Source organism: Romboutsia sp. 1001713B170207_170306_H8 (genome assembly GCF_015550495.1).
GTDB lineage: Bacteria > Bacillota > Clostridia > Peptostreptococcales > Peptostreptococcaceae > Romboutsia_E.
Window position 1 is genome coordinate 1 of sequence record NZ_JADNAX010000010.1, and the last position, 57,671, is coordinate 57,671.

Sequence of the window (57,671 nt, forward strand, 5' to 3'; positions counted from 1 at the left end):
ACCAACTAGCTAATCAGACGCGGGTCCATCCTATACCGCCGGAGCTTTGATATTTTTACCATGCGATAAAAATATGTTATCTCGTATTAGCGTACCTTTCGGTACGTTATCCGTGTGTATAGGACAGGTTACCCACGCGTTACTCACCCGTCCGCCGCTCACTTCCGAAGAAGTTCGCTCGACTTGCATGTGTTAGGCACGCCGCCAGCGTTCATCCTGAGCCAGGATCAAACTCTCAAATAAAAGTTGTCCATCGCTCAGCTAATCATTATCTGAATATCTGGCTTGGTTGTTTGTGTTTTAATTCTTAAATAAGAATTAGTTATATAAATTAACCTACTGTTTAATTTTCAAAGTTCATTGTTTCGACTTAATTATCTTACCAAGTTTTCATTTCTTAGTCAAGACTTTTTTTCATTTTTTCTTAAGCCGTTTTCCTTTTTCTTAAGGACAAGTAATACTATATCACCTAAATTTAATATGGTCAATACTTTTTTTAAATTTATTTTGCAATTTTATTACTATAAATATGTTCACTCGCTATAACCCTTGATTTCCCAACACTTCTACGGCTTATTTTATTACTCATTTTATTTATTTTTATTACATCCTTACATAAATATACCATCATTTCTAACACCAAAAAACTTACAGATATATAACATATCCAATTAATAATTTGATACATATAACTACCCCCAACAAGATTTTTTTATTATTTATTCTAATTTAATATTCTATTTTCCTTCTTAAAAATTTCTTGTTTTATCAATTTAATCCTCTTATTATTTACATTTTTTATCATATTATATATCTGTTTTTGTAGTTTATTAATTTTTAATAATATTTTTAATACTTACAGCGCACCTGACATGTATAATTTTTTAGATAAATTTCTAAAAAAAGTTGTACATCACTTTAGTGACATACAACTTTTTAAATATAATAATATTATTCTTCGTCTGCTTTTTTATTTTCTATCGGTTTCATCGTAGGGAACAATAATACATCTCTTATAGATGTTGAGTTAGTTAATAACATTATTGTTCTGTCTATTCCGATTCCTAATCCACCTGTAGGAGGTAAACCAACTTCTAATGCATTTAAGAAGTCTTCATCCATATCACAAGCTTCATCATCGCCTAATTCTTTCTTTCTTAATTGATCCATAAATCTTCCTCTTTGGTCAATTGGGTCATTTAATTCTGAGAATGCATTACCTAATTCCCACCCATTTGCAAATGCTTCAAATCTATCTGTTCTTCTTGGATCATCTACACTTCTCTTAGCAAGAGGTGATATTTCAACTGGATGATGAGTTATAAATGTAGGTTGTATTAGTTTATCTTCTCCAAACTCTTCAAAGAAAGCATTAATTACTTCCCCTCTTCTCATTCCTGGAGTTATTTCTATACCTTTTTCTTTAGCAACAGCTAAAGCTTCCTCATCAGTATTTATTGTAGAGAAATCTACACCAGAATACTCCTTTACACATTCTTCCATAGTCATTCTTCTCCATGGTGGTGTAAAATCTATTTCTGTACCTTGATAGTTTACTACCATGCTACCTGTAGCAACTTCAGCCATATGAGATATAAGGCTTTCTGTTATCTCCATCATGTCAGTATAATCTGCATATGCTTGATATAATTCCATAGCTGTATATTCTGGGTTATGCTTTACAGACATACCTTCATTTCTAAACATTCTTCCCATTTCATAAACTTTATCAAACCCACCAACTATAAGTCTCTTTAAGTATAACTCATTAGCTATTCTTAAGTACATAGGTATATCTAGTGTGTTATGGTGAGTTATAAATGGTCTAGCATTAGCTCCACCAGCTATAGTATTTAGTATAGGAGTTTCAACTTCTAAGAAACCTCTTTCATCTAAAAACGATCTTAGCGCTTTAAGAGCCTTAGTTCTAGTTAAAAAAGCATCCTTTACTTCTGGATTAACTATTAAATCAACATATCTTTGTCTATATCTTAAATCTTGATCTTTTAAACCATGATACTTTTCTGGTAGTATTTGTAAAGACTTTGATAATAAAATTACTTCATTAGCCTTTACTGATATCTCTTCTTTTTTAGTTTTGAATACTTCACCTTCAAGACCGATTATATCACCTATATCATATGTAGAGAATATAGAATATTCTTCTTCACCTATTCTATCTAACCTAACATAACATTGGATTCTTCCTTCTTGATCTTGTATATCTATAAATCCTGCTTTACCTTGTATTCTTTTGCTCATTATACGACCAGCTATCTTAACTATCTTACCTTCCATCTCATCGAAGTTATTTTTTATAGCCATTGAATTGCTTGTTCTGTCATATCTACTTTGGTGGAAAGGATTTCTACCCATTTCTTGTAGCTTAGCTAGTTTGTCTCTTCTCACTTGAAGAACTTCACTAAGATCTTCTTGTAATTCAACGTGTTGATCTTTATTCATTTTTCTTCCTCCAGCTTATCTTCTTATTTCTAATATTTTAAACTTCGCTGTTCCATCTGGAACTTGAACGTCTACTTCTTCTCCTACTGATCTCCCTAAAAGGGCTTTTCCTACTGGAGATTCGTTTGATATTTTACCATCATATGGATCTGCTTCAGCTGAACCTACTATTGTATATTCAACTTCTTCATCAAACTCAACATCTTTAACTTTTACTATAGAACCTATAGTAACAACATTAAGATCTATCTGACTTTCATCTATGATAACAGCTTTTCTTATCATATTTTCTAGCTTCATTATTCTTTCTTCAACTTGGGCTTGCTCATTCTTTGCTTCATCATACTCAGCATTTTCAGATAAATCTCCAAATGATATAGCTACCTTTATTCTTTCAGCAACTTCTTTTCTTCTAACTGTTTTAAGTAATTCTACTTCTTCCTCTAATTTGTCATAACCTTCTTGAGTTAAAAGTATTTCATTTTTTTGTTCCATAACCCCACAACTCCTTTGTTAAATTAAGAATTTCCATTTATTTTAAAATTCTTTATATCTACTTTATTATGCGGTATATTATAAGTCACTATTATACTAATGTCAAGGCATCTTCCATGTACTCATCAAGCCTTCTTATAACATCTTCATAACTTGTTATTTTATTGATTTCATCTCTCACTTTAGCTGAACCTTTTAAACCTTTTAGATACCACGCTATATGCTTTCTCATTTCCCTTACAGCTACATACTCTCCATGTTCTTCAACTGCAAGATTTAAATGTTTCTTAGCTGTATTTATTTTTTCTTCTAGTGTAGGTTCTGGTAATATCTCTCCAGTCTGCATATAGTGATTAATTCTTTTAAATATCCATGGATTACCTTGAGCCCCTCTACCTATCATTATAGCATCACACTTTGTTTTTTCTAGCATGTTCTGAGCATCTTCTACAGTAAAAACATCTCCATTTCCTATAACAGGTATGTTAATTGCATTCTTTATTTCTGCAATTATATCCCAATCAGCTTTACCTGAATAATACTGTTCTCTAGTTCTTCCATGTATAGCTAATGCGCTTATTCCACTCGCTTCTGCTATTTTTGCTATTTCTACAGCATTTACACTGCTATCATCCCAACCTTTTCTTATTTTTAAAGTAACAGGTTTTGTTGAGTTTTTTACAACAGATTTTAAAACTTGTTCTGCTAACTTAGGATTTTTCATAAGCGCAGATCCATCACCATTTTTAACTACCTTAGGCGCTGGACATCCCATATTTATATCTAATATTTCATTTGGATATTCATTCATTATTTGTGCTGCTCTTCCCATAAATTCTGGGTCCGACCCAAATATCTGAACTGCAATAGGATGTTCTTCTTCTTCTATCTTTAACATTTTCTTTGTATTTTCATCATCATAACATAAAGCTTTCGCATTTATCATCTCAGTATACAACATACCACAGTTTTGTTCCTTACATATTAGCCTAAAAGGAAGGTCTGTAACGCCTGCCATAGGTGATAGGAATACTTTATTTTTTAACTCGACATTCCCTATTTTCATTTTGTCTCTCCTTCATAGTTTTCTATATTTTAAATCATTATTTCTTTACCACAAATATATAATTATAAACTTTTCAATTATACCATTTTTCATTATGATTGTGTTCATTTGATTAAATTAATATACAATTCACATAGTATCTATTCAAATAAGTATATATATATTATCATAAAAAAGGAACTGGATTTTTGCTCCAATTCCTATCTAAATATTTTATTCTTTATTTTTTTCATATATAACCCTTAAACCTTCTAGAGTTAAAAATTTATCTACATTATCTATACTATTAGTTTCAGATGCTATTAAAGGCGCAAGACCTCCTGTAGCAACCACTCTTACTGGTCCACAGTTTAACTCATCTTTCATCATAGATATTATTTTATCTACTAAACCTACATATCCATATATTATCCCAGATTGCATCGCTGAAACTGTAGTCTTACATATTGATGTTCCAGGCTTTAGTAACTCGACTCTAGGTAATTTTGATGCTCTTTGGAATAGAGCTTCACTAGATATTTTTATACCAGGAGCAATTGTTCCTCCTAAGTACTCACCTTTATCTGATATGGCACAGAACGTCGTTGCAGTACCAAAATCAACCAATATTAGTGGATAACCATATTTTTCTATTCCAGCAACAGCATTTACAATTCTATCTGCTCCAACTTGCTTAGGGTTATCATATTTTATATTTAATCCAGTTTTTATTCCTGGTCCTACTATCAATGGTTGTTTGTTACAGTATTTTATACAAAAATTTTCAAGAGAATGCATTACATTAGGTACAACCGAAGATATTATAACATCCTTAATTTCATTCATATCAATATTTTCATATTTAAATAAACTACTAATTAATATACCATATTCATCAGATGTTTTTTCTTTATCTGTGTTTATTCTCCAATCCTTAACTAATTCTTTGTCTTTATATATACCTAATACCATATTGGTATTTCCAACGTCGAATACTAAAAGCATTTATATTAACCTTCTTTCTATTTTTTGCTTTTTTTAAGTACAGCAACTACAGCCGATACAACTAAAGCTCCACCTAAGGCTTCTGCTATACCATTAGTTGTAGCTATTCCTAGTAAAAGTGTTTTAGCTGCTCCTGCACTTTGCCCTAAAGCTTTTGCATACTCTGCTGCATAAAGCACATATATCATTCCTAATACTCCAATTGTATTAGTAATAGATGCCATAGCTCCTGCTATCAAACCTGATACATAAGTATTTTTTATTAGTTTCATAGATAGCCTAAAAGAGTAACATCCTACTAAACCAATAAAAATCCTTGGCAATACCGAAACTAATGGATTTATAAATACAAATCCTGTAATTCCTGCCATACCTGCCATTGCTCTAAACATACTAGTAAGACCAAATATAAGTCCTACCGTAGCTCCTACCATAGGCCCTTCTATAATTCCACCTATTATAACAGGTATACACATTGTAGTTATTGCTAAGGGACCTATTTGTATGTACCCTAAGGGAATCATCGATAGCATAATCGATATTGCCGAAAGCAGACTTATAATAGTCATTCTTTTAACATTTACTTTCTTTCTTGCTGATGCTTGTGAGTTCATCATAAAATACACCTCCGTTCCAGCTCATAAAGATGCCGGACTTCTAATTTTTTAAGTTTTTACTGAATATCTTCTCTTGATATTAGTCAGGCTCCTAATTAGGATGCCAGCTGTAACACAATAATTTTATCAATGTGATATAGCATTGTCAACTAAACTTGTAATATCGGCATATCTTTATATGATAATATATTTTTTACACCCGAAGCATTTTTTATAGCATTTATAATACTCTTTTCAACCACTTCTACAGCAAGAGAACCTAATAGAGTTATATCAGTTTCAATTTCTCCTGTTGCCATTGTGAATATAGTATCTCCATCATGAGATGTATGTATAGGAAATATCGCTTTTGCATAACCATCATGAGCCATTTGAGATATCTTCTTACATCCAGCCTTATCTAGTTTTGCGTTAGTAGCTACTATACCTATAGTTGTGTTATCTATACTAAACCCACCTTTACTTATCCCTTGTTTCATTAGTTCGTAACTATTTAATACTCTGGTTTTAGAATCATTTAAAACACCAGCTATTACTTCACCATTTTCATATACATCTCCAAATGCATTAACTGCAATCAGAGCTGAAACAACCAGTCCATTTTCTAGCTTTATAGAATAGCTTCCTATTCCACCTTTCATAGCATATTCAGGTCCCTTTATCTTTCCTACTGTAGCTCCACACCCAGCTCCATAATTCCCTTGATTTAAAACAACATCACTTGCCATTTCACAAGCTTTGTAACCCATTTTTTTATCAGGCCTACATTTAGGATCTCCTGTTGCTAGATCAAATAATACCGCACCTACTACTATAGGTACTTTAGCAACTCCAACGTCAAATCCTATATTCCTTTCTTCTAAGTATTCACTAACTCCACAGGTTGACTCTAAACCAAATGCAGACCCACCCGAAAGAACTACAGCATGTACTTTTTGTATTAAATTTACCGGATCTAATAAATCCGTTTCTCTAGTACCCGGTGCTGCTCCTCTTACATCAACACCACATACCGCACCCTTTTCACAAATTACAACAGTACAACCCGTTAATCCATTTTCATCTTCAACCTGTCCTACTTTCAATCCTTTTATATCTAGTATGTTATTATACATATCCATGCTCACCTCTTATCGAAATTTCGCCCGAAATTGCTTCAGTAATAGTGCCATCTTGCTTTTTAATAACTAAGTTCCCTTCTGAATTTATATCAATGCATTCAACAAGTTCTTTTTCATCATTTTTTATTATATATATTTTTTTATTTAAAACAACTGAGTAGTTTTTATATAATTCAATTATATTTTTGCTATTTCCATCAACTATATACTCAGTATAGTATTTTTCTAACTCACACAATATTTCTCTTACAATATCAACCCTCGATACCTTATATCCTTCTTTATATAAAGATGTTGCTATATTTTCTATTTCATTGGGAAAGCTTAAGTTTTTTATATTCATACCTATTCCTAAAATAACATAGTTAACCCTTTCTATTTCAGCTGATAACTCAGTTAATATACCACAAAGCTTTTTCCCATTTAATATTATATCATTAGGCCACTTTATTCCTACGGTTACACCTAAATTATTTAATGCTTTTGCAATACAACTTCCAGCTAAAATCGTTATAAAAGGTGCTTTATAAGGTAATACATTCGGCTTTAATATTATACTCATCCATATTCCCTCATATGCTTTAGAATCCCATATTCTACCTAACCTACCTCTACCTTTACTTTGTTCTTCACTTATTACTACAGTTCCGTCAATTTCTTCTGAGGCTATTTTCTTTGCATAGGTATTTGTAGAATCTATAGTTTCAAAATGTATAATATTTTTACCTATAAATCTTGTATCTAACCCATGAACTATATTTTGAGAACTCAATAAATCTTTAGGCTTTTCTTTGAGTCTGTATCCTTTTTTATTAATCGATTCTATATCATATCCTTCTGCTTTTAATGATTTAATATGCTTCCATACAGCGCTTCTCGATATACCTAACTGTTTTGATATTTCTTCACCTGATATAAACTCTTTATCATTATCCAAAATTATATTTATAACTTTTTCTCTCATTTCACACCTCATCACTTATATTTTACAAAAAAGAACCCTATATAGGGTTCTTTTTATTCTTTATCATCATTTTTAAAATCTCTTCTCAATTCTATTACATTATCATCTTTCATATCTTTAGATTCTTCTATAACATTATATTCCTCAGTTATAGCATCTTCTTTACTTACTTTTGAAGCACCTTCACTAGCTGAATCAACATCTAAAGGTAATTCTTCATTAAATGCTTTAATAAATTGATCTGAATCTAGAGTTTCATATACTAATAAAGCTTTTGCAACATAATCTAACTTCTTCATGTTTTCTTGTAGTATATGTCTACATTCTCTATATGCTTTATCAACAATACGTCTTATTTCTTTATCTATTTCAGAAGCAACCTCTTCAGAATAATTTCTCTTAGTTGCGAAACTATTTCCTAGGAATACTTCATCATCATTATCTCCAAATACCATAGGTCCAAGTTTTGAACTCATACCATATTTAGTAACCATTCCTCTTGCTATAGAAGTTACTCTTTCTAAGTCATTAGAAGCTCCAGTTGATATATCTTCCATAACTAATTCTTCAGCAACTCTACCACCTAGAGCCATTACAATTGTTTCTTCCATCTCTAACTTTGTACCATACATTTGATCTTCTTTTGGAAGAGGTTCTGTAAATCCTCCAGCTCTACCTCTAGGTATTATTGTAACTTGATGAACTGGACTTACATTTTCTAGTACATGCATACATATTGCATGACCTGCTTCATGATAAGCTGTAAGTTTTCTATCTTTCTCACTTATAACTCTAGATTTTTTGGCTACACCAACCATAACTTTTGTTATAGCTTCTTCTATAGTTTCCATATGAATCTTTTTATCTCTTCTTCTAGCAGTTAATATTGCTGCTTCATTCATTATATTTTCTATATCAGCAGGTGTAAATCCTGGTGTTCTTCTTGCTAAAACATCTGGCTTAACATCTTCTGACAATGGTTTGTTCTTAGAGTGAACTTTGAATATCGCCTCTCTACCTTTAACATCTGGTGCTCCAACAACAATTTCTCTATCAAATCTACCTGGTCTAAGTAACGCTGGGTCTAATATATCTGGTCTATTTGTTGCTGCCATTATAATTATACCTTGATTAACACCAAATCCATCCATTTCAACTAGTAATTGATTTAAAGTTTGCTCTCTTTCATCATGGCCTCCGCCAAGACCTGCTCCTCTTTTTCTACCAACAGCATCTATTTCATCTATAAATATTATAGCTGGAGCATTTTTCTTTGCTTGTTCAAATAGATCTCTAACTCTTGAAGCTCCTACCCCAACAAACATTTCAACAAAATCAGAACCACTTATACTAAAGAATGGTACACCAGCTTCTCCAGCAACAGCTCTTGATAAATATGTCTTACCTGTACCAGGAGGACCCACCATAAGTATACCTTTTGGTATTCTAGCACCTAGGTCTATATATCTTTTTGGATTTTTTAGGAAGTCTACAACTTCTTGTAAATCTTCTTTTTCTTCTGTTAGTCCTGCTACATCCTTAAATGTTACTCTTGTTTTTTCGTCATCTTTATGAACTTTAGCTTTTGATTTACCAAAGCTCATAACTTTTCCGCCTCCACCTTGAGACTGATTCATAAATATAAACCAGAAAATTAACATCAGGAATAATATAAGTACACTTGGTAGCATATCAACAAACCATGGTGTTGATGGTTTTGCTTCTCCTCCAACAACTAATTTGCCATCCATTGCTTGTTGTAGTACTGTGTCAGCAAATTTATCCCCCATTATTTCCTCAGGTATGTATGATGTAAACTTCTTATTTGTATCTTTTATAGTTCCTTCTACTGCAGTTTGATCTATAAAGTGTAAGCTTAATATGTTTTCGTCAGTTAACTTCTGGTAAACTTGAGAGAAATTTAGTTGTTCTACTTCTTCAGTTGGTGAACCAGAAAATTGAACTATACCTACTATGATTATAAATATTAGCAGATAGAAACCTGCTCCTTTTAAAAGTTTGTTCAAAAGAAGCCCTCCTTTCATAAGTTGTTTTTATTCTATAGTTTCTTAAAGCTAACCTTTAAGACTTCTTTTGTATCTGAATCGATTTTATAATTTTCGCTGTGTCTTAAATCACCAACACTTAGTATTCCTTGCTGATCGGCAATTACAGGAATTTTACTTCTATCCTCTTTTGGCACTTTTATGTCAATAAATAAATCTTTAATTTTTTTACTTCCTCCAGAAAGTTTAATTTTATCTCCTGCTTTTCTGTTTCTTACAACTATACCCCCTTTTATTTTATTAAAATCAAACCATTTGCATGATTTATCTGATTTACTCATTTTATATTTATCTACACTTATTACTTGTGTCTCGATAACCATACCTATTTCTTTTACTTTGATAAATCCATTGCTAGGTATATTATAGCAAAATTCTATGTCTTCAATAACAATTTCTTTAGTTGTTATTATTAAACTATCTTTTTTTCTATATACAAATACACCTCTTGGTAAATTTATCATTTTATCAATTTTAGATTCATCTTCTAATTCAATAATATCATCTATATGCCTTTGATCTATAAAATTTGTATCTCCTAATATGTGCTTGATAGAATTTCTTAAAACTCTAACTTTAATAGAATTATGTAAATTAATATATTTATTTAGTTTAAGTTCTACACTATCGCTTTTTAAATTAGATACTTCATTAAATTTATTTACTGCCTCAGTTTCTATGTAATCATTATCACTTCTTAAGCTATTTCCCATCCTTACTATAGATTCTATTACATTAGAGTTAAAATTATCCTTCATATAAGGTATGAGTTCTAATCTAATTTTATTTCTAGTATAAATACTTTCTAAGTTTGTTTGATCTATCCTAGGATTTAATTTATTTTGTTTACAATACTCTTCTATATCATATCTTTCAACATCTAAAATAGGTCTAATTATAACACCATCTCTAATATATTCTATTCCTTTTAATCCTTGAAGACCAGTACCTCTCATCATACGCATTAATATAGTTTCAGCTTGGTCATTTAAATTATGACCTATTGCTATCTTATTAGCTCTAGTATTATTTTTTATCTCATAAAACATTTCATATCTAAGCTGTCTTGCCCCTTCTTCTATTGATACTCCATTTTTTTCACAATATTCAGGAACATTTATTGACTTTATAAAGAATGTTATTCCTAACTCTTCACAAAGCTTAGAAATATAAAAAGCATCTTTTTGAGCCTCTATACCTCTTATTTGATGATTCAAATGAGCTGCATAAATCTCTAAATCCCATTCCTCCTTCATCCTATTTAAAATATGTAATAAACAAACAGAGTCTGGACCTCCAGATAATCCAACTACAATCTTATCACCCTTTTGTATTAATTCATATTTATTTACAGTACTTAGTACTTTCTCAAATATCATAATTATACCTCATTACTATTTTTTTAACTTTTACTATAAGTAGTTTCTATAAAAAAACCATAAACCCTTGTATCATTTTTAATTAAAGATATAAAAGATTATATAGATATAATAATACCAAATAAATTAAATAAAAGGTAGTATTTTAACTACCTTGTATAAAATTTATATCTATTTATTTATCTCTTATTTTTCTACATTTATAGTTATCTTATTTCTTCCGTTAAACATATCATTCATTTTTAAATTATAGTCTAACTCAATTTTAAAATTATTTTCACTATTATTATCTACATCTAAATGCTTAGTATGTGTTTCTATTAAAAATAAACCGTATGGAGTTTTATAATTACTGGTATGAACCTTTCCTTTTTCAAAAACCATAGTTGAATTACTTGCTCCAAATCTCTTTATGGTTATTTCTTTTTTAGAAACCTTTATGCTTGTTGTAATTTCTACACCTTCATTATCTTCTTTATACATTAAATATGTAGCATCATTTTTTTCATGTAGAGTTCCTACAGTATTCACATTAATAATATCTATTTTACTATGCTCATCATACTGAATAGTGTTTATATTGATTTTTACATCCATAGTAAATTTTCCTCCTAAAAATATAAACTTTAGATATAATTATATCTAAAGTTTATACTATTTAATAACTTAATATTTTTGTATATCTATTTTCTTTACATCATTCATCTCTCTTTTTAAAAACTGCTGACCTATACTAACAAATTTTTCCGGTATGTCTGATACATAATACTCATATGTCGAATTATTACAATCCTTAGATCTTAGTATATTTTTTTGCGTTAGTATAATTTCTAAATCTTTTGCAGTTTCTTTTGCAGGATTCACTAATTTAATGTTATCTCCTACAACTGATCCTATAGTTCTTTTTAATATAGGATAATGAGTACATCCTAAAACTAATGAGTCTATACCTTCCACTAGTAGATCATTTAAATACTCTTTCGCTGTTAAGTATGCTACTTCTGTATTCGACCACCCTTCTTCAATTATAGGAACAAATAAAGGGCATGCCTTAGAAACAATTTTAATATCTTTATCTAATTTTTGTATTTCTAAATCATAAGACTTGGAGCTTATAGTACCTTGTGTCCCTATTACACCTATAATCTTATCTCTTGTAGAATATACAGCAGCTCTTGCACCTGCTTCGATTACACCAATAATAGGTATATCATATTTTTGCTTTGCTTCTTTTAAACTTCTCGCTGTAGCCGTATTACATGCTATAACTATAGCTTTTACATTTTTAGATATCAAAAAGTTTATTGCCTGAAAAGTATACTCAATTATAGTATCCTTAGATCTAGGTCCATAAGGAACTCTTGCTGTATCTCCAAAATAAACTATATTTTCATTAGGTAAAACTTTTATAATCTCTTTTAAAACAGTTAATCCACCTAAGCCTGAATCAAATACACCTATAGGTCTATTATCCATATTAACACCTACTTTACTTTTTTGTATCTAATGCTAGTTCTATAAGTTTATCTATTAGTTTAGAATATCCTAAACCTGTAGCTTCCCACATTTTAGGATACATGCTTATATTAGTAAACCCTGGTAATGTGTTTATCTCATTTATAAATATTTTTCCTGAATTTTTATCTATAAAGAAGTCTACTCTTGAAAGACCTTTACCATCTAATGCTTTAAATGCTTTTATAGCCATACTTCTTATATTTTCCATATCATCTTCACTTATATTAGCTGGTATATCATAAGTTGATGATCCATTTATATACTTATCTTCATAATCATAAAAATCTTTAGCAGGCTTTATTTCTCCAGCTATAGATGCTTCAACTTCTTCATTACCTAATACAGCAACTTCTATTTCTCTGGCATCTATACCTTGCTCTAAAACGATTCTAGAATCATATATTAATGCTTCATTTATTCCAGCTAAAAGTTCTTCTCTATTTGTAGCTTTCGATATACCTACACTAGAACCTAAGTTTGCAGGCTTAACAAATATTGGGAAATTTAATTTACTTTCAATTTTGTCTAGTTCATCTTCTTGCCTACTATTAAATACCCATCTACTTGTAGAACAGTACTCAACTTGTGGTAATCCAATCTCTGAGTATATAGTTTTACAAATAAGTTTATCCATTCCCGTACTAGACGCAAGAACCCCACAACCTACATATGGTATTTGGCTTATTTCAAATAAACCTTGAACGGTTCCATCTTCACCATATGGTCCATGTAATACTGGGAATAATACATCTATCTTTTTTACTATTCCATTTTCAAATAATATGCCAACTTCTTTATTTCCCATTGGAACTAGATTTATTTCTACATTTCTATTAGCTAATTCAACCCATTTACCACTCTTTATATCCTCTGAGTTTCCTTCATAATATAACCATGTTCCTTCTTTAGTTATACCTATCGTAAATACATTATATTTATCTTTATTTATATTTTCATATATAGAAGCTGCTGAAGATAATGAAACTTCATGCTCTCCTGATTTTCCTCCAAATATTAAAGCTACATTAAGTTTTGCCATAATTTTTATCCCTTCTATTTAATAATTATATTATTAATTTTTAATTATATTCAATTTGTTATCTAAATGATTATTATAGTGTATTTTAACAAAAAAATAAAGAAGCAAGGCTTCTTTATTTTCAAATGCATAATGAACTATTTTGCGAATACATGATTTCCTATTCTCATATGCGGGTTAAGCTTTTGAATCCATTTACACGTAGAAATTTCTGGATTCCAAAAGTATACAGCTTTTTCAGTTGGATCCTCTCCATATAAAGCTGCTTGAGCAGCTTTATATGCTTCATCAGTTGGATTCATATTTATTGATCCATTTTTCACTACCGAAAACGCATTTTTTTGATATATAACATCTTCTATTGAGTTTGGAAACCTCGAATCTTTTACTCTATTTATTACAACAGCTGCTACAGCAACCTGTCCTTCATAGCTCTCTCCTCTAGCTTCACTTGTTACCAATTTTGATAACAATAAAATTTCTTCATTAGTTAAATTTATTACGGCCTTTCTTTCTTCTTTTTTATTTGTCTTTACAGCTGGTATTGATTTATCTTCAAAATCATCCCCTTCTGCAAAACCTTTACTAGTGCCAATAATTATGCACATAAAAACTAGTAGAGATACTATAATTTTATAGCACCTATCCATAGTTAAATTCACTCCTTTTTTTGATTGATGATTAAAATATACCCTTCATAACTTCTACTATCTTGAATTTAAATTTAACAACACTTTCCTCTTCCTTATTTTTAGTGGTAATTAATTTGTATTCATCTTCACTTAATATAGACTGTAGTTTTTCATCTGTAGCCTCATCTATTACTCCATTTTCTTCATCTACAAAACATAATGGAGGAAACATTACACACCACCAGTTTTTACCTGTACCGTTTCCTATTACAACTTTTAATGCCTTATACTCTCCTGCAGGCAAAATAACGTTAGAATATTGTTTTGTTGGAAAGTTACTATATTCAATTCCTACTTTAACATCATAGCTATATCCATTAGCCTCTATCGTTTCTTTGCCTATTTTGTGTAAATTCTCATACTCATTGATTATTATATTTTCACTTTCCTCTATACTTTTTGAGTTTCCCAACTTTGGTTGTAAATAACTTATAATTTCATCTCTTACTTTTAATTTTAATTCTTGATCCTCATCACTATCACTGTTAGCTATAACATGAAATCTTATCAACTTTTCTTTGTAACTTTCTGTACTACTATCTATTTTATCAACTTCACCTTTTATAGATATAGACATTATTGAAATAATGCCTATAAAACTTAAAATTAGAATTACCAATCTAGTTTTTATTATTCTCTCTTTCATATTTTATATCCCCCTAAATATTTTACTATTTTGAGTATCTCCATTTTAGAGGAATTTATACAATAAAAAAAGAAGGTTTCCCTTCTCTTATAACTCTTTATTATTTACTGCTTTATCTATCATGAAATGCTCTGCATTTTCTATATGTTCCGTAGCATATTTTTTAGCTAATTCACAATCCCCTTTTTCAATCGCATCTAATATATTTTGATGCTCCTCAACTATACTTAAAGATGAATCGTAATCTGATATGTATGTTACTCTAAATCTATACACTTGTTCCCATAAAGAATTTATTACTTGATGTAGCTTTTTATTATTCGCGGCTTTAAATATACATTCATGAAACTCAACATCTTTTTTTAATAAAGTTTCTATATCAGAATTTATAGTACTTTCTTTAAATTCTTCTGCTATTTTCTTTAATTTTTTTAAGTCTATATCACTTATTCTTTCCGCTGCAAGAGATGCTGATAACCCTTCTAAGCTAGCTCTTACTTCTAATACATCTATTACGTCTTTTAGAGACATATTTGCTACATATGCTCCCTTTCTTGGTAGCATAACAACTAAACCTTCTAGCTCTAATTTTCTTATTGCCTCTCTAACTGGTGTTCTACTAACACCTAATTGTTCTGCAAGTTGAACTTCCATTAATCTTTGACCTGGTTTTAAGTTACCTTCTAGTATAGCTTCTCTTAAGTTTTCAAATACTACATCCCTTAATGGTTTATAATCATCTAAATTTAATTTAGTTAAATTATCCATTAATTTCAACTCCTTTCTCACTACTATTAACTACATATACTTGTTTATATTTCTTCAGTAATTCCTTTTTCCCTTTTAAAGCATCTTCCTTATTTTTGTATAAACCAAATACAGTAGGACCACTTCCGCTCATCATAGAACCTAATGCCTTATTTTCATTCATAATTTCTTCTATTTCTTTTATTTGAGCATGATTTTTACTGGTAACTGCTTCAAGTACATTTACCATATTTCTTGATATAGAATCTATATCATTGTTTTTTAAACATTGTATTAAGTATTCATTATTAGGCCTAATTTTGATATTACTTAAGTCTAATCCCTCGTATACCTCTTTTGTCGAAACAAATAACTCTGGCTTGCAAACTAATATACTAACATCTTTAGGTAAACCTTTTATGTATGTAAGCTCTTCTCCGACACCTTTAGCTAAAGCCGCATTTCCTACTATACAAAAAGGTACATCCGCTCCTAATTTAAATCCAAGTTCTTGTAATTTTTTATCCGATAAGTTTAAATTCCACATCTTATTAAGACCTACTAATACTGCTGCTGCGTTAGAGCTACCTCCAGCCATTCCTGCTGCTATAGGTATATTCTTTTCTATAAAAATTTCAACTCCCTTTTCTATAGAAAAAGTACGTCTAAGTAGATCTACAGCTTTATAAACTATATTATTTCCATCTAATGGAATATCTGAGCTATTACTGTTTATTATTATGTCATTATTATTAACTTCTTTAATTTTTATGATGTCGTACAGGTCTATTGTCTGCATTATCATTTCGACTAAATGATATCCATCCTGTCTTTTACCTAGGACATCTATTGATAAATTTATTTTTGCCCTGCTCTTTAATTCTATAGAATTCATTTTAGCCTCCTTTATATATCGTATAATGCATTCCTATTTATAAATATTATACTACAAAAAATAAAATAATAGGGCATTATAACACCCTATTATTTTATTTTTATATAATATTAATCAACCATAACTACTTTCTTCTCTAATATTAAGCATTTTCCTGGTTTTAATATATCATCATCTTTTAAATCATTAAGTTCAGAAATTTCTTCTTCTGTTGTATTATATTTTTTAGCTATATTCCAAAGACTATCCCCTTCTTTACATATATAAACTATAATGCTTGGTGCCTTTGATAAATCATAATCTCCGCAATCTTCACCTTTTATTATAAAACTTTCTGATTTTTTATCTATTACTTCTATGAATCTGTTAACTTTAACAGACACATCTATTTGGTCTCTATTTAAATCAACTTCTACTTTTTCTATGCATACTGTATTGAATACAGACGAAGTATCTGATAAACCATCAACTTCAACATCGTGTTCAAACGGTATTTCTTCACTTATTTTATATACGATTTTTAATCCTTCTACAGGAACATATAGTATATCCATTTTTATTATACCTTGTATTATGCTTTTACCATCTTCCATATATGCATTTTCGATTGAAATTGATGGGCAAACACTTACAATATCTTTTATTTGTATATCTTCATTATCATTTTTTATAGTATCCCTAACTACAAAACTTTCTGTATCACTAGCTAATACTTTGTTTAGTTCTATTAATCTATGATCAAACTTAAGTACTTTTTGTGGTGAGTATGCATCTTGTAACACTTCTCGTGCAACTTCATCTGTCACTTTTACTTTACTACTTATAGTACAATCAATTTCTAATATACCAGTATTGCTATCACCATTTTGCTTAAATATATAATTAAAATCATTTATAGATAGTAATGTTTCTTCATTCATACCATCACAAACCCCAGGAACCTCTATAAATTGAGTAAAATCAATATCTACTTTATCTAGTTCTACAAGCTCTCCATCATAAGTGCATGCAAGAGGATTTATATCTAGTACACCACCAATTATAACCTTATTATCACTAACTCTACTTTCTTTTATTCTTACATATGGATTCACACTTATAATTGATTGTACTTCCTCTGTATTTATAGTTATTGTATCTCTTATAACACTCTCTGATTTTTCTATACCCACTATATCTTGATAACTAACTTCTTTTCTACTTTTTTGTATTCCCTCTACTTGAGATACATCTTTTACTATATCTAGTCTTTTCTTTTCAAATAGGCTACCTTTTATATTGATCAAAGCTCCTATTCTAATCTTTCTCTCATTCATTATTGTACAATCAACATGTTCTATTTCAGGATATAACATATACTCCATGTCTTGAGTAACATTATCTTTGTCTATTACCTCATTTATGTCAATTTTACCATCTACATTTGAAATAGTATTCTTATCATCAGCTATATAAATCACATTATAATTAAAACTACCTCTACACACTACTTTCCCATCTGCAATTTCTATTTTTTTCAGAGCTATGTACCCCTCTGTTTTTACAATGTCATACACATCTGATTTTTTATCTGGCACTACTGCCTCTGACTCTATAAATGTTTGAAATTTTCCAAAGTCCATTCTATTGTCAATCTTTATAACATCTTTTATTAGTTCCATATTTGTCCCCCTTGTATATAAAAAATATAAGTTATCACACTATATTTATATTTATAAGACAAAAAAAAAATTACACCTATTTTTAATAGGTATAATTTTAACTTGCGTTTAATTTATCTTTCTCTCTACCTTTATACACTTGTAACTTAACATTAGCTGTTAATAAATCTGAATAACTATAAGATACTCTTGAGTATCCATTTTGACTGTCGTCTAATCTTACAACAAATACACTAGGATAAACTTTTTCAAGTACTCCCTTTCTTGTTATAACTTGTTTTCTCCCCTTGTTAGCCTTTAGTATTATCCTCTTTCCTAAATGTCTTTCCAAACTTGATCTTATCTTATCTAAAGTTTGAACAGTAGCCACAATATCACCTTCTTTAAACGTTTGTATGTTTACATAATACCATGTTTTTATTTAATTGTCAAACGTTTAAACTAATAATTTTATATATTTTTTAATAAAAAGTCAATAGTATTTTTTAAGAATACAGTATAATATTGTTTTTTTTAGTATAAAATTGTTTTTGGCATAGCCCATCTAAATTTTCCTCTTGTTTCTGAACCACCAATTCCTTTATATCCAGTGACTGTCTGTTCTATAACTTCATCGATTGGTACAACAACATCTATTCTAGAGCAGGCTATTTTTTCTACTATAAATACTGGGTCTAGAGCATGAATCATTATTCTACCTGGTGAACTTGCATAGTTAGCACCTGATTTTATTATTTGTTCATAATTTGACTGACACGCTCCTGCAAATATTACAAGATTATCCACATTTGGTTCCCATTTTCTGGCTTCTTTAACAGCTTTTATAAAGTTTAATGAATTTCTATAATTACTTAAGTCCTTTATATTTCCTTTTTTTGATGTAAGTGCATCGTGACCTGTAATTACCAATATATCTGGATTATGCTTTTCTAAAAGACTTCTTACTTCTTTATATTGGTTTGCTTCAGATATAGAAACTCCAACAGCTGGTATTCCTAATTGAGTGTATACATCTAGGCATATCTTTAAATATTCTTTATCTCCATCTATTTGAAGTACTTTACCTGGCATTCCATACATATTAGTATTTGATTGAGCTTTTGGTAATCCCCTCATATTTTTCTTTTGTCTTTCTCTAGCCTTTTTCACTGATCTATATAATAAATTTTCTACATTTCTATCTATTAAAATATCATTCATATCAGGCATCTGTACAATTTCTAGATCTTCTAAATATGCATCTGCTAAAACCCTAAATGCAACCCCTTTTAATACAGCTATTTTTTTATTATTTTCATCTATATTAAACCCAACTATCTTAAATATAATATCTTTATTATATGACTTTCTCGCTACTATATCCCCTATTTTCATGACTGTCCTCCCAAGCAAAATTTATCTTACTTTATAATATGTCCATCAATGTTTTTTGTTCCTTATTGATGAATATAAAACATTTTATTGTTGAAAAATAGAAAATATGGTGATAACATATTTTGAAACCAATACTTATAAAAATAAGTAATTATCTATTTGGGGTGATAATATGACTGACAGAGAAAAAGAAATTTTAAGTATCTTAAAAAAAAATCCATTAATATCTCAAAAAGAACTTGCATCCATACTTTCTATAACTAGGTCTTCCGTTGCTGTACATATAACAAATCTCATGAAAAAGGGTTACATTAAGGGAAAAGGATACATAATAAAAAAAGAAAACTATATCACTATAATTGGAGGTTCTAGTATAGATATTGAAGGGATGTCAAACAATAAACTAGTAATGTTTGATTCGAATCCTGGAAAGATAAACCTATCTGTAGGTGGCGCTGGTATGAATTTAGCTGAATATATTCGTAAATTAGGATTTAATACAAAACTTATATCTGCAATTGGAAATGATTTGTATGGTAATACAATTTTATCAGAGTGTAAAAGTTATGGTATAGATGTAGATGATTGCTATATATCAAGTGATGATTCAACATCAATATATATATCAATATTCAATAATTTAAATGATATGCAACTTGCTATATCTCATATGGATATTACAGAGAAAATCGATGTTAATTTTATTAATTCAAAGCATTCAGCTATAAGCGATTCTATTGCTATTATACTAGATACAAATTTACCAGAAAAAACTATAGACTTTATAACAAAATTCTACTCTCATATTCCAATTTTAATAGACACTGTATCTTCTTCAAAGTGTATTAAAGTTAAAAATATGGTTGAAAGATTTGATTTTATAAAATTAAGTCAAAGTGAAGCTGAGATACTATCAGATATAAAAATTTATAATGAAGATGATATATCTAGATGTTGCAACTATTTTTTAAATAAAGGAGTAAAGCGTGTATTTATAAAAATAGGAAAAGATAAATTTATTTCATCGGATGGAATTAACTTAGAAGAAACATTAAAGGAGCTATCATTATGTTAGAAAAATATTTAAACATACATCCTGAAGTTCAAAAATCAATCTCTTTTGGCTACCCAGTTGTAGCCTTAGAGTCTCATTCAATCATCAATACTACTAATTACCCTAAGAATATAGAAGTTTCAAATAAAATTTGTGAAATTATAAGAAATAATGGGGCTATACCTGCTACAACTGCAATTATAAATGGAATATTAAAAGTTGGACTTACTGAAGAAGAACTTAATATTTTATTAACTAACAGTAAAACTCAATCAGCAAGTATAACTGATTTACCATTTGCTATATCTCATAGTTTAACATGTACTACAACACTATCTTCTGCTATAACAATAGCTAACCTAGCAAATATAAATGTACTTCTTACTAATAAGATAAATGGAATTTTTAAAACAAACTATAATCAGATACAAGTTCCATCTGATTTACAAAAACTATGTTCTAATGAAATTTTTATTATATCTAATAAAGTAAACACTGATATGGATTTAGACATTACATTAAATTACTTAGAGTCTCACAATATAATAGTTTTAAATAACAAAGCTGCAAAATATAAAATAAATTCTACATCTGAAATTTCAAAAATTTTTAAAATAAAAAAGGACTTAAATCTTGATGGTGGTTTTTTGATAATAAATTCAAATCTTATTGTAGACAGCGATGAAAATTCCCACATAAAACAACTTTATATTAATGCTGAATTAGCCTCTAAAATTGCTAGAGATATTTCACTTATATGCAAAAACTAAAAGGGTACTTCTCAGTTGAATTACTAAGATATTATTTCTTAATACTTCAATGAGAATACCCTTATTTATTCCATTATTTTCAAATTATTTTCCACAACACTTCTTATATTTTTTACCACTTCCACATGGACAAGCATCGTTTCTTCCTACTTTGTCTTCTTTAACTATAGTCTTAGAGTTTTTGAAAGCCTTAGTTAATTCTTTTCTCTTCTCTACAGATAATATTCCTTCCCAACCTGGTAAAGTATGTAACCAGTGTGCTTCTACAGCTACCATGTTGTAGAATAATTTTTCGAAATCTATTTTAACAGTAACCTTAGTGTCAGCTTCTATAGATTCTAAATCTATATCTTCTTGTAAGCTTTCACTTATTCCATCTAAGAATCCCATTATGTATTCATTTGAAGTATTGAATTTTTCAGCTAACTCAGCTACAGTTCCTTCTAATACTTCTATTTTGTCGTTTAATATTTCATTGTATATAGTTGTCTCTACCTTTAAGTACTCTTCCCAGAACTTTATTTCAGCTTCTTGGCTGTCATGGTTTTCACTTAAAGATCTCCATTCAGTAAATAAACTCATGTTTGAATCCTCCTAAAATTTATCTCTTTTTTATAATATAAATTACTTAAATTTCTAACTTATACTATAGTATAAATAATTAACTATTCTATTATATCATAATTAAATAATTCTTTTAATACTTTTATAGCATAGTCTTGCTCTATAAAGTAAGGACTGGTAGCTATGGTTATAACTTTCGCACCTTTTATAAGGTCTTTTATTTTATTTAACCTTAAGTCATAAGGTATATAATCCATATCTTTTGAGAATATATCTAAATCTATATCTAGTATATATTCTCCATCTATATTTATATCAAATCCATATGAACTATCTATTATTATAACCTCAGAAAAAATACCATATTTTAAAGCCGGCTTTATAAAGTTACCCACATTTAAAACTTTATTTGTATATCTAAATACATCTTTCATATTATATAAATCTACATCATAATTTATAGGTTCTCTCATATCCTTATGTTGATCTACATGAATTAATTTGCATCCCTTAGTAAAATGATTTAGATTAAGACTTTTCATCCAAAAATAAAGTGCATGATTGTGATTATCAAAAACATATACATCCTTATCACCTATATTACAGTGAACCATGTTTTTTAAGCCTTTAGCCTTTATTTCATTACCTTCATCAATCTCATTAAATACAATATTTTCACCTAAAACAACATCATTTAAAGTTCCTTTTATTAGTTTTGGAATAAATATCTTCTTATTTTCTCTTTCATCATAAGAAAAAACATTGTTTCCAACAGGTTCTTCAATATAAAATCCCACATAATTATTCATACTTAATTCCTCATTTACATACTAAAGTTTTTTTATTATTTGATTAAACTATTATACTATAATAGTTTAATCAATATTTTTATATTTACTTATCAAATATATTATTATTTTTAAACTTCATATCTTAAAATAAAAATAGAGCATCTATAAAGTTTATTTTTAAATATATAAACATAAAGACAGAATAATTATTCTGTCTTTATGTAGTACACAAAATAAATTTTATAAAGCCCTTTTATTTATCAAACAAATTCCATGGAAGTTCTTTTGGTGGCTCACAAATAAACTCCATTTTTTCTTTTGTTGTAGGATGATCTATTTCTATTTTATAAGACCATAGTGCAATTTGTTGCCCAATTTTATTTACATTTTGACCATATCTTTGATCCCCAAATAAAGGATGTTTCCTACTTGCAAATTGAACTCTTATTTGATGTGGTCTTCCAGTTTTCAAATCTATTTGAACCAAACTAAAATTATTTTTAACTTGTAAAGTCTCATAATTTAATTCAGCATTTTTAGAATCTTTATGATTCTTATTTACAACACTGACCATATTAGTTTTTTTATTTTTATAAAGATAATCTTTTAAAGTATCTTCTTTTTTATTCATAGCTCCATGTATAACAGCTCTATATGTTTTTTTAAAACTTTTGTTTCTAACTTGTTCTGATAATCTAGATGCTGCTTTTGAAGTTTTAGCAAATACCATTACTCCACCTACTGGTCTATCCAATCTATGTACTAATCCAATAAACACATTTCCTGGTTTATTATATTTTTCCTTTACATAGTTTTTAAGAAGGTTAACCATATCCTTATCATTAGTGTCATCACCTTGTGATAGTATATTCACAGGCTTTTCTACAACTAATAGATGGTTATCTTCATATATAACTTTTACCATTACTTACTCTCCCATCTTCCAAATATACCACATGGAAGAACTTTTCCATCTCTTGATGTTGGTATTCCTATTTCTCCACCATATATATTACCACCCTTAGCTTTTCTAGCTACTGTAGCATCTAGTATATGTTCTAATATTATTGGAGATAAACCTGTTGTATATGAGTTTATCAAGAAGAATAAAGGATTATCTGATAATACCTTAGTACATAAATCTACTAATCCATATAATTTTTCTTCTATTTGCCATACTTCTCCCTTAGGTCCTCTTCCATAAGATGGAGGATCCATTATTATAGCATCGTATTTATTACCTCTTCTTATTTCTCTTTCCACAAATTTAACAACATCATCTACTATAAATCTTACTTTTCTATCTCCAAGTCCTGATGTGTGTAAGTTTTCCTTCGCCCAAGTAACCATACCTTTAGATGCATCTACATGACAAACATCAGCTCCTGCAGCTGCACATGCAACTGTAGCTCCTCCTGTATATGCAAAAAGATTTAATACCTTTATAGGTCTTCCAGCATTTTTTATCTTTTCCATAGACCAATCCCAGTTAGCTGCTTGCTCTGGGAATAAACCTGTATGTTTGAATCCTGTTGGGCTTATATTAAATTTTAAATTTTTATAACTGATAGTCCACTTTTCAGGATATTTCTTTTTAGTTTCCCAGTGTCCTCCACCTCTTTCACTTCTGTGGTAATGACCGTGTGGATTTTTCCATAACCCACTTTCATTTCTAATCGGCCACATAACTTGAGGATCTGGTCTTCTTAATACTATATTACCCCAACGCTCTAATTTCTCTCCGTTACCCATATCTATAAGTTCATAATCTTTCCATTTATCTGCTAATATTAACATTATATTCCTCCTGTCAAAAATTCTTTTTAATCTTCTGTATTATACCATATTTAGTTATATTTTCGCTCTTTTAAATAGTTTATATACTTTCATTTGCTTTCTTACAAACATTATTTTATTTATTTTATTATTAATAATTTAAATTTTCATCGCATATTATATTGTAATTGATAATCTAAATAAAGGGGGATTCTTTGTGTCTAATTCTCAACCCGCAAGTAATTGTCTGTATAATCTTATTTATACTGATTTCAATGAAGAGTTTTCTAGAGGCTCTACTTTTCACTACAATATTCAATATCCAGCTTTCTTTAATTTTAATACCGGATATTTCTTCGCAAATCCATCTATATTAAATAATATAAGTAATCTTATAAAAGAAGATGTTAATGATTTTAGAGATGGCCTTGCAAAAGAAGAACAGGATTATAACTCAACTGTAGCTGATAATAAACCTGAAGAAAAAAGAATTTATAGCGCATTTTCTAATTTTGCAGTTACCTTTAATAAAAATCATTTGCTTAGTGTTATTATCAATGTATTAGGATTTTCCGGAAATAATTTACCTAGGTACGATACATTGTATAACTATAATTATGATTTACTTACTGGAAATAAAATCGCTTTAAAAGATATATTTAATCCAGGTGTAGATTATATAAAAGTTATTACTGACTATGTAAATTATAAAATAAACCAGAATAAAGATTTATACTTTGAGAATGTTGAATTTTTTATTACTGATGATCAAGCTTTTTATCTTGAAAATGATGGGTTAGTAGTGTATTTTGATGCTGGTCAACTTGCAAAGGAAGAGTTTGGAACTTCTAAATTTAAATTAACATTTAGTAAATTTGCTCCATATATACATCCTAGATTCTATTGTGAAGGTACAAATCTCAAAAGAAGAATTTATAGGAGATAAAAATTTAGTCTATTTATATAAGTTAACCTAAAGACTGTAAGCTATAAAATAATTAATAGCTTATAGTCTTTAGGTATATTTTTTCTATTTATGTCCATAATTTAGATAAATATATTCTAGGGGGTATAAATATGATTGAATTAAATAGACAAAGTATAGTTGAAGGAATACTTGAATTACAAAGAGAAGAAGAATTTAAATTAAAAAGTGCTTTAAAATCAATAAAGCTTATATTGGACGAAGATGGAATTTCAGATTTTGATAAATTAAAATATATAAATTCTCAACTTAGAGATATAATAATGCTTAATATATAAAATGGCTACCTCATACTTAAGGTAGCTATTTTATATATCTAATATTTACTTTGCTATATCATAAACTTCTAATCTAGATTTGTTTATTTGCTTTTTCTTAACACCCACTAAAGCTTTTAATGTATCTAAAGATGTCATTACTTCAGTTGAGAACTCAGTTGCAGTTCTTCTTATTTTAAATCCATCTCTAGTTGAGTCATTACCTTTTGTAGGAGTATTTATCACTATATCAACTTGTTTATTTCTTATTGCATCTAATATATTTGGTCTAGATTCCTCTACTCTATTGACTACAGTAGCTTCTATTCCATTTTCTTCTAAACTCTTAGCTGTTCCTGATGTAGCCACAAATGTATATCCTAGTTCTTTCATATCTTTTGCTATTTCCATAAATTCAGCTTTATCATAATTATTTATAGTAGCAAGCACAACTCCTCTTTCATCAGACATTTGCTTTCCTGCACCTATAAATCCTTTATATAGCGCTTCTTCTAAAGTTTCCCCTACACCTAAAACTTCTCCTGTAGATTTCATTTCAGGCCCTAAACTTACGTCAACTCTAGATAACTTAGACATAGAGAATACTGGAACTTTAACTGATATTAACTTAGGCTCTTTATATACTCCTGTTCCATATCCTAAATCTTTTAACTTAGCTCCTAACATACATTGAGTTGCTAAATCAACAATTGGCACTTTACTTACCTTACTTATATATGGAACTGTTCTACTTGCTCTTGGGTTAACCTCTATTATATATAATTCCCCTTGGAATTCTATAAATTGTATGTTAACCATTCCAAGTACGTTAAGCTCTAATGCTATTTTCTTAGTATAGTCTAATATTTTAGCTTTTATTTCATCAGATACATTTTGGCTAGGATACATAGTTATACTATCTCCAGAGTGAACACCAGCTCTTTCTAAGTGCTCCATTATACCTGGTATTAATATTTCTTCTCCATCACAAATTGCATCTACTTCTATTTCTCTACCAGTTAAATACTTATCTATAAGTACTGGGTTTTTCTTATCTCTTTCAAATGCACTTTGTAAGTATGCTTCTAACTTATGCTCTTCATAAGTTATTTCCATACCTTGACCTCCAAGTACATAAGATGGTCTAACAAGTACAGGGTATCCTAATTTACTAGCTTCCTCTATACCTTCTTTAACTGACCATACAGCCTTCCCTTTCGGTCTATTTATATTTAATTTTTCTAATAATTCATCAAACTTTTCTCTATCCTCAGCTGCATCTATATCTGCAAAATTTGTACCTAGTATTGGTATTCTCTTTTCATCTAAGAATTTAGCTAACTTTATAGCTGTTTGACCACCAAATTGCAATATTACTCCATCTGGTTGTTCTTTTTCTATTATGTTTAATACTTCTTCCTCTGTTAATGGTTCGAAGTATAATTTATCAGATGTATCGAAGTCTGTACTTACTGTTTCTGGGTTGTTGTTAACTATTATAGTTTCTATTCCCATCTTTCTAAGTGCTTTAACACAGTGAACTGAACAGTAGTCAAACTCTATACCTTGACCTATTCTTATAGGACCAGAGCCTAAAACTACAACTTTTTTCTTGTCATTTACTACAACTTCATCATATTGCTCATAAGTTGAATAGTAGTATGGAGATAATGCATCAAACTCCCCACCACAAGTATCAACCATCTTATATGCAGGCTTTATGCTATATAAAGTTCTTAATTCATAAACTTTCTCTGGACTTATTTTCATTAAGTCAGATATCCCCTTATCTGAGAATCCTTTTTTCTTTAATTCAAGAAGATACTCTTTAGTTAAGTCCTCTATCTTCATTCCTTTTAACTTTTCTTCTTGCTCTACTATCCATTTGAATCTATTTATAAACCACTTATCTACACCAGTGATTTGTTCTATCATATCTATTTTGTAGCCTCTTCTTATCATTTCAGCTAAGTCGAATAGTCTTTCATCATCTGGTACTACTATACTAGCCTTTAATTCTTCTAAGCTCTTTTCTTCAGAAGGAGCATGAACTAATGAGTATTTTCCTATTTCTAGAGATCTTATACCTTTAAGCATAGCTGCTTCAAAGTTACTTCCTATACTCATTATTTCACCTGTTGCCATCATCTTTGTTCCTAACTTTCTGTTAGCTTGCTTAAACTTATCAAATGGCCACTTTGGTATCTTAACTACTACGTAATCAAGAGTTGGTTCAAAACATGCGTAAGTTTTCTTTGTTACTGCATTTTCTATTTCATCTAATGTATATCCTAAAGCTATTTTTGCTGCAACTTTAGCTATTGGATATCCTGTAGCTTTCGATGCAAGAGCTGAAGATCTTGAAACTCTAGGATTTATTTCTATTATTGCATACTCTAAACTATGAGGATTTAGCGCTATTTGAACGTTACATCCTCCTTTAACTTCTATTGCATTTATTATATCTATAGATGCTTTTCTAAGCATTTGATATTCTTTATCGCTTAAAGTCTGGCTAGGTGCAACAACTATACTATCTCCTGTATGCACTCCAACAGGGTCTATATTTTCCATGTTACATACTGTTATACAGTTTCCATTACCATCTCTTATTACTTCGTATTCTATTTCTTTCCAACCCTTTATACTTTTCTCAAGTAGTACTTGTTTAACTGGACTTAATTGTAAACCTTGAGTAAGTATTTCTGTTAATTCTTCAACGGTTTCAGCTATACCTCCACCAGTTCCACCTAATGTGTATGCAGGTCTTACAACTACTGGATATCCTATTTTATTTGCAAATTCTAATCCACTTTCTAAATCAGTTACTATATCACTTACTACTACTGGTTGATTTATTTGTCTCATTACTTCTCTGAATGTATCTCTATCTTCACCTTTTTTTATAGATTCAACAGATGTTCCTATTATTTCAACATTATACTTTTCAAGTATACCTGCTTCATGTAATTCAACAGCTAAATTAAGAGCAGTTTGACCACCCATTCCTGCTAATAAACTATCCGGTCTTTCTTTTTCTATTATTTTTTCTATAAATTCTATTGTTAATGGCTCTATGTATATATTATCTGCAATCTCTTGATCCGTCATTATCGTTGCAGGGTTACTATTTATTAATATAACTTCTACTCCCTCTTCTTTTAAAGCCTGACACGCTTGAGTTCCTGAGTAGTCAAATTCAGCCGCTTGACCTATTATTATTGGCCCTGATCCCAGTACTAATGTCTTTTTTATACTCTCTATTTTAGGCATAATCTTAATCTCCTTAATCTCTTAAATATTTATAACAACTATACTAATTCTAAGAATTTATCAAATACATAATCACTATCTTTTGGTCCAGGACAAGCTTCTGGATGATATTGTACGCTGTATATTGGTAATTCTTTATGTCTCATACCTTCCACTGTATTATCATTTAAGTTTATATGAGTAACTTCCATATTTTCTGGCATCTCACATACATAGTACCCATGATTTTGAGATGTTATAAATACTTTCCCTTCTTCTAAATCTTTAACTGGATGGTTCCCACCTCTATGTCCGAATTTAAGTTTTCCTGTTTTTCCACCTAATGTTAAAGCTAAAAGTTGGTGTCCTAAGCAGATTCCTACTATTGGCTTTTTACCTACTAATTCTTTTATATTTTCTATTACTTCTTCTAAATCTTCTGGATCTCCAGGCCCATTTGATAAGAATATTAAATTTGGGTTTATAGATAATACTTCTTCTGGCTTAGTTAATGCAGGGAATACTGTTACATCACAACCACGAGATGCAAATGATCTTAGTATATTTTGCTTAACACCAAAATCCATAACTGCTACTTTAGGTCCATTTCCTTCTATACGTTCTATTTCTTTTCTTGTTACTGTCTTTACTGCCTGTGTATTTGAGAAACTTTCTAACTTAGCCTTAACATCTTCTAATGAAGTATTTTCTAAAGTTATTATTCCTCTCATTGTACCGTTATTTCTTAATATCTTTGTTAAAGCTCTCGTATCTATCCCCTCTAAACCGATTACTTTATTTTGCTTTAAGTATGTATCTATATCCATTTCGCATCTAAAGTTATTAGGAGTGTCACTCTTTTCTCTTACTATAAATCCTTTTACATGAACACCTTTCGACTCAACATCTTCTAAATTTATTCCATAGTTTCCTATAAGAGGATATGTCATTGTAACTATTTGACCATAGTATGATGGGTCAGTTAAAACTTCACCATAACCTGTCATTGATGTATTGAATACTACTTCCCCTACGCTATCCTTTAAATATCCAAAGGCTTTTCCCTCAAATATCGTTCCGTCTTCTAATATTAATTTACCCTTCATTTAACCTACCCCCTAAGCATTTTCTATTTCATTTACTATTTTTTCAGCTGCTTTTCTTGGATTTTCTGCTTTAGTTATAGGTCTTCCGACAACTAAGTAGTGAGCTCCTCTGTTTATTGCATCAGCTGGAGTAACAACTCTCTTTTGATCTCCTACTTCTGACGATGCAGGTCTTATTCCTGGACAAACTGTCACGAAATCTTTACCACAAGCCTCTACTATCTTATCAACTTCTTGAGCTGAGCAAACTATTCCATCTATTCCTGCTTCCTTAGCTAACTTAGCTCTCTTTATAGCTAATTCTTCTGTATTCATGTTACATCCTATATCTTGTAAATCTTGATTGCTTAAAGATGTTAAAACTGTAACTCCAACTATTATTGGCTTTTCTATATTTAATTTTTCTGCTTCTTCTTTTGCAGCTAAAGCACACTGTCTCATACCTTCCATATCAGATACATGTATTGTCATTAACCATACCTTATCTCTTACTGCTGCTCTTGCTGCACTTTGCATGGTATTTGGTATATCGTGAAACTTAAGATCTAAGAATACTTTTTTTCCTTTTTCATTTAAGTAATCTACTGTTTTTCCTCTTGTTGCTACATATTGCTCTAAACCAACTTTAAATATATCTACACTATCTTCTAACTTATCTATTAACTCTCTAGCTTTATCAAATTCATTAGTGTCAATTGCAACTATTAATTTTTCTTTACCATTTCTCATATGCCTTCTCCTTTTTAATAAAGCCTTTATCTAATAAAAAAGTCCTTATACCTATAAAGAGGTATAAGGACTCTATCTAAACTTAATTTTAAATCCATAATTAGTTTTTAGATATCTTTCTCAGCCTCTCTGGACTATTTTAAAAGACTTTATTCATTTTTTATTTTTATAAAAAAACCCTTTATCATCCAGATAAAGGGTTATAATGTAATCAAGTTTATATTATCTAACCTTCTTAGACTCTCTGGACTAAATTTAAGGTGTATTTTATTTTTATTTAACTAATATAATGCTTAAAACTCTCTCTGGAGTAAATTAAAGCTTTATCTATTTTTCTTAAAACAATTATTACATTAAATTTAAAGTATGTCAACAGTTCTTTTATTCAATAGATTTATTTTCAATTATACTACAAATATAATTTTTGCCTCTTTTTTTCTTTAAATTTATTTTTTCAAACTTTACATCTATATTAAACCTTTCACATGCTAGATAAAAGTGTTTTAATGCTATACCCATACTTATTTTTGATTCGTTTACTATACCTTTTTTAGGCTTCTCTTCATATACATCAAATCCATAATCTTTAGCGTAAAATACCCATGGCTGGCTATTTTTAATAGAAGGAGCGAATCTAACTGCTTTAAGAACTTTAATCCACTTTTTATCAATTTTTTTACAAATCTTTTTTAATCTTTTTCTGTCTGGTTCTGAATTCATAGATTTAAAAAGCTTTTCTTCTTTTTCTGCATATCCAAATGCAATTATAACATATGGTCTCTCTAACTTCTGTTCATAATCTTCATCTTCAATATCTATGTCTTCAAAATTAATAAACTCTAGTACGTCCTCTCTCTTTAAATTAGATTGTATCCAGCATGTAGCTATTCCTAGAGATGTTAACCCTAACACAATCTCTTCTACTGCAAAACCGATATTTTCTAAATAATCTTCACCTTTATTAGATGTTATTACTATGTAATGAGGAGCTTTTATATCACATGATTTTCCCATTAAAAATTGAATTAAATGCCCTCTATCTATTACATGTGCTTTTATATTTGATTCTTCATTTAGATAAGTTATATTGCTACATAGACACTTAACTTCTTCCATTAATGATGATTTTATACTTTTATTTGAATAATTTTTTATAGATTTTCTATAAAAAATAGCATCATATAACTCCATCTATTTCCTCCTAACTTAACAATTTATTTTAAATTGCCTTACTTCATCGATTTATCTCCATTACTCTATTATAAATTCTTTTAAATATTTTTGTACATATATTTAATATAAAATCTATATTAATTTATATTATTTTTACCTATAAATATACACATTACTTATTATTATATAAATCAATTTAAAATAAGTATTTTTCTCTTAGTTATTCCCTAAAATATAAGTATGATATAATAAAATATATATAAATTTTACTTAACTTAACATTGGAGGTATTATATGGATTTTAATAAAAATTTAGATAAGTATGCTGAGTTAGCAGTTAAAGTTGGTGTTAATATTCAACCCGGTCAAGAATTGCTTGTTAGATCACCAATCGAGTGTGCTCAATTTGTAAGAAAAGTTGTTAAACATGCTTATGATATAGGTGCTAAAAATGTATATGTAGAGTGGTCTGATGAAGAATGTACTCTAATAAGATACTTAAATGCACCTAAAGAAGTGTTTAATGAATTCCCAAGATGGATAGCTGATCAATATGTTGATATTGCTAAAAAGGGAGGTGCATTTTTAAGTATTCATGCTGCTAACCCAGATTTATTAAAGGATGTTGATCCTCAAAGAGTTGCTAATTATCAAAAAGCTTCTGGATTAGCTTTAAAAGAATGGAGATCTTATACATTAACTGATAAGTGTAAGTGGAGTATCGTATCTGTACCTACTGAGGCTTGGGCAAAAAAAGTATTCCCTAATGTATCCTCAAATGAAGCTATAGATAAACTATGGGATGCTATATTTAAATGTTCTAGAGTTGATGGGCAAGATCCAATTAAAGCATGGAAAAAACATAATGATGATTTAAAACTAAGAATGGATTTCTTAAATGATAAAAACTTTAAAGTTTTAAAATTTAAATCTGAAAAAACTGATTTAACTATGGAATTACCAGAGGGTCATATATGGCTAAGTGGTGCTTCGGTTGACCCTAATGGAGTTAAATTTAATCCTAATATACCAACTGAAGAAGTATTTTGCTTACCTCATAAATTTAAAGTTAATGGAATTGTTTATAGTACAAAACCACTAGTTTATGGTGGAAATGTTATAGATAATTTTTCCTTAACATTTAAAGATGGTAGAATAATAGACTATACTGCTAAAAAAGGTTATGAGACATTAGGAAAGCTTATAGAAACAGATGAAGGTTCTCATTATTTAGGTGAGGTTGCTTTAGTTCCATTTAAATCTCCTATATCTGATACTAATATAGTATTCTTTAATACCTTATATGATGAAAATGCATCTTGTCATTTTGCAATAGGTTCTGCATATAAGACTTGTATAAAAAATGGTGATAATATAAAAGATGAAGATCTTGATAAGTACGGAATAAACGATAGTTTAACTCATGTTGATTTTATGATAGGTTCTTCTGATATGAATATTATTGGTGAAACAAATAATGGAGATACTATACAAATATTTAAGGATGGAAATTGGGCTTTCTAGTAAAATATCTATATATAAAAAAATAGGCTAAGTTATAAAAACTTAGCCTATTTTAACTTTGTTGACGACAAAATTTTATATTAATCTATCTATATTATAATATAGATTAATTTCTAATACTAGGTTTATTGTACTTAAATTATATATAATTTATTCGATTTAGTAAAATCTTTATTTATCAAATTTTACTTCACTCCAAATTATATCATTTACGTACTTTTGAACTAAATCAAATCCCATCTCTGGATGAATAGTTTCTTCTGTAGATATAGTTATTGTAGACATTGATATAGCAAACTTTAGTGTATCTATTAAGTTGCACTTGTTAGCATATCCATATGCTATACCTGCTACAAATGAGTCTCCTGCACCTGTAACGTTTACAACATTTACATCATTAGCTTTAATTTTACCTTCTTCTACTCCATTATTGTAGTAGATTCCATCTTCATCTAATGTTATAAATACATTTTCTATACCTAAGTCGATGAAGTATCTTCCTGCTTTTCTTAAGTCTTCATCATTTTTTATTTTCATTCCACACATTATTTCAGCTTCATATCTATTTGGCTTTATTGTATGGAAGTATTTTATTAAATGTTTTACTTCTTTTGCTTTAGCCGCTGATACAGGGTCTAATATAAACTTAGTATTTCCACTAAAGTTCTTTAATATATATTCTACTATATCAGGTCTATCTGAATCTAGTATCATATATTCGGCGTTTCTTATTATATCAGCCTTAGAATCAATAAATTCAGTTGTAAATTTATCTATTATTTTCATGTCTACTACTGCAGACACCATTTCTCCGTGCTCGTCTAAAACGGCCATATAAGTAGGTGTATGTCCACCTTCTATAATTAATGAATTACTCATATCATAGTTCATTTGCTTAGAATGTTCTAGCATTGCTTTACCAGCTTCATCATCACCTAGGATAGATATAAACTGAGTATTAACTCCTACCCTTGACATACATTCAGCTATATTTCTACATACTCCTCCGAATGATGTCCTTACTTTTCCTGGGTTAGAATCATTACATCTATAGTTACTATCTGTAAATCCACATATATCAAAAACTGATACTCCGAAAACTAATGTATACCTTTGGTTATTTTCCATCATATCTTTTCGTACCCTCCCTAAGAATCACCTTCCCATTTTATCACATTCTTATGCTTTTTTTCTACATTTTTCGATTTTAAATTTCATTTATACAGATTTTTACAAAAAAAATAAGGGTTAAACCCTTATTTTTTTATTTTAAGTTAAAAACTAAGCTTTGCTATCTCAACTGCTGATTTTGCATCTTTTGAATAATAGTCTGCACCTATATTCTTAGCATATTCTTCTGTTAAAACAGCTCCACCTACAAAAACTTTTGTATCTATTCTATTTTCTCTTAAAACTTTTATAGTATTTTTAAGTGTTGTAGTCATAAATGCACTTAATCCTACAAGTTTTACATTATATTCTTTAGCTTTTTGTACAATATCCATTATAGGTACATCTTTTCATGAATCCATGACCTTATATCTATAATTTACTAACATTATCTTAACTATATTTTTTCCTATATCATGAATGTTACCTTGTACTGTTGCTACAATTATTTTTCCTTTTGATATATTATTTTTATTTTCTTTTAATAAATGATCTTTAATTATATTTAAAGAAAATTTTACTGTTTCAGCTGATTTAATCAATTGAGGTGGAAATATCTACCCTAATTTTTACTTTTTACCTATTGTATCTAATGTTGGATTTATAATCATTTTTTGTTTTATGTAATTTTATATTGTTAATATTGTCACATATCTCTTTTATAAATTTTGGACTTGTTCCACAACATCCACCTATAATTCTAACTCCTAGCCTTATAAAAACTTCTACTCCTTTATAGAAATCTTTTTCATTCATATTATAATATGCTTTACCATCTATTATATTTGGCAATCCTGCGTTAGCTTGAACTATTACTGGAACTGTTGCTATTTTAGTTATCTTCTCAATTATAGGTATAAGTTTTTTAGGGCCTAAAGAGCAATTAACTCCTATTGCATCTACACCTAAGCTTTGAATAGTTTCAACCATACTTTCTGGTGTACATCCTGTAAAGCTTCTTTCATCTTCATCAAAAGTCATTGTACAGAATATTGGTAACTCACTATTTTCTTTTGCTGCTAAAACTGCTGCTTTTGCCTCATATAGATCCATCATTGTTTCTATTATAATTAAGTCTACCCCTGACTTTACCCCTTGTATAACTTGCCTTTTAAATATTTCATAAGCTCTATCAAAGCTTAATTTACCCGTAGGCTCTAACATTTCTCCTATCGGGCCTATATCTAGTGCTACAAATCTAGGTTTAGAGTTATCTGCTTTTTCAATAGCCATCTTAGCAATTTTTATAGCACTATCTAAAACTTCTTCAACTGTATATCCTAATTTATCTAATTTTAATTCATTTGCTCCAAATGTATTTGTTGTTATTACATTAGATCCTGCATCTAGATACATCTTATGGATTTTCATTAGTACTTCTGGATTTTTTAAGCCAAATAACTCTGGATTTTCTCCTATTTCTAATCCATTTTGTTGGAGCATAGTTCCCATTGCTCCATCAAATATTAATATATTATTTTTAATATAATCTTTAATTTTCACAGTTATTAGCCCCTTTTGCTATCATTTATTCTCCATATATATTTAAAGAGAATCCTTCTTCTAATACTTTTTTTGCATATTCTTTTGCTCCAAATAAAGATAGATCCTTATAGTTACCACATTCAATTGGTGTAGCAGCTGGAACTTCTGTTGAATCTATTACCATTTTCAATGCTTTTTCTAGACCAATTTTAATTACAGACGAATCTACATCATCCCATACTATAAGATAGAATCCTGTTCTACATCCCATTGGAGATAAATCAATTATATTATCTAGTGTTTCTCTTAAATATGTTGCCAATAAATGTTCCAATGCATGCATAGCAGCTGTCCCAAATGATTCTACATTAGGCTGTAAGAATCGCAAATCAAATTTACTTACCTTATCACCTTTTAATCCATCTAAAACACAACATTTTCTAACATACGGTGCTTTAACCTTTGTATGATCTAATTTAAAACTTTCTACTTTTTGCATTTAAAATCCCCCTTATTATAAATTTTATTTCCATAGAAATATTATAAATAGTTTTATATTTTTATACATAAAAACGTCTAAAGTATTTCTTTAGACGTTAAAATATTCAGTTTACATGAATTATATATCACTTTATATCCAATGTAAATATTTTAATTTTTTAAAAATTCATTCTAATTGTTCATATTATTTAATTTTGTTATAATATTTGCATCGTTTAGATTTTACTTTCTAAAAAGGAGGAAGACATATATGCAAAAGTTACTTAGCAAAGCACGTCAAGCAATAAAAGATTTTAATATGATACAAGAGAATGATAAAATCGCTGTTGGTTTATCAGGCGGAAAAGATAGCCTTACATTACTTCATATATTAAAAAATTACCAAAGATTTTCACCAGAAAAATTTGAATTAATCGCAATTACTTTAAATCCTGGAGGAGTGGATAATTCACCTTTATATAAATTATGTGATGATTTAGATATACCATTTTATGAGGTACAAACAGATATAAAGGAAATTGTATTTGATATAAGAAAAGAAAAAAATCCATGTTCTTTATGTGCAAATTTAAGACGTGGAGCCTTAAATGATAATGCAAAAAAATTAGGATGTAACAAGGTTGCATTAGGTCATCATAAAGATGATGCAATTGAAACATTTTTATTGTCTATGTTATATGAGGGAAGAGTAAATTGCTTTTCTCCAAAAACACATATGGACAGACAAGATTTAACAATAATAAGACCTATGGTTTATATAGATGAATATATGACTAAAAAAGCTGCAAAAGACTTTAATTATCCAATTATAAAAAACCCTTGTCCTGCAGACGGTAAAACTAATAGACAAGATATTAAAGAACTTATATCAAATTTAAATAAAGAAATTCCTGGTTCTAAAAAAAATATTTTTGGTGCTTTAAATAATTCTGAAAGACTATTTATTTGGGATAAAGAAAAGATAAAATAAATTATAAAAGGCGAGTATAATTACTCGCCTATATGTTCTATCCTATATCCAATATCTTTATTAGCCATTCTATATGCTTCATCTATCATTTCTTCTCTAGAAAGTGATGGTCCAATTAAATTCTCTATTGTTATTTGATGTCTATTTTCAAAATACTTATCTAATATTCTTTCTTCTATATATCTTTGATTTTTTATAGTGTAATCATCTAATATATGATTTATTTTAAAACCATGCTTTTCAAGTTCTCTTCCAAGTAAAATCGATCTATGGCATCTTATAGGGTCTTGCATTGCACCTAAAAGAACTATCCTATAACCTTTTTTACATCCATTTTTTAATCTCTTAATTCCATTAATAAAATCTTCTTCTTTTACAACCTTTTCAAAATCTGAATAACCTTCTTTATTATATGATATTTTATTTTCTCTTTTAGCTGCAAACTCTTTTGCCATGTAAATATACACATACCCAGACTTAATTAAAGTATTTTTTATATTATCTTTATTATATTGAATATTATACTTAGAATAGGGTGTTCCTCTTATATCTACAACGCAATTTATATTATAAAATTTAAGCATGTCTATAAGCTTATCAATTGAGTAATTTGAATGTCCTATTGTAAATATATCCATAGCATTTACCTCTTTATTTTAATAAAATATCTTTATTTAAAATTATATATTTCACATCTATTCTAAATCATTCCTATTATTCTCTATTTCTATTCTAAAAAATATCTTAGGGTTTCATATGAAACTCTAAGATATTTTTTGTTAAATTATTTATTAAATTATTATTCAACAGTTATAGCAGAAACAGGACAACTATCTTGAGCATCAACAGCTAAATCTTGTAATTCTGAATTTAGTTCACCTTCTATAGCAACTGCTAAACCATCATCATCCATATCAAATACATCTGGGCATATACCTGTACATGCTCCACATCCTATACATATGTCTTTATCTACAAATGCCTTCATTTTGAAATCCTCCTAAGTATAAATTATTTCAATATTATATTTATCCTTATTTTTTAGACTATAAACATTTTTCTATATATTTTATTATAAATTTATTTATAACCATACACATAAATACACTACCTTGTATATACAATTATATTTTGAAACTTACATTTACCTTTTCCTATATTAGTATACATGTGGTTTATATTTGCAAAAAATCTTACTGCTTTCCCTTTGTTCAATATTATATAATCACAACCAAGTTTAATTTCTAAATCACCATCATTTACAATAACGTACTCTTCTACTCCATCAATATGATTAGATGATTTGTGAACACATCCTTCTTCTAATTCTATATTTAAAATTTCAAACTTATTATTTATATCAAATGGAAAAATCGTATAAATTTTCATATTTCCATTCTCTTCTGATATAGGTTTTATATTTTTATAATTTACTATTTCATACTTAGCTTTATTTTTTTCCATAAATGATGAAAATGGGACTTTCAATCCTGTTGATATTTTCCATAATGTTGATATAGTTGGATTAGACTTTCCACGTTCAATTTGACCTAACATAGATTTACTAACTCCTGTAATTGAAGATACTTCATCTAAGCTTAAATTTCTTTCGTTTCTTATTTTATATAAATTAGCACTAATTATTGAGTTTAATTCTTCCATAAATCCTCCCTTGCCTTTGTGCGTTATATTGCACTTTTGTATTTTATAATGTACAATATTAAGCTGAATCGTATAATAAAATTATACATATTATACTATAATTTAATTAAATTTTAAGGAGGATATAAATGAAAAAAGCATTAATTTATGGAATAGTTTCTTCAATATTCTTTGCTTTTACATTCATACTCAACAGTAGCATGAATATTTCTGTAGGAAACTGGATGTGGAGTTCATCACTAAGATACATATTTATGTTACCAGTATTATATATTATCGTACTAAAACAAAAAGGAATTCATAGGGTCTTAAATTCAATTAAAAACGACACTTCATATTGGTTAATTTGGAGTACAATAGGATTAGGATTATTTTATGTTCCACTTACATTTGCTTCGTCTTACGGTCAATCTTGGCTAGTTGCTGGTTGCTGGCAAATAACTATAATTGCAGGTATATTATTGACACCTCTATTTAAACAAAAAATTCCTATCAAGAGTTTACTAATGTCTTGTATTATACTGTTAGGAGTATTTTTAATTCAATATGAACAAGCTACATATGTTAATCTAAATCAGGTTTTATTGTCAATAATTCCAATTTTAATGGCAGCATTTGCTTATCCATTAGGAAATAGAAAAATGATGTCTATATGTAATGATTCTCTAACTACTACAGAAAGAGTCTTTGGTATGACCTTATGTAGTATGCCATTTTGGATAATAATTTCATCTTTTGCTTATTCCTATGTTGGTTTTCCTAGTTATAGTCAAATTATACAATCTATGATAGTTGCTATTTTTTCTGGTGTAATTGCTACAATATTATTTTTTAAGGCTACAGAACTAGTTAAAAATAATTCTTCTCAATTGGCAATTATTGAAGCTACACAGTCTGGAGAAGTTATTTTTGCTATATTAGGAGAGGTATTTATGCTTGGTGGTAGTATTCCTACACTAAATGGCCTTATAGGTTTAGCTATAATAGTATTAGGTATGATCTTAAATAGCATTAGCTCATCAAAACCTAAAAATGATTCAACTTCTAATTTAAATCTCAACTAGTATAGCTCTTTATATTTAATAACTTCTCATAATTTATCTTACCTAGGGACAACCTAATTATAAGGTTATTCTTATAAGGAGGTAATTTATGAGAATTTTAAAGTATATGCTTATATTTATACCTATAAGCTTTATAGCTAAATTTATGAATGCATCTGGCTCTATAATGTTCTTATTATCATGCCTATCTATAATTCCACTTGCAGGTCTTATGGGTGAAGGCACAGAAGAAATTTCATTTTACTCAGGACCTAAAATAGGTGGTTTTTTAAATGGTACATTTGGCAATGCAACCGAACTTATAATCTCATTTTTCGCTCTTAAAGAAGGTTTATTTGAAGTCGTTAAATCATCTATTGCTGGAGCTGTTATAGGAAACATATTATTAGTAATCGGTGCTAGTATGTTAGCTGGTGGATTAAAATATAAAACACAAAAATTTAATCAAAAGGTAACTGAAGTTACTTCAAGTATGTTATTATTTGCAGTTCTCGGATTGTGTATTCCAGCTATATTTACACATACAGTTGATCCAAGTTTATTAAATACTAGATATGAAGGTTTAAGTATTTTTGTTGCTATTGTAATGATTATTATATACGCTTTAAGCTTACTATTTTCATTTAACACTCATAAAGATATATATATCAATGAAGAAAAAGATAGTGAATCATCTAAATGGGCACTAAAAAAATCTATATTTATACTAGTTATATCAACTGTTTTAATAGCAGTTGAAAGTGAATTCTTAGTAAATGGTATTGAACCTATAACAGCTAGTTTAGGATGGAGTGAGTTTTTTGTAGGTATAATTTTAATACCTATAATAGGAAATGCCGCTGAACATAGTACGGCTATAGTTATGGCTAGAAAAGATAAAATGGATGTTGCTTTAGAAATCGCTATTGGGTCTAGTTTACAAATAATATTATTCGTGGCGCCTATATTAATATTTTTAAGCTTAATATTTACCCCTATGAGCATTGTATTTAATGAATTTGAATTAGTTGCACTAATAGCCTCAGTAGTAATAGCAAATAGAGTTTCTCATGATGGTGAATCTAATTGGTTAGAGGGGATTCAGCTTTTAGCTGTATATCTAATAATTGCAGCTTCATTCTTTATCTTATAAAATAAAAAAGATGGTTATGATAATCCATTTCCATCTTTTTTTCAATTTATTAAGCTTTTTTAACAACTGAAGATTTTAGTTTCATAGCTCCGAAACCATCTATTTTACATTCTATATCATGTCCATCAGCAGCATCTGGTATTAAACGTATACTTTTTACTTTTGTTCCAATTTTTATAGATGAAGAACTTCCTTTTACTTTAAGGTCTTTTATTACTGTTACAGCATCTCCATCATTTAATATGTTTCCATTTGCATCCTTTATAACACTTGTTTCCTCAGCTTCTGATGCTGAAGGGTTCCATTCATGTGCACATTCTGGACATACTAAAAGACTTCCATCTTCATAAGTGTATTCTGAGTTACATTTTGGACAATTTGGTAAATTCATAATTGCATTTCCTCCGTTCATCGTTGTCATTTTTAATTCTTTTACAGGTATTTATAATATCATATTCTCATAAGATTGACAAACTATCCTGCTAACTATATTTTATGTTATATATTAAAAATTATATATATTTGCATCTTCGTCTTTTTCTGATTTTTCACCTTCATTTGTATTAACTGAACCAATTTTAGCAATCATTAATTCCTCATTAATATCTGCTTTTACACTCTTAGGTATATTTATATCTTTAACTAGTATTTGATCACCGTATTCTAACTCAGATACATTTATTTCTATATTTTGTGGTATTTCACTTGCTTCTCCTTGTAATGGTATCTCCGAAATAAAATCTTCTATTAACAATCGTCTTGATTCTAATCCTTCTTGACCTATAAAATTAACTGGTACTTTTAATTTTATAGTCTCACCCTTTTTTATACATTGGAAATCTATATGTATTATATTTCCAAAAGGATCTCTTTGTAACTCTTTAATTACACACTTTTTTATATCCCCATTTAAGTTTAGATTTAGAATAGAACTGTCTGTATAGTTTAGTATATTTATCATTTCTCTTTTAGTTATTTTAGCTGATATTGATTTATCTAAATTCTGTCCATAAAGTATACATGGAATTTCTCCATCATGTCTAACTTTATTTACTTTCTCATCTCTTTTTGTAATATTAAACTCTAAGTTTTTCATAGTAATCCCTTCCTTACATATCTTTATATTTTACCTACTTTTATATATAGTCTTTTTTGTAATGAAAGATGATTACTTTTATAAAGAAATCTGCACATATATATACCTATACTCAAATAAGAGATACTATTCTTTTATTCATAACTTATTTAATTAGAGAAAATTTTATACATTATAATTAAACTCTTCATATAAAAAGTCTTGGCCATTTTATTATGCCAAGACTTTTTATATATTACTCTACCCTTATCAAAGTAATATATCTTTTTAAATAAATATATTTATATTTAATTCTTTAAATATTTTTCTATATTGTTATAACATATATTTTCTATAATTTCACCTAATATTTCCATATCATTAGGGTATTCGCCATTATCTACTAAACATCCTATGTAATTACATAAAATTCTTCTAAAGTATTCATGTCTAGTATACGATAAAAAGCTTCTTGAGTCTGTAAGCATACCCACAAATTGGCTTATAAGACCCAGTTGAGATAAAGCCATCATTTGTCTTTCCATACCATCCTTTTGATCGTTAAACCACCATCCAGAACCAAATTGAATTTTTCCAGAAACTCCTCCGCCTTGGAAATTACCAATCATAGTTCCTAAAACTTCATTATCTTTTGGGTTTAAACAATATAATATAGTCTTTGGAAGTTCATATGTCATATCTAATGCATCTAATAATCTAGATAAACCTGTTGCTATTTCTCCATCATCTATACTATCAAATCCTACATCCGCACCTAACTTTTTAAACATTCTAGTGTTATTATTTCTAAGTGCTCCTATATGTAACTGCATTACCATATTACGTTTACTATACATTCTTGCTAAACTTATCATAGTTAATGTAAAGTATTTTTCTATCTCTTCTTTAGATAGTTCTTCGTTAGCTAAAGCCTTTTTTAATATATCATTAACTTCTTCAGCTGTAGCTTCTCTAAAGTAAACTCTCTCTAAAGAATGATCAGTTATTTTACACCCATTTTCAACAAAGAAATCTAATCTTTTTTCTAGTACTTTTAATAAAGTTTCATAATCATTTATATCTATATTTTCTGTCTTTCCTAATAAGCTTATATATTCAGAAAATCCTTCTAATTGTATTTTCAGAACTCTATCAGGTCTAAAACTTGGCCTAACTTCACATTCAAAGCTTTTATCTTTTGATATCTGAATATGATATTCAAGATTATCTATTGGGTCATCTGTTGTTCCTATATACTTAACATTAGATTTTTTTATCATAGCTCTTGCACTAAATTCATCACTATTTATTATTTTATTACATTTATCCCATATAAGTTTACAAGTCTTTGGACTTAATGTTTCTTCTATTCCAAAATATCTTTTCAGCTCTAGATGAGACCAGTGATACATTGGATTTCCTATTAAATATGGCATAACCTTTGCAAAAGCTTCAAACTTTTCATAGTCACTAGCATCTCCAGTGATATATTTCTCTTCTATACCAAAACTTCTCATGGTTCTCCATTTATAATGGTCGCCACCTAGCCAAATTTCAGTTATATTGTTATACCTCTTATCTTCTGCTATCTCTTTTGGATTTAAGTGACAATGATAGTCACATATAGGCATATTTTTAGCATGATTATGATATAAATTTATTGCTGTATCTGTTGATAGTAAGAAATTATCGTCCATGAATTTTCTCATTTTACTACTCCTCATAAAATATTATTTAAAATAAAAGCCCTTGCTAAAACAAGAGCTTTTATTAATTATTATTATTTTTTGCCTTTATTTATAGCTTCTTTAATACCATTTATATATACAGCTCCTAAAGCTCTATCATATAAACCATATCCTGGTCTTCCAGTTTCACCCCATATCATTCTTCCATGATCTGGTCTGAATGGTCCATCAAAATTATAGTCACAGTAAGCCTTAACTATTTCATAGAAATCTAATGATCCTTCTTCTGATAAGTGAGCAACTTCATTAAAGCTGCTTTCTCCTGTTATTTTAACATTTCTTAAATGAGCAAAATGTATTCTATTTCTTTCTTGTCCAAAATGTTTTATCATTTCAACTACATCATTAGTTTTACTTGCACCAAAAGATCCTGTACATAAAGTAACCCCATTGTAGTAACTATCATATAAGTCTAAGAATCTATCTAAGTTTTCTGTATTTGTTATTATTCTTGGTAGTCCAAATATTGACCATGGTGGATCATCTGGATGTATAGCCATTTTAACTTCTTCTTCTTCCGCTGTTGGCATTATTCCTTTTATGAAGTACTCTAAGTTTTCCCAAAGTTTTTCTTCATCAATATCTTTATATTGATCAAGTAATGCACCTAATCCGCCTTCACCATATGAAGTATCCCATCCTGGTAATTCTAATTCCCCTAATGCTGGGTCCATTTTAGCAACCTGTTCTTCATCATATATTAAACAAGTTGAACCATCTTCTAACTCATATTCTAAATCAGAACGAGTCCAGTCAAATACTGGCATGAAGTTGTAGCATATAGTTTTTATTCCTGCTTTACTTAAGTTTCTTATAGTTTGACAATAGTTTTCTATATATTTATCTCTAGTTGGTAATCCTAACTTTATATCTTCATGTACTGGAACACTTTCTATTACAGAAAGTTCTAATCCTGCATTTTCAACCGTTTTCTTTAACTCTAATATTCTCTCTAAAGGCCATACTTCACCTACTGGTATATCATATATAGCCGTTACAATGCCTTTCATTCCTGGTATTTGACGTATGTACTCTATTTTAACAGGGTCATCTTGTCCATACCATCTAAATGTCATTTCCATAGATACTATTCCTCCTAATTATATATATATATTCCTTTATATTTATCTATTTATGTTTTCAATTCCACTATTCATAAGAGCCTGTACTTGCTCTAAATCCACCATATTTATATCGCCCTTTATACTATGTTTTAAAGCGCCTGCACAAGTTCCAAACTCAACAATTTCATTGCTATTCATATTAGTTAAAATTCCATGTAAGATTCCAGCTGTATATGCATCTCCTCCACCGACTCTATCTAATATGTCAATATCATGTACTCTTGATGCACTTAACGTCTTGCCGTCAAAGAAAAATCCTTGTAATAAATTATTATTAACTGATTTCACAGTTCTCTTTGTACATGATGCAAACTTTATATTTGGATATTGCTTAAATAGTTCACTGTATAAATCTTTTAATTTTGATTCAAAAGTTTCTTCTTCTATTACGTCATACTTTAATATATTTATAAAGTCTAATATTCCTAAAAATGCTATGTCAACAAAAGGTAGTATCTCTAGCATAAAACTTCTAGCTTCCTCTAAAGACCAAAGTTTTGATCTATAATTAGAATCATATGATACTAGTATACCTTTTTCTTTAGCAGTTTTTATAAGCTCAACAGATATTTCATACAAATTAGAGCTTAAAGCCGGTGTTATCCCTGATATATGTAGCATTTTGACACCATTTAAAATATTATCAAAGTTAAACTCTTCTTTCTTTGCTAATGATATAGAAGAATATTGTCTGTCATATATTACATTAGAGTTTCTAACCCCAAAACCTTGCTCTAAGAAATATATACCAAGTCTTCCTTCTCCTCTTAAAACATCTTTTGTGTCAACACCAAAACTACTCATAGACCTTATTACTTTATCCCCCAAAGCATTATCTGGTAATTTTGTAACTAACTTTGTATTATGCCCAAACATACTTAAACTACAAACAACATTAGCTTCTCCCCCAGCATAAGTTGCATCAAACTCTTGTGCTTGTATAACCCTTTGGAAGTTTGTAGGAGTAAGTCTAAGCATAACTTCTCCAAAGGCTAGCACTTTATTATTTTGATTATTTTCTAATTTGTGCAATTTTAGATTTAAACTCTTTAGCTAAATTTTCTATATCATCTAAAGAGCCTGCTCCTAATAGTGAACTTCCTACTCCTACACAAGAAACTCCCATTTCAAACCATTGTTCTATATTATCTATAGATACACCACCTGTTGGCATAACTTCAACATGAGGTATTGGAGCTTTTAATGCTTTAACATATTTAGGTCCAAAAACCTCCCCTGGAAATAACTTAATCATCTTATTTCCTTTATCTAATGCATTCATAACTTCTGTTACTGTCATACACCCTGGTAAATATAATGTATTCATTTCATTACAAACACTATTTACTTCATCAGAAAACCCAGGGCTTACAACATAACTTGCGCCTGCTTCTATAGCATCTTTTGCCATTTTTCTATTTAATACACTACCTACACCAACCAATACATCATTATAGTTTTCACTAACATTTTTTATTAGCTCAACTACATTTGGTATTGTATAAGTAAGTTCTATAGCTTTTACACCACCATTTACACAAGCATTTATATATCCAATAGCTTCTTCATGGTCTTTAGCTCTTATTACAGCTACTATACCTTCTTCTTTTATTTTGTTTAACATAATAATATATGCCCCCTATATCGTAAAGATTAAACTCCAGAATAAGCTGAGAATGCGCCATCAACTGGTATGCATACTCCATTAACAAATCCTGATGCTTTACTATCTACTAAGTATAATAAAGTACCTAATAGTTCTTCTGCTTCTCCAAATCTTCCCATTGGAGTGCTATTTAATATTTTCTCACTTCTTGGTGTTGGAGTTCCATCTTCGTTGAATAATAATCTCTCATTTTGTGCTGTTACAAAGAATCCTGGCGCTATTGCATTTACTCTTATTCCAACCTTTGACATATGTACTGCTAACCATTGAGTAAAGTTACTTACTGCAGCCTTAGCTCCTGAATATGCAGGTATTTTTGTAAGAGGTGTATAAGCATTCATTGATGATATATTTATTATTGTTGCACCTTCTCTATTTATCATGTCTTTTGAAAACTCTTGTGATGGAAGTAATGTTCCTAAGAAGTTTAAGTTAAATACAAAATTTACACCTTCTGGATCTAAATCAAAGAAAGTAGTTAATTCTTCATTATTTAAATCTTCTGGTAATAAGTATTCATTAGTTGTAGTTCCTTTTGGATGGTTTCCACCAGCTCCATTTATTAATATGTCACATGGACCGAATTCTTTTAATATTATTTCATGAGCATTTTTTATGCTTTCTTTATTTAATACATTTGTTTCTATACCTATAGCAATTCCGCCTTTAGCTTTTATTTCTTCAGCTTTGGCATTGCATACATCTTGGTTTAATGCAAGTATCGCTACTTTAGCTCCACATTCAGCTAAAGCATCAGCCATAGCTCCACATAGTACTCCTGTTCCCCCTGTTACTACTGCTACTTTATTTTTTAAATCAACATTAAATGGTAATTTCATATTTTGCCTCCCAAGTTTATATATATTATATGCAAGTTATTCATACTTGTATACTAGCATACATAACAAAATTATGCAAGCTTTTTCCCAAATATTTTTATCTATAAAAATAAAAAAAGGACAATGAAATATAATCCATTAACCTCCTCTATTTTTACATTTAAAATTTATAACTAATTACTGCTTTTTAAATACTTTATTAAATCATTTTCTTGTGCAATAGCTAACCAGTCCTGGGTAGAATCTTTGATGTGAGATGTTATAATTTCATCAATTCCGTCCATTGATTTATTTTTAATTAAATTTAAATACCTTTCATGATCTTCTATATTTTTCTTTTTATCATTTTTTAATTCAATTAATAATCTCATTCTATTATAATGAGTGCTCATATTTAATATGCAATCCCATATATCACCTTTATTAGTTCCTCTAAATAATAACTCATGGAATTCTTTATCTAACTTATGGAATTCAATTGCTGAATTAGATTTATTGCTTATTAATTTTTGAGCAAATAAATTTTTTTCTAACTCAATTATAATATCTTCACTTAGTCCATTGCATGCTTCTTTTAATACTTCTTTTTCTAGTGTATATCTCATGAATAAAGCTTGTTCAACCATATTAATATCTATTAATGATATATATGTTCCTGTTTGAGGCTTTACTTCTATTAAATGTTCATTTTTTAGTCTCATTAATACTTCTCTTATTGGTGTTCTAGATATTCCAAGCTTTTCAGATAAATCAGCTTCACTTAGTAATTCACCTGGTTTTAAATTTAAAATCATAATATTATCTTTTAATACTCTGTAAGCATAATCCTTACTATTTTCTTTTTCTTTTTTCTCATATAATATCAAATTTTTCAACTCCTTGACCTTATTTTTTAGATTTAACTATATTTATATTTTTGTAATTTATTTAATAAACATAACTTTCAGACTAATTTTCAAGTTTATATTATATCATTTATTTAATTTTGTCAAAATGATGCACACTTATATCTAGCAGTTCCACTTTATTTTTGCTGGATTAGTCTCACCTATTATAGCAATTTTATGTAAAGCATCCTCCATTTTTTTACACTCTTTTTCTGCTATTTCATCATAAATTTCTATCGTTCCATTAACACCTATGGATTAGTATGCTATTGCTGCACAACCATAAAATGCAAGTCCTAAAGAACTTGTAACATTATTAATTGCTGTTGTCGCTGATCCTATTGCTCTAGCTGCAGCTTGTGCAGCTGGATTTTCCTCTACTTCCCTTGCAACTATTTGAGCCTCCTTAATAATTTTCTTGCTTCTGTTAATTTTATATTTCCTTATAACCATTGATTAGAAGCGTCCAATACCATTCTTAAACGAGTATCATTAGGATACTCGTTTTCATAAATAGGTAAAATATAATCTTTCGCATATTCATTACACCATTTTACAATCGTTTTTTTACTTTGTGTTTCTATTAATCTCATAAGAGAAACAATGTAGGGTGAATCTGCTTTTCCAAGCATTTTTCTTGCTTTAGCCATAATGACTCCTTCTTCTTAAATATATTTTTATTCTATCATACAAAATACCATTCAATAGACTACTTAATATTTTATAAGTCATCACTTAAAACTTGACTTTGCCATGAAAGTAAACTCTTTCTTGATATTTTTAATTGCTTTTCATCTGGAAAATTCAGATCACAAAAATAATTATGGTAATTAGCTGTCCATACATATTTATCCCATACTCTTATATTCTTTCTATGAATATTTAACATTTCTTCAATTTTATCTTTATGTCTAAGTAATAGTTCTAATTGTATTCTCTCAAATTCATATTCATTATTACATTCTCTATAATATTTAAATATAGTATTTAAATAATTTAAAAACCATTGCCCATCACTATCTATAAGTATTTTATTGTACTGTGGTGCTACATCATAATAATTTATATATTTCTTTAATCTTTTTACAGTTTTATCATCTAGTATAATTCTTGGATAACATGCAAGCTTACTCTCTGTGTTATGCGCATCTAAAAGAGCTGGACCAAATACAATGTCTTCATTTATATAAAACTCACCAACACTTACACCACCTCTAACAAAAAGTCCTTCTAATGATAGATTAAACTGATATTCTGATACATTATCCAGAATTTCATTTAATTCGGCTTCTCCATCATCTTTTATAGGGTATCCTATTATCATATTATCAGTGTATATTTTTATATTACCTTTGCTATATTTATTTGGAATTATACATTGCTTATTCTTATTTATAAGATAGTTAATATCTTTTAATAACTCATCTCCATATCCATCTCTACATGAATCTATTATCATTTGCGAAAATCCAAGTATGTCTATTGCACATACCATTGAATTAACCAATTTAGGATTATCTTTATCATATTTTTGAGTATTCATTTTAACACGTCCTTACATATTTATTTTTAATTCTATATTATAAACACTAATTAGTTTATTAAATTAAAGTTTATAATTTTTAACATTTGTTATAACTAAACTTTGTTATTATTCTAAAAAAAACCGTATCATTTATTTGTGATACGGTTCTCCATTACACCTTCAAGGGAAGTCGTTTTTATTTAACTCTTATTTTATTATGCAAACAACTATTAAATATCTTTGCTGTAGGATTGTATTTACTTACTAATGATTCAACTATTATCTTATCACCCTCTGTAACATTTGGACCTAATGTTATTTCCATTTGTTTAAATTATCCTTCATCTATATTTAAAAAATAACAATTTATATCTAAACCTTCATTACTTTTTAATTTTCTCCAAAAACTATTGTAATTATTTGACTGCATTTCTTCTAATGTTACAGGTAATATTTTAATCATATATCTCCACTCTTTTTGGAATGACCAATTAGTTCTCTTATATCTACCTAATTCACCAAATTTAATACTTATGTCATCTCCACTACTTGATAGTAATTTAGGAAATAGTAAAGTTAGATCATCTGTATATTCAAATTTATTCAGTATATTTGTCCAATCTGGAGATATAATGCCATCTTGCCTAAATATTTCATTGAACTTAAAATAACTATAAAAATAACCTTCACTTCCAATATTATTTACTTTGTATTTTTTAAACATATCTGAAGGTAGCTTTATCCTAACCCCTGACATATTTTTTGTATACATATTCCAAAATGGAATACTCTCTTGTTCATCTTCTGTCCAACAACTTATAAAGCAATATTTTCCTACATCTCCTAAATCACTACTTTTAACCTCTTCTCTTTTTATATCTACATTATATTACAAATTTCAAGCAAGTATAATTAAGCATAGAAACATTAAAAAAGGAAGGGTCTTCATCTTCTTCAGATGACCCTTCCTTCATTAAGTATCTTATTACATCTTCGTTTATCTGTAACTCTATAGTGTCTATTGCTCTTGACTTATCTATCGTAATCTTTGACACAAGTAAACTCAACAACTGCTTTCTTTGCTGTCTTGTACTACTCTCCTTAAAAACTTGTCCAAACTTCTTCATTACTTTACTTACTAACTCAAAAGGTACTGGTTCTCCTTCTGCTAACATTACATCCTGCTTTATTTCATCTAATCTAAACTTCAATGTGTCTATCTCTTCATTTAGTTTCTTTACTCTATCCGCTAGCTCACTTTTAGTTAAGATTCCATCCTCAAATAGCTCTATGCTAGAGTTTTTCTTACCATTTAACTTATCAATTTCTTTATTTACTAAGTTCATTTCATCTAGTTTAGGCTTTAGTTTACTAGACTTATTCTTATTTATGTTGTTTATTACCTTCTTTAGTAGTAACTCATTGTTTACTGTTTCTATTAACTTATTAATTACAACTTCATCTGCTACCTCGGCTTTTACAGAGTTTGAATTACACACTGCTGTACCTTTGTTCTTCCAATTACCACATGCATAGTACTCATTTACTACTTTAGTTCCATCTTTTCTTTTTCTAGTTGACCTACTTACAGTCATTGATGCTCCACAAACTGGACATTTTAGTAAACCACTTAAAATTAGCTCACTGTCATAGACTCTATTGTGAGTTTTACTCCTATCTTTTAGTATTATCTGTACCTTTTCCCATGTTTCTGTATCTATTATTGGTTCATGTTCTCCATCTACAAGTATTGGATCAGGATTTATGTTTCTTCTTCTCTTTTCATTCCAATCTTGCCTTAGGTTGTATCTTATCTTACCAATGTATACTGGATTTTTTAGTATCTCTTTTATTGTAGCTGTTGCAAATGGATTACCTTTCTTACTTCTATGACCTTCTTGATTTACTCTATTCACAGTAGCTTTATACCCATGTCCTGTACTATACAGTTCAAATATTCTTCTTACTGTCATTGCTTCCTTTTCATTTATTACTAATTTAGTTTCTTTTCTCTTCTTTCCTTCACTTGGTATTTCTACTATGTCGTATCCAAGCACCTTGCCGCCATTCCACTTACCTTCCTTAGCTCGTGCCATCATCCCCATCTTAACATTATCGGCAATAGTACCACGCTCAAATTCAGAAATCGCTCCCATGATGTTAAGTTGTAACTTTCCTGCTGGAGTTTCAGTTTCAAAACTCTCTGTTAAAGAACGAAATGCTATACTATTTTTATCTAATGTATCTACTATGTTAAGTATATCTATTAACCTTCTACTAATTCTATTTAACTTCCACACAACTACTAAGTCAAATTTTTTATCATTAGAATCTTTTAGTAAATCTTTTAATCCAGGTCTTCCTGAAATATTCTTACCACTTATCCCTCTATCCTCATAGACTTTAAAAACTTCATGACCTTCTTTCTCACAATATTCTATGCACCTTCTCCTTTGCTCATCCACACTGTAGCCTTCTTGAGCCTGTTCTATAGTTGATACTCTGCAATATATTGCTATTCTTTTACTCATTTTTATTACCTCCAAGACGTCTCTTCTGATTACTTTAATATTAGTTTTCCTTTAAACTATACAATTTGCTTTGTTAATTCAAATAACTTTCTATTATTTTCTTTTACACTAACCTTAGTAGGTTTTATTTTTATCTACTAAGGTTAATTAAATTATTATCTTGAAACTCTGTTACTCATGTTCATTATCTCCTTTGTTTTTACTTTGAATTATAGATTTTTGAATTATATCACTTAGTATTTCTACTATTTCTTGTGCCTTAATTTGTTCTAAACTAATACCCTCCATTTTTCCTCCAACATCTAATTTATAATATATGTTTTTGATTATGTTTATTTAACTAAATTTAGACTACTTACTACTTCTTGTATACTTTCTATGAATTCTTCTTCATTACATGCTTCTATGTCTTTAGCTATTAAGTTTAATAATCTTGATGTATATGAATTTGATCTTAAGTAGTTAAAATATCCGATTTCATCATTTGCTAATGATTCAAGCATTTCATTTTCAATTAGTTCATATTCTTGGTTTAAAAATTCTAGTTCATTGTAGTTCATTCTTTGTCTCCTCCTAATTATTATTGAGTTTATCCCATGTTGGAATTAAGTCTAAAAAGACTTAACCCCAATATTATTACTACTAGATTATTAGTTGTTATTTTCTTCTTTTATTTCTTTATCTTTAGGTAATTTTATTACTATATACTCGGTATTAACCCCTACACTATTTTTTCTAGATCTAGTTAGTCTATCTTTTTCACAGTCTAGAAATCCCGCTTTTTTTAGTTCTTTTAGAACTATCTTTCTATCTTCGTATCCACCTTCTTTTATCATTAGTTCAAAAGAAAGTTGCTCCATTTGAAGTTCTGTATAGTCTTCCTTGTCTGTAATTTTTCCTAATATCTCTTGTGAGTTAGATTTTAATTTTCCATCAAACTTGTTTCTATACCTATCTACATACTGTTTTATGAAGTCCATTACTACTTTGTGGAAATTTCTATACTTTATTGATTCTCTTTCTATGCTAACTATCATGTCTACTATCCCTTCTATATCTAGTTCTATATCTAATAACTCTTCTATGATAAATGCCGTTTGTATGATAATGGCAAACTTACTACATCTTCTCATTGACATATCATCATATACATTTCTTTTGCGAAGTTCATCGTATAGATTGATTTTCTCTTGCTTATAATTTCTAATTACTTCATTTCTATTTTTATCTAATAAATACTGTGCAAATTCTATTGCTAGATGACCATAGTTATTTAAAATAACATGATTTATAGCTTCTGCATGTTCTGGACTTTTAGTCCAAGTAAAGTTTTCTGCTTCTATTACTCTAACTTGTAGACCTGCATTATTATTAGAAGATCTAGTTATAGACTTTTCACCATTTGAAAGTATTGTTGTCAACCAAGATTCCTTTTCCATTATTTCAGAATCTTTGTTTAAACGTTCTTTATCAGCTCCATTAGCTAAACTATATACAAATCTAGTAAAGTTATTATTATCTGACATAGATATCTCATCTAAAGCATATGGTACTCCTTTTAAACCTCCTAGTTTTTTTATTAATGCATTATTTGTTCCATTATAAGTTCCATATAGACCTCCATTAGAACCTGGATAACCAAAGCATGATATAGCTAATTTTAAAGCTGTTGATTTTCCAGTAGTTGAATTTCCAACAAGGTGTATTATATTAGAGTCTAACCCTAAATCTTCTCCTATATATCCTAAAAGGATTGATGATACTCCACTTGATAATGCGAATTCTAATTCTACATTACCTACGACATGATTTTGTATCATTTTAATGTATTCATCATATGATCCTTGTGGTTTAACATCATATGTACCTACATATGTTGAATTTACTCCTATTGCTTCATGTAATTTGTATATTGTTTTTCCTTCATAATCCATGAAATCTAACTTAGAATGTATATATCTCTTTATGATTGATGACTCACATTCTCGAATGCATTCAACTACGTATTTCGCATTACTTTTAACTATATCAATTCCTTTATTTTGTAATTTCATTAGATTACGCTCGTATAAACAATCATGCCGATCTAGTAATTCTGTTGCCATTTCCCTAACTGTCCTAAACTCTAACAGAATTTTTTCTGTATTCTTATCTATGTTAAGTTGGTTTTCTTTAGGCCATATATGTCTACCTATCTTTTCATTACCTGATTTAGCTGATGATTTTACAAATAAATTCTGTCCATCACTACAATAGTTTTTAGTTTCATACTCATACATTTTTGTATTTTCTTCTATTTCTACTTCTTCTATCTCTTCTATTTGTAATTCTTCTTGATTCTCTTTACTTAATTTGATTTCAAGTAATTCATTTGTAACTTTGTTCTCTAATGGCTCTGGAATTTTTGCCTTCATTCCTTCCCCTAGTCTTTTTCTGTGTTTAATAGCCATATTTTAAATCTCTCCTTTCGAATATATTTTTATTTTATTTTATATATATTCTTTAGTCGAACCCTAAAAAAAAGATAAGTATTTTAACCCCCTTTTCTTACTTAGGTAAAAATACTTATCTTTTTAATTATTTATATTTACTATCTATTTCTTTCTTTATATCTTTTAAAATTTGTTCCATATCTTTGTTATATTCTATTTTTTTATTTTTATACTTTTGTATTGCTTCCTTTTTGTACTCATCTATACTTTTTCTAAGTAATTCTCTTCCTTCTATAATAAGTTTGTTATTTTGCACATCTTCATCAAATTCAACTATATTATCTATTTCATCATTTTTTATTTCATTTGCTAAGCTTATCAATTCTTTCCACTCTTCTATTGATTGATCTATTCTTTCTTTTAAATGTCTAATGAATATAATTTTATCATATTGTGATAATACATCTAATCTACCTTTTTCATCACTTGTTATCTTCTTAAACTTTATATTTTTAGTATATATATCATCATTAACCCTAATTAATCCATCATCAGGTTTTATATCTGTGTATTCCCTGAAACATAAATCTATCTTATCTGTAATTTCTCTTTTTATATCTTCAATTACTTCTCTTTCTCCATGAGAAAATTCTATTTCAAGCATAACTGTGTTCTTAATATGTTCAATATCATGTTGTATATTTATATAATTTTCATCATTTTTATATTTATCTTCTAAAGTTATTATTACTTTGTTTAAGAATTCAATCTTTTCCTCTTTCGTTATTTTTTCATACTGTTTAGTATTTATTTTACTTATAAAGCTACCTTTAGAACTATCCACCGTAAGATATATTTGTAATATATCCGCTATTATTCTCGGTATTTTATATCTATTTTTTATACGATACTTTTCAACATCTATACCTAATGATTTACCAATAGCTCTTAATTTTTCTATCATGTTATCTTTAGTAGTTTTACTCATATTCACTCCAGATTTACCTAAATCTGTGTCATCATATACTTCTCGTAATAACTGTGCTAATGTTATTGTATCTTTATACATTTAATCACTCCTATATTGTTATTCAAAAAAATAAGGCTAACTTAATTAACCTTATTATACTATATCTTATACCAACATAGATTTACTAGAAATCACTAGTTCAATTACTATACATACTCCTAATCCTACTACTGAACCTAATGTAAATTCCTTCATTTAATTTCATCTCCTTATTTTGTATATTCTTTTCTCTGTTTCATTACTATACCAAAAATTGACACTCCAAATTTAACACCTGCTACAAATAACTCTAGTGTCATGTTATTCTACCTCCTTAGTATTAAGAATCCATCTAAGATTACTTACAAACTCCTTTGAAAATACATTTTTCTTTATGGATTCCTTAATTAACTTCGTTAAATCATCTTCTGTTAAATCTAAAGGTCTTGCTATTAGTTGCTGTTCTTTTCTAAAAGTATCCTTAAAGTATACAAACCTTATCTCTTCTTGATTTAATGACTTTACAAAAATCTTCTCTATTCCATACCCTACATTTCCATCTCTTATTTTTGCTTGTCTTAGCACTTTACAATATTTAGTTTCATTTATTGGTTTATTCATATTTATTTCTCCCTAAATGTAAAAAAGAGATAGCTAAATGCTATCTCAATATATTTATTAATTATTATCAAATATTTTTATTATAAATTTCTTAAAAACTCTTCTCTTTTTCTTCTTTCTTCATCCGTCATACCTTTAGCTAAGTTTAGTTCTTTTTTATCTCTAATTTTATTTTTACCTGAATAAATAACATATGCTATACAACCTATTATTATAAATGGTAGTAGCATAGTAAATATTTTTCCTAATAATAACATTGCACATGCAATTAAAAATAAAATTCCTGATCCTGTAAGAACCATGGTTCCTATTCTTCTTGTCATTGGAATAGCGAATGCAACTGCTCCTATCATTAATCCATATGATATAAGAAAAACAAATATATTCATACTATCTCCTCCAATTAAAACTCATAACCAACTACACTTGTTGCAAATTGCTCTTCAATAGTAAGTTCTTTATCTACATCATATTCTATAGATACAAGAACTCCATTAATTTCTTTAAATATACTGCGTCCAA

At 28.7% G+C, this 57,671-nt stretch carries 64 protein-coding genes and 1 rRNA gene (1 of these 65 running past the window's edge); 8 read left to right on the forward strand and 57 right to left on the reverse strand.

The window, feature by feature from the left end:
• The 21 genes from I2A66_RS13955 to yabG all read right to left on the reverse strand — a co-directional run.
• A 16S ribosomal RNA gene (locus tag I2A66_RS13955) occupies positions 1–243 on the reverse strand; the annotation flags it as partial.
• 259 nt (positions 244–502) lie between these two features.
• Positions 503–688, reverse strand: coding sequence for a hypothetical protein (locus I2A66_RS13960; protein ID WP_195251888.1), 186 nt, complete (start codon positions 686–688; stop codon positions 503–505).
• A 263-nt stretch (positions 689–951) separates the two neighbouring features.
• Positions 952–2,463 carry a lysine--tRNA ligase gene (lysS, locus tag I2A66_RS13965; protein WP_122640852.1) on the reverse strand — a complete coding sequence of 504 codons (1,512 nt, stop codon included), beginning with the start codon at positions 2,461–2,463 and terminating at the stop codon, positions 952–954.
• A 15-nt stretch (positions 2,464–2,478) separates the two neighbouring features.
• The gene (gene greA / locus I2A66_RS13970; protein ID WP_122640854.1) at positions 2,479–2,958 is read right to left on the reverse strand and encodes a transcription elongation factor GreA; all 480 of its coding nucleotides are present in this window, start codon (positions 2,956–2,958) and stop codon (positions 2,479–2,481) included.
• A 91-nt stretch (positions 2,959–3,049) separates the two neighbouring features.
• A complete protein-coding gene (gene dusB, locus I2A66_RS13975) occupies positions 3,050–4,024 on the reverse strand; it encodes a tRNA dihydrouridine synthase DusB (RefSeq protein WP_122640855.1) in 975 nt (324 codons plus the stop codon).
• Positions 4,025–4,237: 213 nt separating this feature from the next.
• Entirely contained in the window at positions 4,238–5,008 is a 771-nt protein-coding gene (locus I2A66_RS13980; RefSeq protein ID WP_122640857.1) for a type III pantothenate kinase, read from the reverse strand.
• A 17-nt stretch (positions 5,009–5,025) separates the two neighbouring features.
• The gene (locus I2A66_RS13985; protein ID WP_147516755.1) at positions 5,026–5,625 is read right to left on the reverse strand and encodes an ECF transporter S component; all 600 of its coding nucleotides are present in this window, start codon (positions 5,623–5,625) and stop codon (positions 5,026–5,028) included.
• A 149-nt stretch (positions 5,626–5,774) separates the two neighbouring features.
• The gene (locus I2A66_RS13990) at positions 5,775–6,740 is read right to left on the reverse strand and encodes a P1 family peptidase (protein WP_122640961.1); all 966 of its coding nucleotides are present in this window, start codon (positions 6,738–6,740) and stop codon (positions 5,775–5,777) included.
• The gene (locus I2A66_RS13995) at positions 6,733–7,710 is read right to left on the reverse strand and encodes a biotin--[acetyl-CoA-carboxylase] ligase (protein ID WP_122640860.1); all 978 of its coding nucleotides are present in this window, start codon (positions 7,708–7,710) and stop codon (positions 6,733–6,735) included. Before I2A66_RS13995 ends, I2A66_RS13990 begins: the two co-directional genes overlap by 8 nt.
• Before the next feature lie 53 nt (positions 7,711–7,763).
• Positions 7,764–9,737 carry an ATP-dependent zinc metalloprotease FtsH gene (gene ftsH / locus I2A66_RS14000; RefSeq protein ID WP_195251889.1) on the reverse strand — a complete coding sequence of 658 codons (1,974 nt, stop codon included), beginning with the start codon at positions 9,735–9,737 and terminating at the stop codon, positions 7,764–7,766.
• A gap of 32 nt (positions 9,738–9,769) precedes the next feature.
• Complete coding sequence (tilS, locus tag I2A66_RS14005; protein WP_122640864.1) at positions 9,770–11,155, reverse strand: tRNA lysidine(34) synthetase TilS; 1,386 nt, start codon at positions 11,153–11,155, stop codon at positions 9,770–9,772.
• 186 nt (positions 11,156–11,341) lie between these two features.
• Entirely contained in the window at positions 11,342–11,752 is a 411-nt protein-coding gene (locus tag I2A66_RS14010) for a DUF1934 domain-containing protein (protein WP_122640866.1), read from the reverse strand.
• Between the two features lie 69 nt (positions 11,753–11,821).
• Positions 11,822–12,631 carry a glutamate racemase gene (gene murI, locus I2A66_RS14015; RefSeq protein WP_122640868.1) on the reverse strand — a complete coding sequence of 270 codons (810 nt, stop codon included), beginning with the start codon at positions 12,629–12,631 and terminating at the stop codon, positions 11,822–11,824.
• Positions 12,632–12,644: 13 nt separating this feature from the next.
• Positions 12,645–13,712 (reverse strand): D-alanine--D-alanine ligase family protein, encoded by a 1,068-nt coding sequence (locus I2A66_RS14020; RefSeq protein WP_122640869.1) that lies wholly within the window; start codon positions 13,710–13,712, stop codon positions 12,645–12,647.
• Between the two features lie 137 nt (positions 13,713–13,849).
• Positions 13,850–14,362, reverse strand: a complete 513-nt coding sequence (locus I2A66_RS14025) for a cell wall hydrolase (protein ID WP_122640870.1) — start codon at positions 14,360–14,362, stop codon at positions 13,850–13,852.
• 31 nt (positions 14,363–14,393) lie between these two features.
• Positions 14,394–15,050 carry a stage II sporulation protein R gene (spoIIR, locus tag I2A66_RS14030; RefSeq protein ID WP_122640871.1) on the reverse strand — a complete coding sequence of 219 codons (657 nt, stop codon included), beginning with the start codon at positions 15,048–15,050 and terminating at the stop codon, positions 14,394–14,396.
• A gap of 87 nt (positions 15,051–15,137) precedes the next feature.
• Entirely contained in the window at positions 15,138–15,818 is a 681-nt protein-coding gene (locus I2A66_RS14035) for a GntR family transcriptional regulator (protein ID WP_122640872.1), read from the reverse strand.
• Positions 15,811–16,692 carry a 4-(cytidine 5'-diphospho)-2-C-methyl-D-erythritol kinase gene (ispE, locus tag I2A66_RS14040; protein WP_147516752.1) on the reverse strand — a complete coding sequence of 294 codons (882 nt, stop codon included), beginning with the start codon at positions 16,690–16,692 and terminating at the stop codon, positions 15,811–15,813. The genes I2A66_RS14035 and ispE overlap by 8 nt, the downstream gene beginning before the upstream one ends.
• A 110-nt stretch (positions 16,693–16,802) precedes the next feature.
• A complete protein-coding gene (locus I2A66_RS14045) occupies positions 16,803–18,353 on the reverse strand; it encodes a DUF3794 and LysM peptidoglycan-binding domain-containing protein (protein WP_195251890.1) in 1,551 nt (516 codons plus the stop codon).
• A 97-nt stretch (positions 18,354–18,450) separates the two neighbouring features.
• Complete coding sequence (locus I2A66_RS14050; protein ID WP_147516750.1) at positions 18,451–18,723, reverse strand: Veg family protein; 273 nt, start codon at positions 18,721–18,723, stop codon at positions 18,451–18,453.
• Positions 18,724–18,866: 143 nt separating this feature from the next.
• Entirely contained in the window at positions 18,867–19,727 is an 861-nt protein-coding gene (gene yabG / locus I2A66_RS14055; RefSeq protein WP_122640877.1) for a sporulation peptidase YabG, read from the reverse strand.
• 172 nt (positions 19,728–19,899) lie between these two features.
• Here yabG and I2A66_RS14060 point away from each other — a divergent pair, with 172 nt between their 5' ends.
• The gene (locus tag I2A66_RS14060) at positions 19,900–20,802 is read left to right on the forward strand and encodes a PfkB family carbohydrate kinase (protein ID WP_122640878.1); all 903 of its coding nucleotides are present in this window, start codon (positions 19,900–19,902) and stop codon (positions 20,800–20,802) included.
• The gene (locus I2A66_RS14065) at positions 20,796–21,551 is read left to right on the forward strand and encodes a pseudouridine-5'-phosphate glycosidase (RefSeq protein WP_122640879.1); all 756 of its coding nucleotides are present in this window, start codon (positions 20,796–20,798) and stop codon (positions 21,549–21,551) included. The genes I2A66_RS14060 and I2A66_RS14065 overlap by 7 nt, the downstream gene beginning before the upstream one ends.
• A gap of 84 nt (positions 21,552–21,635) precedes the next feature.
• Here the strand turns inward: I2A66_RS14065 and I2A66_RS14070 are convergent, their stop codons facing one another.
• The 4 genes from I2A66_RS14070 to I2A66_RS14085 all read right to left on the reverse strand — a co-directional run bounded on the left by I2A66_RS14070 (position 21,636) and on the right by I2A66_RS14085 (position 24,703).
• Positions 21,636–22,133, reverse strand: coding sequence for an SEC-C metal-binding domain-containing protein (locus tag I2A66_RS14070; protein ID WP_122640881.1), 498 nt, complete (start codon positions 22,131–22,133; stop codon positions 21,636–21,638).
• An 83-nt stretch (positions 22,134–22,216) separates the two neighbouring features.
• Entirely contained in the window at positions 22,217–22,924 is a 708-nt protein-coding gene (locus I2A66_RS14075; RefSeq protein WP_122640882.1) for a UPF0489 family protein, read from the reverse strand.
• 235 nt (positions 22,925–23,159) lie between these two features.
• The gene (locus I2A66_RS14080; protein WP_122640884.1) at positions 23,160–23,831 is read right to left on the reverse strand and encodes an RluA family pseudouridine synthase; all 672 of its coding nucleotides are present in this window, start codon (positions 23,829–23,831) and stop codon (positions 23,160–23,162) included.
• Positions 23,831–24,703 (reverse strand): class I SAM-dependent methyltransferase, encoded by an 873-nt coding sequence (locus tag I2A66_RS14085; RefSeq protein WP_195251891.1) that lies wholly within the window; start codon positions 24,701–24,703, stop codon positions 23,831–23,833. Before I2A66_RS14085 ends, I2A66_RS14080 begins: the two co-directional genes overlap by 1 nt.
• 196 nt (positions 24,704–24,899) lie before the next feature.
• On the opposite strand from I2A66_RS14085, the gene I2A66_RS14090 reads away from it, so the two are divergent.
• Both I2A66_RS14090 and I2A66_RS14095 read left to right on the forward strand, forming a co-directional pair.
• Positions 24,900–25,628, forward strand: a complete 729-nt coding sequence (locus I2A66_RS14090) for a DUF3298 and DUF4163 domain-containing protein (RefSeq protein WP_122640887.1) — start codon at positions 24,900–24,902, stop codon at positions 25,626–25,628.
• Positions 25,629–25,759: 131 nt separating this feature from the next.
• Positions 25,760–25,945 (forward strand): hypothetical protein, encoded by a 186-nt coding sequence (locus I2A66_RS14095; RefSeq protein ID WP_122640889.1) that lies wholly within the window; start codon positions 25,760–25,762, stop codon positions 25,943–25,945.
• Between the two features lie 45 nt (positions 25,946–25,990).
• Here the strand turns inward: I2A66_RS14095 and carB are convergent, their stop codons facing one another.
• The 4 genes from carB to I2A66_RS14115 form a co-directional block, all read right to left on the reverse strand.
• Positions 25,991–29,197: a carbamoyl-phosphate synthase large subunit gene (carB, locus tag I2A66_RS14100; RefSeq protein ID WP_122640890.1), complete on the reverse strand. Its 3,207-nt coding sequence runs from the start codon at positions 29,195–29,197 to the stop codon at positions 25,991–25,993.
• A 38-nt stretch (positions 29,198–29,235) separates the two neighbouring features.
• Complete coding sequence (locus I2A66_RS14105; RefSeq protein ID WP_195251892.1) at positions 29,236–30,282, reverse strand: carbamoyl phosphate synthase small subunit; 1,047 nt, start codon at positions 30,280–30,282, stop codon at positions 29,236–29,238.
• 12 nt (positions 30,283–30,294) lie between these two features.
• The gene (gene pyrF, locus I2A66_RS14110; protein ID WP_195251893.1) at positions 30,295–31,011 is read right to left on the reverse strand and encodes an orotidine-5'-phosphate decarboxylase; all 717 of its coding nucleotides are present in this window, start codon (positions 31,009–31,011) and stop codon (positions 30,295–30,297) included.
• Between the two features lie 381 nt (positions 31,012–31,392).
• Positions 31,393–32,202 carry a nitroreductase family protein gene (locus I2A66_RS14115; protein ID WP_122640893.1) on the reverse strand — a complete coding sequence of 270 codons (810 nt, stop codon included), beginning with the start codon at positions 32,200–32,202 and terminating at the stop codon, positions 31,393–31,395.
• Between the two features lie 276 nt (positions 32,203–32,478).
• On the opposite strand from I2A66_RS14115, the gene I2A66_RS14120 reads away from it, so the two are divergent.
• Positions 32,479–33,708 (forward strand): aminopeptidase, encoded by a 1,230-nt coding sequence (locus I2A66_RS14120; protein WP_122640894.1) that lies wholly within the window; start codon positions 32,479–32,481, stop codon positions 33,706–33,708.
• Positions 33,709–33,879: 171 nt separating this feature from the next.
• Here the strand turns inward: I2A66_RS14120 and I2A66_RS14125 are convergent, their stop codons facing one another.
• From I2A66_RS14125 to I2A66_RS14135, 5 genes are all read right to left on the reverse strand, one after another.
• Positions 33,880–34,839, reverse strand: coding sequence for a carbohydrate kinase family protein (locus I2A66_RS14125; RefSeq protein ID WP_164489081.1), 960 nt, complete (start codon positions 34,837–34,839; stop codon positions 33,880–33,882).
• Positions 34,840–34,982: 143 nt separating this feature from the next.
• Positions 34,983–35,213, reverse strand: coding sequence for a cobalamin-dependent protein (locus I2A66_RS17690; RefSeq protein WP_330566295.1), 231 nt, complete (start codon positions 35,211–35,213; stop codon positions 34,983–34,985).
• Positions 35,214–35,228: 15 nt separating this feature from the next.
• Positions 35,229–35,420 carry a hypothetical protein gene (locus tag I2A66_RS17695; protein WP_330566296.1) on the reverse strand — a complete coding sequence of 64 codons (192 nt, stop codon included), beginning with the start codon at positions 35,418–35,420 and terminating at the stop codon, positions 35,229–35,231.
• Between the two features lie 34 nt (positions 35,421–35,454).
• Entirely contained in the window at positions 35,455–36,381 is a 927-nt protein-coding gene (locus tag I2A66_RS17700; protein ID WP_330615483.1) for a homocysteine S-methyltransferase family protein, read from the reverse strand.
• A gap of 25 nt (positions 36,382–36,406) precedes the next feature.
• A complete protein-coding gene (locus I2A66_RS14135; RefSeq protein ID WP_122640895.1) occupies positions 36,407–36,862 on the reverse strand; it encodes an S-ribosylhomocysteine lyase in 456 nt (151 codons plus the stop codon).
• Between the two features lie 252 nt (positions 36,863–37,114).
• Between I2A66_RS14135 and I2A66_RS14140 the strand changes: the two genes are divergently transcribed.
• Complete coding sequence (locus tag I2A66_RS14140) at positions 37,115–37,834, forward strand: tRNA 2-thiocytidine biosynthesis TtcA family protein (protein WP_147516748.1); 720 nt, start codon at positions 37,115–37,117, stop codon at positions 37,832–37,834.
• A 20-nt stretch (positions 37,835–37,854) separates the two neighbouring features.
• Here I2A66_RS14140 and I2A66_RS14145 read toward each other — a convergent pair whose 3' ends face one another.
• From I2A66_RS14145 to I2A66_RS14155, 3 genes are all read right to left on the reverse strand, one after another.
• The gene (locus I2A66_RS14145) at positions 37,855–38,472 is read right to left on the reverse strand and encodes a DUF488 domain-containing protein (protein WP_122640898.1); all 618 of its coding nucleotides are present in this window, start codon (positions 38,470–38,472) and stop codon (positions 37,855–37,857) included.
• A 161-nt stretch (positions 38,473–38,633) separates the two neighbouring features.
• On the reverse strand, positions 38,634–38,822 hold the full coding sequence (locus I2A66_RS14150) for a ferredoxin (RefSeq protein ID WP_122640899.1): 189 nt from the start codon (positions 38,820–38,822) through the stop codon (positions 38,634–38,636).
• Between the two features lie 119 nt (positions 38,823–38,941).
• The gene (locus I2A66_RS14155; protein ID WP_122640901.1) at positions 38,942–39,496 is read right to left on the reverse strand and encodes a helix-turn-helix domain-containing protein; all 555 of its coding nucleotides are present in this window, start codon (positions 39,494–39,496) and stop codon (positions 38,942–38,944) included.
• Between the two features lie 128 nt (positions 39,497–39,624).
• Between I2A66_RS14155 and I2A66_RS14160 the strand changes: the two genes are divergently transcribed.
• On the forward strand, positions 39,625–40,560 hold the full coding sequence (locus tag I2A66_RS14160; RefSeq protein WP_195251894.1) for a DMT family transporter: 936 nt from the start codon (positions 39,625–39,627) through the stop codon (positions 40,558–40,560).
• Between the two features lie 88 nt (positions 40,561–40,648).
• Positions 40,649–41,692, forward strand: a complete 1,044-nt coding sequence (gene cax / locus I2A66_RS14165; protein ID WP_147516745.1) for a calcium/proton exchanger — start codon at positions 40,649–40,651, stop codon at positions 41,690–41,692.
• 49 nt (positions 41,693–41,741) lie between these two features.
• Here the strand turns inward: cax and I2A66_RS14170 are convergent, their stop codons facing one another.
• The 20 genes from I2A66_RS14170 to I2A66_RS14255 form a co-directional block, all read right to left on the reverse strand.
• Positions 41,742–42,086: a zinc ribbon domain-containing protein YjdM gene (locus I2A66_RS14170; protein ID WP_122640965.1), complete on the reverse strand. Its 345-nt coding sequence runs from the start codon at positions 42,084–42,086 to the stop codon at positions 41,742–41,744.
• Positions 42,087–42,197: 111 nt separating this feature from the next.
• A complete protein-coding gene (locus I2A66_RS14175) occupies positions 42,198–42,788 on the reverse strand; it encodes a 50S ribosomal protein L25 (protein ID WP_122640907.1) in 591 nt (196 codons plus the stop codon).
• 287 nt (positions 42,789–43,075) lie between these two features.
• Positions 43,076–44,476: a glucuronate isomerase gene (uxaC, locus tag I2A66_RS14180; RefSeq protein ID WP_122640908.1), complete on the reverse strand. Its 1,401-nt coding sequence runs from the start codon at positions 44,474–44,476 to the stop codon at positions 43,076–43,078.
• Positions 44,477–44,547: 71 nt separating this feature from the next.
• The gene (uxuA, locus tag I2A66_RS14185) at positions 44,548–45,597 is read right to left on the reverse strand and encodes a mannonate dehydratase (protein ID WP_122640910.1); all 1,050 of its coding nucleotides are present in this window, start codon (positions 45,595–45,597) and stop codon (positions 44,548–44,550) included.
• A gap of 42 nt (positions 45,598–45,639) precedes the next feature.
• Complete coding sequence (locus I2A66_RS14190) at positions 45,640–46,671, reverse strand: sugar kinase (protein ID WP_122640912.1); 1,032 nt, start codon at positions 46,669–46,671, stop codon at positions 45,640–45,642.
• Complete coding sequence (locus I2A66_RS14195; protein WP_207734782.1) at positions 46,652–47,263, reverse strand: bifunctional 4-hydroxy-2-oxoglutarate aldolase/2-dehydro-3-deoxy-phosphogluconate aldolase; 612 nt, start codon at positions 47,261–47,263, stop codon at positions 46,652–46,654. Before I2A66_RS14195 ends, I2A66_RS14190 begins: the two co-directional genes overlap by 20 nt.
• A gap of 29 nt (positions 47,264–47,292) precedes the next feature.
• Positions 47,293–48,144, reverse strand: a complete 852-nt coding sequence (locus I2A66_RS14200; protein WP_122640916.1) for an SDR family oxidoreductase — start codon at positions 48,142–48,144, stop codon at positions 47,293–47,295.
• Between the two features lie 173 nt (positions 48,145–48,317).
• The gene (locus I2A66_RS14205; protein WP_195251895.1) at positions 48,318–49,010 is read right to left on the reverse strand and encodes a GntR family transcriptional regulator; all 693 of its coding nucleotides are present in this window, start codon (positions 49,008–49,010) and stop codon (positions 48,318–48,320) included.
• A gap of 279 nt (positions 49,011–49,289) precedes the next feature.
• Positions 49,290–49,484: a putative immunity protein gene (locus tag I2A66_RS17290; RefSeq protein ID WP_243238741.1), complete on the reverse strand. Its 195-nt coding sequence runs from the start codon at positions 49,482–49,484 to the stop codon at positions 49,290–49,292.
• Positions 49,475–49,681 (reverse strand): putative immunity protein, encoded by a 207-nt coding sequence (locus I2A66_RS17295; protein ID WP_243113413.1) that lies wholly within the window; start codon positions 49,679–49,681, stop codon positions 49,475–49,477. Before I2A66_RS17295 ends, I2A66_RS17290 begins: the two co-directional genes overlap by 10 nt.
• Before the next feature lie 71 nt (positions 49,682–49,752).
• Positions 49,753–50,574, reverse strand: a complete 822-nt coding sequence (locus I2A66_RS14215) for a hypothetical protein (RefSeq protein ID WP_195251896.1) — start codon at positions 50,572–50,574, stop codon at positions 49,753–49,755.
• Between the two features lie 178 nt (positions 50,575–50,752).
• The gene (locus I2A66_RS17435) at positions 50,753–50,881 is read right to left on the reverse strand and encodes a hypothetical protein (RefSeq protein WP_279309975.1); all 129 of its coding nucleotides are present in this window, start codon (positions 50,879–50,881) and stop codon (positions 50,753–50,755) included.
• A gap of 9 nt (positions 50,882–50,890) precedes the next feature.
• Positions 50,891–51,328 (reverse strand): DUF2971 domain-containing protein, encoded by a 438-nt coding sequence (locus I2A66_RS14220; RefSeq protein ID WP_195251897.1) that lies wholly within the window; start codon positions 51,326–51,328, stop codon positions 50,891–50,893.
• A gap of 112 nt (positions 51,329–51,440) precedes the next feature.
• Complete coding sequence (locus I2A66_RS14225) at positions 51,441–53,087, reverse strand: recombinase family protein (RefSeq protein WP_195251898.1); 1,647 nt, start codon at positions 53,085–53,087, stop codon at positions 51,441–51,443.
• Positions 53,088–53,419: 332 nt separating this feature from the next.
• Entirely contained in the window at positions 53,420–53,647 is a 228-nt protein-coding gene (locus I2A66_RS14230) for a hypothetical protein (RefSeq protein WP_195251899.1), read from the reverse strand.
• A gap of 90 nt (positions 53,648–53,737) precedes the next feature.
• Positions 53,738–55,537 carry a DUF927 domain-containing protein gene (locus I2A66_RS14235; RefSeq protein WP_195251900.1) on the reverse strand — a complete coding sequence of 600 codons (1,800 nt, stop codon included), beginning with the start codon at positions 55,535–55,537 and terminating at the stop codon, positions 53,738–53,740.
• A gap of 127 nt (positions 55,538–55,664) precedes the next feature.
• Positions 55,665–56,588, reverse strand: a complete 924-nt coding sequence (locus tag I2A66_RS14240; protein ID WP_195251901.1) for a hypothetical protein — start codon at positions 56,586–56,588, stop codon at positions 55,665–55,667.
• 261 nt (positions 56,589–56,849) lie between these two features.
• Complete coding sequence (locus I2A66_RS14245) at positions 56,850–57,149, reverse strand: hypothetical protein (protein WP_195251902.1); 300 nt, start codon at positions 57,147–57,149, stop codon at positions 56,850–56,852.
• Between the two features lie 80 nt (positions 57,150–57,229).
• Complete coding sequence (locus tag I2A66_RS14250) at positions 57,230–57,538, reverse strand: hypothetical protein (RefSeq protein ID WP_195251903.1); 309 nt, start codon at positions 57,536–57,538, stop codon at positions 57,230–57,232.
• Between the two features lie 14 nt (positions 57,539–57,552).
• Positions 57,553–57,671, reverse strand: partial view of a hypothetical protein gene (locus I2A66_RS14255; RefSeq protein ID WP_195251904.1) — the 3' portion only. 1,027 nt of this gene lie beyond the right edge of the window; only the last 119 of its 1,146 coding nucleotides appear in the window; its start codon lies off the right edge, out of view — the gene reads right to left on this strand; the stop codon is at positions 57,553–57,555.

Bases quoted from the DNA above. Each gene is read 5' to 3' on its own strand.
- I2A66_RS13960 (WP_195251888.1), bottom strand. From the start codon at position 688: ATGTATCAAATTATTAATTGGATATGTTATATATCTGTAAGTTTTTTG.
- lysS (WP_122640852.1), bottom strand. From the start codon at position 2,463: ATGAATAAAGATCAACACGTTGAATTACAAGAAGATCTTAGTGAAGTT.
- greA (WP_122640854.1), bottom strand. From the start codon at position 2,958: ATGGAACAAAAAAATGAAATACTTTTAACTCAAGAAGGTTATGACAAA.
- dusB (WP_122640855.1), bottom strand. From the start codon at position 4,024: ATGAAAATAGGGAATGTCGAGTTAAAAAATAAAGTATTCCTATCACCT.
- I2A66_RS13980 (WP_122640857.1), bottom strand. From the start codon at position 5,008: ATGCTTTTAGTATTCGACGTTGGAAATACCAATATGGTATTAGGTATA.
- I2A66_RS13985 (WP_147516755.1), bottom strand. From the start codon at position 5,625: ATGATGAACTCACAAGCATCAGCAAGAAAGAAAGTAAATGTTAAAAGA.
- I2A66_RS13990 (WP_122640961.1), bottom strand. From the start codon at position 6,740: ATGTATAATAACATACTAGATATAAAAGGATTGAAAGTAGGACAGGTT.
- I2A66_RS13995 (WP_122640860.1), bottom strand. From the start codon at position 7,710: ATGAGAGAAAAAGTTATAAATATAATTTTGGATAATGATAAAGAGTTT.
- tilS (WP_122640864.1), bottom strand. From the start codon at position 11,155: ATGATATTTGAGAAAGTACTAAGTACTGTAAATAAATATGAATTAATA.
- I2A66_RS14010 (WP_122640866.1), bottom strand. From the start codon at position 11,752: ATGGATGTAAAAATCAATATAAACACTATTCAGTATGATGAGCATAGT.
- murI (WP_122640868.1), bottom strand. From the start codon at position 12,631: ATGGATAATAGACCTATAGGTGTATTTGATTCAGGCTTAGGTGGATTA.
- I2A66_RS14020 (WP_122640869.1), bottom strand. From the start codon at position 13,712: ATGGCAAAACTTAATGTAGCTTTAATATTTGGAGGAAAATCAGGAGAG.
- I2A66_RS14025 (WP_122640870.1), bottom strand. From the start codon at position 14,362: ATGGATAGGTGCTATAAAATTATAGTATCTCTACTAGTTTTTATGTGC.
- spoIIR (WP_122640871.1), bottom strand. From the start codon at position 15,050: ATGAAAGAGAGAATAATAAAAACTAGATTGGTAATTCTAATTTTAAGT.
- I2A66_RS14035 (WP_122640872.1), bottom strand. From the start codon at position 15,818: ATGGATAATTTAACTAAATTAAATTTAGATGATTATAAACCATTAAGG.
- ispE (WP_147516752.1), bottom strand. From the start codon at position 16,692: ATGAATTCTATAGAATTAAAGAGCAGGGCAAAAATAAATTTATCAATA.
- I2A66_RS14045 (WP_195251890.1), bottom strand. From the start codon at position 18,353: ATGGAACTAATAAAAGATGTTATAAAGATTGACAATAGAATGGACTTT.
- yabG (WP_122640877.1), bottom strand. From the start codon at position 19,727: ATGAAAATAGGGGATATAGTAGCGAGAAAGTCATATAATAAAGATATT.
- I2A66_RS14060 (WP_122640878.1), top strand. From the start codon at position 19,900: ATGACTGACAGAGAAAAAGAAATTTTAAGTATCTTAAAAAAAAATCCA.
- I2A66_RS14065 (WP_122640879.1), top strand. From the start codon at position 20,796: ATGTTAGAAAAATATTTAAACATACATCCTGAAGTTCAAAAATCAATC.
- I2A66_RS14070 (WP_122640881.1), bottom strand. From the start codon at position 22,133: ATGAGTTTATTTACTGAATGGAGATCTTTAAGTGAAAACCATGACAGC.
- I2A66_RS14075 (WP_122640882.1), bottom strand. From the start codon at position 22,924: ATGAATAATTATGTGGGATTTTATATTGAAGAACCTGTTGGAAACAAT.
- I2A66_RS14080 (WP_122640884.1), bottom strand. From the start codon at position 23,831: ATGGTAAAAGTTATATATGAAGATAACCATCTATTAGTTGTAGAAAAG.
- I2A66_RS14085 (WP_195251891.1), bottom strand. From the start codon at position 24,703: ATGTTAATATTAGCAGATAAATGGAAAGATTATGAACTTATAGATATG.
- I2A66_RS14095 (WP_122640889.1), top strand. From the start codon at position 25,760: ATGATTGAATTAAATAGACAAAGTATAGTTGAAGGAATACTTGAATTA.
- carB (WP_122640890.1), bottom strand. From the start codon at position 29,197: ATGCCTAAAATAGAGAGTATAAAAAAGACATTAGTACTGGGATCAGGG.
- I2A66_RS14105 (WP_195251892.1), bottom strand. From the start codon at position 30,282: ATGAAGGGTAAATTAATATTAGAAGACGGAACGATATTTGAGGGAAAA.
- pyrF (WP_195251893.1), bottom strand. From the start codon at position 31,011: ATGAGAAATGGTAAAGAAAAATTAATAGTTGCAATTGACACTAATGAA.
- I2A66_RS14115 (WP_122640893.1), bottom strand. From the start codon at position 32,202: ATGGAGTTATATGATGCTATTTTTTATAGAAAATCTATAAAAAATTAT.
- I2A66_RS14120 (WP_122640894.1), top strand. From the start codon at position 32,479: ATGGATTTTAATAAAAATTTAGATAAGTATGCTGAGTTAGCAGTTAAA.
- I2A66_RS14125 (WP_164489081.1), bottom strand. From the start codon at position 34,839: ATGATGGAAAATAACCAAAGGTATACATTAGTTTTCGGAGTATCAGTT.
- I2A66_RS17690 (WP_330566295.1), bottom strand. From the start codon at position 35,213: ATGGATATTGTACAAAAAGCTAAAGAATATAATGTAAAACTTGTAGGA.
- I2A66_RS14135 (WP_122640895.1), bottom strand. From the start codon at position 36,862: ATGCAAAAAGTAGAAAGTTTTAAATTAGATCATACAAAGGTTAAAGCA.
- I2A66_RS14140 (WP_147516748.1), top strand. From the start codon at position 37,115: ATGCAAAAGTTACTTAGCAAAGCACGTCAAGCAATAAAAGATTTTAAT.
- I2A66_RS14145 (WP_122640898.1), bottom strand. From the start codon at position 38,472: ATGGATATATTTACAATAGGACATTCAAATTACTCAATTGATAAGCTT.
- I2A66_RS14150 (WP_122640899.1), bottom strand. From the start codon at position 38,822: ATGAAGGCATTTGTAGATAAAGACATATGTATAGGATGTGGAGCATGT.
- I2A66_RS14155 (WP_122640901.1), bottom strand. From the start codon at position 39,496: ATGGAAGAATTAAACTCAATAATTAGTGCTAATTTATATAAAATAAGA.
- I2A66_RS14160 (WP_195251894.1), top strand. From the start codon at position 39,625: ATGAAAAAAGCATTAATTTATGGAATAGTTTCTTCAATATTCTTTGCT.
- cax (WP_147516745.1), top strand. From the start codon at position 40,649: ATGAGAATTTTAAAGTATATGCTTATATTTATACCTATAAGCTTTATA.
- I2A66_RS14175 (WP_122640907.1), bottom strand. From the start codon at position 42,788: ATGAAAAACTTAGAGTTTAATATTACAAAAAGAGATGAGAAAGTAAAT.
- uxaC (WP_122640908.1), bottom strand. From the start codon at position 44,476: ATGAGAAAATTCATGGACGATAATTTCTTACTATCAACAGATACAGCA.
- uxuA (WP_122640910.1), bottom strand. From the start codon at position 45,597: ATGGAAATGACATTTAGATGGTATGGACAAGATGACCCTGTTAAAATA.
- I2A66_RS14195 (WP_207734782.1), bottom strand. From the start codon at position 47,263: ATGTTAAACAAAATAAAAGAAGAAGGTATAGTAGCTGTAATAAGAGCT.
- I2A66_RS14200 (WP_122640916.1), bottom strand. From the start codon at position 48,144: ATGAAATTACCATTTAATGTTGATTTAAAAAATAAAGTAGCAGTAGTA.
- I2A66_RS17290 (WP_243238741.1), bottom strand. From the start codon at position 49,484: ATGGTTATAAGGAAATATAAAATTAACAGAAGCAAGAAAATTATTAAG.
- I2A66_RS17295 (WP_243113413.1), bottom strand. From the start codon at position 49,681: ATGGCTAAAGCAAGAAAAATGCTTGGAAAAGCAGATTCACCCTACATT.
- I2A66_RS14215 (WP_195251896.1), bottom strand. From the start codon at position 50,574: ATGAATACTCAAAAATATGATAAAGATAATCCTAAATTGGTTAATTCA.
- I2A66_RS17435 (WP_279309975.1), bottom strand. From the start codon at position 50,881: ATGGAAATAACATTAGGTCCAAATGTTACAGAGGGTGATAAGATAATA.
- I2A66_RS14220 (WP_195251897.1), bottom strand. From the start codon at position 51,328: ATGTATACAAAAAATATGTCAGGGGTTAGGATAAAGCTACCTTCAGAT.
- I2A66_RS14225 (WP_195251898.1), bottom strand. From the start codon at position 53,087: ATGAGTAAAAGAATAGCAATATATTGCAGAGTATCAACTATAGAACAG.
- I2A66_RS14230 (WP_195251899.1), bottom strand. From the start codon at position 53,647: ATGAACTACAATGAACTAGAATTTTTAAACCAAGAATATGAACTAATT.
- I2A66_RS14235 (WP_195251900.1), bottom strand. From the start codon at position 55,537: ATGGCTATTAAACACAGAAAAAGACTAGGGGAAGGAATGAAGGCAAAA.
- I2A66_RS14240 (WP_195251901.1), bottom strand. From the start codon at position 56,588: ATGTATAAAGATACAATAACATTAGCACAGTTATTACGAGAAGTATAT.
- I2A66_RS14245 (WP_195251902.1), bottom strand. From the start codon at position 57,149: ATGAATAAACCAATAAATGAAACTAAATATTGTAAAGTGCTAAGACAA.
- I2A66_RS14250 (WP_195251903.1), bottom strand. From the start codon at position 57,538: ATGAATATATTTGTTTTTCTTATATCATATGGATTAATGATAGGAGCA.